This is a genomic window from Pseudomonas fluorescens HK44 (genome assembly GCF_000217955.3).
Classification (GTDB): Bacteria; Pseudomonadota; Gammaproteobacteria; order Pseudomonadales; family Pseudomonadaceae; genus Aquipseudomonas; species Aquipseudomonas fluorescens_AQ.
Window position 1 is genome coordinate 288358 of record NZ_AFOY02000008.1, and the last position, 56291, is coordinate 344648.

Sequence of the window (56291 nt, forward strand, 5' to 3'; positions counted from 1 at the left end):
CATTCACCGATCGACGGCAGCCTCATTGCTTCCGTGAACTGGGAAGGCGCCGCTGAAGTCGAGCAGCAGGTCAGTCGCGCAGAGCATGCGTTCGACCTGTGGCGCAAGGTCCCGGCCCCGCGTCGTGGCGAACTGGTTCGCCAATTGGGCGACATTTTGCGCGAGTACAAGGCCGATCTGGGCGAGCTGGTGTCCTGGGAAGCCGGCAAGATCACTCAGGAAGGTCTGGGTGAAGTTCAGGAGATGATCGACATCTGCGACTTCGCCGTCGGTCTGTCGCGTCAGCTCTACGGTTTGACCATCGCCTCCGAACGTCCGGGCCACCACATGCGTGAGTCCTGGCATCCACTGGGCGTGGTCGGGGTGATCAGCGCGTTCAACTTCCCGGTCGCGGTCTGGGCCTGGAACACCACACTGGCGCTGGTCTGCGGCAACTCGGTGATCTGGAAACCGTCGGAGAAAACCCCGCTCACCGCACTGGCCTGCCAGGCGCTGTTCGAGCGTGTATTGAAGAACTTCAGCGATGCGCCGGAGTATCTGAGCCAGGTGATCATCGGCGGCCGCGATGCCGGTGAAGCACTGGTGGACGACCCGCGCGTGGCCTTGATCAGCGCCACCGGCAGCACCCGCATGGGCCGCGAAGTGGCACCGAAAATCGCCGCACGCTTTGCTCGCAGCATTCTGGAACTGGGCGGCAACAATGCGATGATCCTCGGCCCAAGCGCCGACCTCGACATGGCCGTGCGGGCGATTCTGTTCAGTGCGGTCGGCACAGCCGGTCAGCGTTGCACCACCCTGCGTCGCTTGATCGCCCACGAGTCGGTCAAGGACGAGATCGTCACCCGCCTCAAGGCGGCGTATTCCAAAGTGCGCATTGGTCATCCGCTGGAGGGCAATCTGGTCGGTCCGCTGATCGACAAGCACAGCTTTGAAAACATGCAGGACGCGCTGGAGCAAGCCTTGAGCGAAGGCGGCCGAGTGTTTGGCGGCAAGCGTCAGCTCGAAGACACGTTCCCGAATGCCTACTACGTTTCGCCGGCCATCGTCGAAATGCCGGAGCAGAGCGATGTGGTGCGCAGCGAAACCTTCGCGCCGATTCTGTACGTGATTGGCTACAAGGACTTCGCCGAAGCGCTGCGCCTGAACAATGCGGTGCCACAAGGCCTGTCGTCGTGCATCTTCACCACTGATGTGCGAGAAGCCGAGCAATTCATGTCGGCGGTGGGCAGCGACTGCGGCATCGCCAACGTCAACATCGGCCCGAGCGGTGCGGAAATCGGCGGCGCCTTTGGCGGTGAGAAAGAAACCGGCGGCGGTCGCGAGTCCGGCTCCGATGCATGGCGCGGTTACATGCGTCGCCAGACCAACACCGTCAACTACTCGCTGGAGTTACCGCTGGCCCAGGGGATTACGTTCGACTAAATCTTGAGTCAAACAAAGATCCCCTGTGGGAGCGAGCTTGCTCGCGATAGCGGTCTGTCAGTCACATCAATGCTGGATGTGCCGCCGTCATCGTCGGAGCGCCGCCCGGAGCAAGCTCGCTCCCACATTGAATGGTGTGGTGGTTAGGTTTCTGATCGGAGTCTGGCGATGCCGTTACGCGAAGAATGCTTATGGGAAAAACTGACGCCGCAACGGCCTGACCGGGCGGCGCTCAAGGGCGAGGTGACGGCGGACGTCTGCGTGATCGGCGCCGGATTCACCGGTTTATCGGCGGCGGTGCATTTGCTGGAGCAGGGTAAAAGTGTCTGCGTGCTTGAAGCCAAGCGCTGCGGGCAGGGCGGTTCCGGGCGTAACGTCGGGTTGGTGAATGCCGGGATGTGGATTCCCCCGGACGAGATCGAAGCCGGGTTCGGCGAAGCGATCGGCAGCCAGCTCAATCGCATGCTCGGCGCGGCGCCTTCGTTGGTGTTCAGCCTGATCGACAAATACAACATCGATTGCCAGTTGCGCCGTGAAGGCACGCTGCACATGGCGCACAACGCCCGTGGCGAAGCCGATCTGCGCAGTCGTGAAGCGCAATGGAAACGCCGCGGCGCGCCCGTGGAGTTGTTGACAGGTGCTGCGTGCGAGCAGGCCACCGGTACCCAAAAGATTGCCGCTGCGTTACTCGACCGTCGCGCCGGCACGCTCAATCCGATGGCCTACACCAGCGGTCTGGCCAAGGCTGCTGCGGATCTGGGTGGTCAGCTGTTCGATCATTCAGCAGTGACCCGTCTCGAACGCCAGGGCCAACGCTGGTCGGTGCAAACCGACGCCGGTTCGGTCATGGCCGAGCAGGTGGTGATCGCCTCCAACGCCTACACCGAAGGCGACTGGACTGAACTGCGGCGCAATTTTTTCCCCGGTTATTACTATCAGGTGGCTTCCGCGCCGCTGACCGAAGACGCCGCGCAACTGATCCTGCCCGGTGGCCAAGGTTCCTGGGACACCCGCCAGGTGCTCAGCAGCATTCGCCGTGACAGTCATGGCAGGTTGTTGCTCGGCAGCCTGGGCAACGGCAATCAGAAACCAACGTGGTTTCTCAAGGCCTGGGCCGACCGGGTTCAGCAGCATTATTTCCCTTACCTCAAACCGGTGGACTGGGAATGCACCTGGACCGGTTGCATCGCTTTTACCCCCGATCACTTGATGCGTTTGTTCGAACCGGCGCCCGGTTTAGTGGCCGTGACCGGTTACAACGGTCGTGGCGTGACCACTGGTACGGTGGTCGGTAAAGCCTTTGCCGATTATTTGTGTAACGGAAATCCTCAGGCGCTACCGATTCCCTTTGCGCCCATGCAGCCACTGGCCGGGGTGGGCCTGCGCAGTTGTCTGTACGAGGCCGGTTTTTCGCTCTATCACGCGGGCCAGTGCCTGCGGATTGTCATCTGATCGAGGAAATATGTTGCGTGAAGCGGCGCTTTTTGGCGCAGCGACTAGCCTGTAATGGTGCGGGTTTGTAGCAGTTGCGCACCAGCAGTGTGCAGTTCGGTGACGCACGTTGTTACAGGCTGGTTGCACGTCGTTTGGTGTCGCGGTTGCAATGATGGCGCACAAGGGTTGCGCCTAAAAAAATAAATGGTTTCACCTTCCGCGGTTTAGACGGTTGCACGCCCAATGAAAAAGGGCTCGAAACAGTCGAAATAACAATAAAGCAGCGACTTTTTGAAGAATAAAAAACCGATGGCACGCCACTTGCTCTGCGCTTGTAGCTGAATCAAAGCTTCCGCTGCAGTTGCTGTGCTAACTAAAAAAACCTCAGGAGCACCATCACATGTCGCAGACGTTTTACAGGAAAGGTTTTCTGGCACTCGCAGTTGCTACTGCATTGGGTGTTTCTTCGTTTGTTCAGGCGGATGTCAAACTTGGTGTGGCAGGTCCGATGACCGGTCCGAGCGCGTCCTTCGGCTTGCAATACATGAAAGGCGCGCAAGCGGCGGCGGATGCAATCAACGCCAAGGGCGGCATCAACGGCGAAAAAATCGTACTGGTCCAGGGCGATGACGCCTGCGAACCGAAACAGGCTGTGGCTGTTGCGAACAAAATGGTCCAGGACAAGGTGATCGGCGTGGTCGGGCACTTCTGCTCGTCGTCGACCATCCCGGCTTCCGAGGTCTACTCCGACGCAGGCATCATTGCAATCACCCCGGGTTCTACCAACCCGACGGTCACCGAGCGCGGCCTGCCTGCCATGATGCGTATGTGCGGGCGTGATGACCAGCAAGGTATCGTCGCAGGCAACTACATCGTCGACGTGCTGAAAGGCAAGAAAGTTGCCGTCATCAACGACAAAGACACCTACGGTAAAGGCCTGGCGGATGCGACGGCCAAGCAGTTGACCGCGCGTGGCGTGAAACCGGTTCTTGAAGAAGGCCTGACCCGCGGCGAGAAAGATTTCAGTGCCCTGATCACCAAGGTCCGTTCGGTAGGGGCTGATGTCCTTTACTTCGGCGGCCTGCACCCGGAAGCGGGTCCACTGGTCCACCAACTGCGTGAGCAAGGTCTGAAAGACGTCAAGTTCATGTCCGATGACGGCATCGTGACCGACGAAATGGTCACGACTGCCGGTGGTGCTCCTTACGTCGACGGCGTGTACATGACCTTCGGCGCTGACCCGCGCCTGATTCCAGACAGCAAGGCTGTCGTGGATACCTTCCGCAAATCCGGTTACGAGCCTGAAGGCTACACCCTGTACGCCTACGCCTCGGTGCAAGCCCTGGCTGCCGGCTTCAACGGTGCCAAGTCGAACAAAGGTGAAGAAGCCGCCAAATGGCTCAAGGCGCACCCGGTGGAAACCGTGATGGGCAAGAAGGAATGGGATGGCAAGGGCGACCTGAAAATCTCCGACTACGTGGTTTACCAGTGGGATGCCGCGGGCAAATACCACCAGTTGGACAAACAGAAGTGAGATAAACGCACCGCCAGGTCCGGGCCTCTCGATATCCGTCGTGGGGCCCGGCTTGAGTCATGGGTTCTGCAATCATGCCGACCCGGTATTTTTCTTCTGAGCCACATGAACCTGGCCAGGTGCGCCTCACAAGGGCTCATCGACACCGGGTTCGCGGTGGCCTCTCAAGTTAGTGAGAGTGCATGATGGACGGTATTTTCCTGCAACAAGTTATCAACGGTTTGACTCTCGGGTCAGTCTACGGCCTGATCGCCATCGGCTACACAATGGTCTACGGCATCATCGGCATGATCAACTTCGCCCACGGCGAGGTGTACATGATTTCCGCGTACCTGGCGGCAATCAGCTTGGCTCTGCTGTCTTACTTCGGTGTCGAATCCTTTCCGCTGTTGATCCTGGGTACCTTGCTGTTCACTGTCTTCGTGACGGGTGTGTATGGCTGGGTCATCGAACGCATCGCCTACAAACCGCTACGCAACTCCACCCGACTGGCACCGCTGATCAGTGCTATCGGCGTTTCCCTGATCCTGCAGAACTACGCACAGATCGCTCAAGGCTCACGGCAACAGGGTATCCCTACGCTGCTGAGCGGTGGGCTGAGATTCGATATCGGTACGGGTTTCGTGCAGATTACCTACACCAAGATCTTCATTCTGGTCGCCGCGTTTATCGGGATGGCCCTGCTGACCTACGTCATCAAATACACCAAGTTGGGGCGCATGTGTCGTGCCACTCAACAAGACCGCAAGATGGCCTCGATCCTCGGGATAAACACCGACCGGGTGATCTCCTACGTGTTCATTATCGGCGCCGCCATGGCTGCGCTGGCGGGTGTCTTGATCACGGTGAACTACGGCACTTTCGATTTCTACGCAGGCTTCGTGATCGGCATCAAGGCGTTCACCGCTGCGGTACTCGGCGGAATCGGTTCGCTGCCTGGCGCCATGCTCGGCGGGATCATCCTCGGCGTTTCCGAGTCGCTGTTTTCCGGCGTGATCAACTCTGACTACAAGGACGTCTTCAGCTTCTCGCTGCTGGTACTGATCCTGATTTTCCGTCCTCAAGGCCTGTTGGGTCGCCCACTTGTGGCGAAGGTGTAAGCATGTCCGACGCTAATAACAAACCTATCGATGTGAAAAAAAGCCTGATCGACACGGTTCTGGCCGGGTTGATTGCCCTGATTGTCTTCGGCCCGATCGTGGGCGTAGTGCTTGAAGGCTATAGCTACAATCTGCAACCGACGCGGGTGGCCTGGATGGTCGGGGCGGTGATGATCGGGCGTCTTGCCTTGAGCCTGTTCATGCAGACTGCCAAGGGCCTGAAGGTTCAGCAACGCTTCGAAATCGTCGGCTCCGGCGTGCATGTGCTGGCACCTGATTTCAAGTCTCGGCTGCGCTTCATCATCCCGGCGTTGATCGTGATCGCTATCGTGTTCCCAGTCTTCGCCGACAAGTACCTGCTGACGGTGGTGATCCTGGGCTTGATCTACGTGTTGCTGGGCCTTGGCCTGAATATCGTGGTCGGCCTGGCAGGTCTGCTCGACCTGGGTTACGTGGCGTTCTACGCCATCGGCGCTTATGGCCTGGCACTGGGTTATCACTACCTTGGCCTGGGCTTCTGGACCGTGTTGCCGCTGTCGGCACTCATGGCGGCGCTGGCCGGATGCATCCTCGGCTTTCCGGTGTTGCGCATGCACGGTGACTATCTGGCCATCGTGACCCTGGGCTTCGGTGAAATCATTCGCCTGATACTGACCAACTGGCTGTCCTTCACGGGCGGGCCTAACGGCATGCCGGTGCCATCACCGTCGTTTTTCGGTATCGAGTTCACCCGTGTGGCGAAGGATGGCGGGATACCCTTCCATGAATTCTTCGGGACCGAATACAACCCGAATATAAAGTTCATGTTCATCTATGCCGTGTTGTTCCTCGTCGTGATGCTGGTGCTGTACATCAAGCATCGCCTGACCCGAATGCCGGTCGGGCGGGCCTGGGAGGCCTTGCGCGAAGATGAGATCGCCTGCCGCGCCATGGGCCTCAACCACGTACTGGTCAAGCTGTCGGCCTTTACCCTGGGGGCTTCTACCGCCGGTCTGGCGGGTGTGTTTTTTGCCAGCTACCAAGGCTTCGTCAACCCGACCTCGTTCACGTTCTTCGAGTCGGCCTTGATCCTCGCCATCGTCGTACTCGGCGGCATGGGGTCGACCGTCGGCGTGGTAATCGCTGCGTTCGTGCTGACCGTCGCCCCGGAACTGCTGCGCGGCTTCGCGGAATACCGCGTATTGCTGTTTGGCATCCTCATGGTACTGATGATGATCTGGAAACCGCGCGGCCTGATTCGTATCAGCCGTACCGGTGTGACCCCGCGTAAGGGTGCCTTGACTGAGAGGAACGCGTCATGAGCGATGAAGTCATTCTCTCGGTAGAGAACCTGATGATGCACTTCGGCGGCATCAAAGCCCTGAGCGACGTCAGCCTGAAGGTCAAGCGTAACTCGATCTTCGCGTTGATCGGCCCCAACGGTGCGGGCAAGACCACGGTGTTCAACTGCCTGACCGGTTTCTACAAAGCCTCTGGCGGGCATATCGAACTGAACACCCGGGGTGTCAAAACCAACGTCATCAAGATGCTCGGGGAACCGTTCAAGGCGACCGATTTCGTGTCGCCAAAACGCTTCGTCAACCGGCTGCATTACAAGATGTTCGGCGGCACGCACCTGATCAACCGTGCCGGCCTGGCACGGACTTTCCAGAACATTCGCCTGTTCAGGGAAATGTCGGTGATCGAGAACCTGCTGGTGGCTCAGCACATGTGGGTCAACCGTAATCTGGTGTCCGGCATTCTCAACACCAAAGGCTACCGCAAGGCCGAAAGCGATGCCCTGGACCATGCCTTCTACTGGCTGGAGGTGGTCGATCTGGTGGACTGCGCCAACCGCCTGGCCGGTGAGCTTTCCTACGGTCAGCAACGGCGTCTGGAAATCGCCCGGGCCATGTGCACCCGGCCCAAGATCATTTGCCTGGACGAACCGGCGGCGGGCCTCAACCCGCAGGAAACCGAAGCGCTCAGCGCGATGATTCGGCATCTGCGCGACGACCACGACATTACGGTGGTGCTGATTGAACACGACATGGGCATGGTAATGAGCATTTCCGACCACATCGTGGTGCTGGACCACGGTAACGTGATCGCCGAGGGTAACCCTCAAGCGATCCGCAACGATCCGAAAGTAATTGCCGCCTACCTGGGTGCTGATGAAGAGGAGCTGGTATGACTCAACCGATCCTCGAACTGAAAGCGATCGACGTGTTCTACGGGCCGATCCAGGCCCTGAAAAAGGTCTCGCTGCACATCAACGAAGGCGAAACCGTCAGCCTGATCGGCTCCAACGGTGCCGGTAAATCGACGTTGCTGATGTCGATCTTCGGCCAGCCACGGGCGGCCGGCGGGCAGATCGTCTATCGCGGTGTGGACATCACCCACAAGTCGTCCCATTACATCGCTTCCAACGGTATTGCGCAGTCGCCGGAAGGGCGGCGGGTATTCCCTGACATGACCGTCGAGGAAAACCTGCTGATGGGCACGATCCCGATTGGCGACCAGTACGCTACCGAGGACATGCAGCGCATGTTCGAGCTGTTTCCACGGCTCAAGGAGCGGCGCAATCAGCGGGCGATGACCATGTCCGGTGGCGAGCAGCAAATGCTCGCCATTGCCCGGGCATTGATGAGCCGGCCCAAATTGCTGCTACTTGATGAGCCGAGCCTGGGGTTGGCACCGATTGTGGTGAAACAGATTTTCGCCACCCTGCGCGAACTGGCGAGCACCGGCATGACCATCTTCCTGGTCGAGCAGAACGCCAACCACGCGCTCAAGCTGTCCGACCGGGCCTATGTGATGGTCAACGGCCAGATCCGCCTGAGCGGTACCGGCAAGGAGTTGCTGGTGAACGAAGAGGTGCGTAACGCCTACCTCGGCGGTCACTGAGTTCTCTGTTGAAGTCTCCAGCCCCGGCGGGCAATCGCCGGGGCTTTTTATTTTTGGGCAGACTGCGACAGGTTATTGGTATTTTGCGCCCCTACCTTTTGGGTCGGAAGCCTGCTTCATGCTGTCGTAAACACCGGCGATCTACCGGGAACTGCGAGCGTTAGGTGCAAGTCAACGGATTACGAGAAACGCCTTTTATTGCCTGCAAAATAAGTCTCGTGACTGATAACCTGTTGCTGAACCGGCCTGTGCTTTTCCAGTCTTATGTATAGGTCACCACCGCAGTGAGGAATAGCATGAAGTCGTGCATCTGGCGTATGGCAGGTGTTGGTGTGTTGTGTGTAAGTGTCAGCGCGCCATTGCTGGCAGAAGGTCAGGGGGGCGAGGAACACCTTCAGGAACGGCAACGACTCCAGCAACAGCAACAGCAACAGCAACAGCAACACAATAACGGTGGTGGTCAGCACGAGCGCGGTGGCGAGGGGCGACCGGGGAATAATCAACCGCGTCCTGAAAACAATCCGCCTCGTATGGAAAGCATCCAGCAGCACCCGCAAAACAATCAACCTCGCGTCGAGTACAACCAGCCTCGTCCGCAGACTGAAATCATTCGTGGCAACAATAGCCGCCAGTTCGAACACAACGGTCAGAATCAGGGAGGCGACTGGCAGAACCGTCAGCGACACGAGCCCAATGGCCAGGTTCAAGTCCGACCCGCGCCCATGAACAACCTGCCGATCCAGAACCGTCCGGACACTGTTCGCCAGACCCAGGAGCCGCAGCGCGGCTACTATCAGGACGTTCCACGGCGCAACGATTACAACCAGCGTTGGCAGGCCGGTGGTCGCGATGACCATCGGGATGAGCGTCGCTGGTCGGGACGTCCGGAAGGGCATGGCAATGGCTGGGGTGAGGGGCCGCGGTATCGGCCAGGTCAGATAATCGAGCGCTTCCCTGAGCGCCACGACCGTGTGCCGTACCATGGGCAGGATTACTTCTACTCCGGTGGTTATTGGTATCGCCCACACGGGCCGCGTTATGTGGTGGTTCAACCGCCTCGCGGGATCCGTGTGAGGTATTTGCCCGATTATGCTCAGGAGGTGTGGATCGGTGGTGCGCTGATGTTTCTGGCGGCAGGCGCGTACTACGCCTACGAGGAGAGCACTCAGGACTACGTTGTGGTTGAGCCGCCGGTAGGCAACCCGGAACCACAACCCGTCAGCAATGGTTATGACGTGGTGGCATACCCGATCAATGGGCAGTCGCCCGAGCAGGTCACTCAGGACGGTTACGATTGTTATCGTTGGGCGGTCCAGCAGAGCGGGTTTGACCCACGGACCGTGACCTATCAGCCGGCGCCACAGGTGGTACAGACTTACCGCCAGGCCGAGGGTAATTGCCTTGTCTCACGCGGTTATCAGGTCACTTTCTGATTCCGGGTGGTCTTCACCGCTTCCTGCGGGTCGGCGTGCACCAGCACTTCGGCTCGCGGGTAAACGGCGTGAATGGCGTCCGCCGCTTGATCACTGATGCCATGAGCGACTGACAGCGTCAGTTCCCCCGGCAACTCCAGATGCAATTGCACGAACCAGTGACTGCCGGAGATCCGGGTGCGCAAGTCGTGTGCGCCGAGTACACCGGGCACGCTACACGCCAGTTCGAGCATGTGCTGGCTGACGTCCGGTGGCAGTTCTTCATCCATCAGCACGGCAAAACTTTCCCGGGCGATTTGTATCGCGCTCCACAGAATGTAGAAGGCGATCCCCAGGCCGAACCAGGCATCGACTTGATGCCAGCCAAAACCGGCCAGTACCAACGCTACCAGGATGCTGCCGTTGAGCATCATGTCGGAGCGATAATGCAGCGAGTCGGCGCGTACTGCGCTGGAGCCGGTTTCGCGGATTACCCGGTATTGCAACATCAGCAGCGCCAGGGTCAGGACGAGGGAAAAGATGATCACGCCAATGCTGATCCACGGCGCGCCCACCGGTTCCGGGTGTTTCAGGCGCTCGAATGCCTGATACGCGATCAATACCGCGCTGCCCCCGATGAACAGTGCCTGTGCCATGCCCGACAAGGATTCCGCCTTGCCGTGCCCGTAGCGGTGATCGTCATCGGCCGGGCGCAACGCGTAATGCACCGCCAACAGATTGAGCAGCGACGTCACGCCGTCGAGTGCCGAGTCCGTCAGCCCGGCGAGCATGCTCACCGATCCGCTCAGCCACCAGGCAATGGCCTTGGCGACAATGAGTGTGCTCGCCACCGCCACGGAGGCGCGGGTGGCGAGGCGTAACAGGCGAGCGTGTTCCGGGCTGCTGGTCATAGGTGGAGCGTTTCCTCGGTGTTGTGTATCAAGCGGCGGGTTGCAGGCCGAGCATGGCCAGTTGCTGAACGCTGCCCTTGTGCTGGATCAGGCGCGGGTCATCCAGCGGGAAGCTGCGGCCCAGTTCGCTTTCGAGAATGGCCTGCAACTTGTGGTTATCGACCTTGCCGTTGGCATCGATGGCCTGCTGGAGTTTCTCCGGCGCCACTTGCGCGGTCTTGCCGGGTTCGAAGTAAATCGCGCCAGTGGTGAAGTCTATAGCGAACGCGACGAGCCCGGGGATGATATAGAACAGCAGGCCCACGGCATCGAGCGCGGCAATCGCCGGGTCGATCTTGCCGTCGATCTGGCCACGGCGATCCGGGTAGAAAATCGAACCGCAAGCGGTCACTTGGGTCAGCAGGGTCGCAACCAGTACACCGCCAATCAGGCGAAACGGAGCACGCATAATAAATCTCCTGAGCAAACTTGAAACGAAACGTCGTCGGTATGAATTAGGACCGTGATTAACGCCAGGCAGTTCGCCGTTATACTCGGCGATCTGTTTTGGAGCCAGCATGATTTCTTTGCCAATTGATGAAGTTTTACCCGCGCTGCGTGAAGCCTTGGCGACACGCCACGAAGCCGTGCTCGAAGCACCGCCCGGCGCCGGTAAAACCACCCGCGTGCCGTTGGCGCTGTTGAATGAGCCATGGCTGGCCGGGCAAACCATCCTTATGCTTGAACCGCGTCGGCTGGCTGCGCGGGCGGCGGCCGAACGGCTGGCCAGCGAGCTCGGCGAGAAAGTCGGCGAAACAGTCGGATACCGGATTCGCCTGGACAGCAAGGTTGGGCCGAACACGCGCATTGAAGTCGTCACCGAAGGCATCCTCACGCGTCGCTTGCAGGAGGACCCGGCGCTGGACGGCGTGGGCCTGCTGATTTTCGACGAGTACCACGAGCGTAGCCTCGATGCCGATCTCGCGCTGGCCCTGAGCCTGAATGGCCGCGAGTTGTTTCGGGATGAGCAGCCGCTGAAGATCCTGTTGATGTCGGCGACGCTTGAAGGCGAGCGTCTCGCCGGGCTGCTGAATGACGCACCGATCCTGCGTAGCGAAGGTCGCATGTACCCGGTGACGATGCGCTGGGGGCGACCCTTTCAGCCGGGTGAATTCATCGAACCGCGAGTGGTGCAGACCATTCTCGAGGCCTTGAACGATGAAGCGGGCAGCCTGTTGGTGTTTCTTCCCGGGCAAGCGGAAATCCGTCGTGTGCACCAGCAGTTGGCGGATACCTTGGGCGAGCGCTCCGGGGTGTTGCTCTGCCCGTTGCATGGCGAGCTCGATCTGGCGGCGCAACGTGCGGCCATCGATCCGGCGCCACCTGGCCAACGCAAAGTGGTGCTGGCCACCAATATCGCCGAAACCAGTTTGACCATTAATGGCGTGCGCGTGGTCATCGACGCCGGGTTGGCGCGAGTGCCGCGGTTCGATCCTGGCAGCGGCATGACCCGCCTCGACACCCAGCGCATCTCCCGTGCCAGCGCCACCCAGCGTGCCGGCCGAGCAGGACGGTTGGAACCGGGCGTGTGTTATCGGCTGTGGTCGCAGGATCAGCACGAACAATTGGCGGCCTATGCCAGCCCGGAAATTCTCTCGGCCGACCTTGCCGGGCTCGCCCTGCAGCTCGGGCGTTGGGGCGTGATGCCTGGGCAGTTGGTCTGGCTCGATGTGCCTCCGGCGGCGGCTTATGCACAGGCGCAGGACTTGCTCGAACGCCTTGGCGCCGTGCAGGGTTCGTCCGCTGAAGACTGGAAACTCACTCGCCACGGGCAGGCCATGGCCGAACTGCCGGCCCATCCGCGCATCGCACATCTGTTACTGCGTGGGCAAGCGTTGGGGCTGGCGAACATGGCCTGCGACGTTGCTGCGTTGCTTGGCGAGCGGGACATTTTGCGCGGTGCTGGTGCGGACTTGCACAGTCGACTGGTGCTGTTGTCCGGCGAAGAGCGAGCGGCGCGTGGTGCTCAAGGTGGTGTGCAGCGGGCGCGGCAATTGGCCCGGCAATATCGTGGTTATCTGCGTGGCAAAGCCGAGTCGCCGGTCAGCGATCCGGAGCATCCGCGCTGGCTCGGCGCCTTGCTGGCGCTGGCCTATCCGGACCGCGTCGCCCAGCAGCGCCGCGCCGGTGGTGCGGAGTATCGTTTGGCCAACGGTCGTGCAGCATTGTTCGCCGAGGCTGACAGCCTGATGAAGCAACCCTGGCTGGTGATCGCCGATCTGGGCAGTCGTCAGGGGCAACGCGAAGAGCGGATTTATCTGGCAGCGGATTTTGATCCGGCGCTGTTCGATTCGGTATTGGCGGAGCAAGTGCGCTGCGTCGATCAGCTCGATTGGGACGAACGTGAAGGCGTGTTGCGGGCCGAGCGGCAGCGCAAGGTCGGTGAGTTGGTGCTCAGTCGCGAACCGTTGACCGGCCTTGATGAGACCGCACGCAGCCAGGCGTTGGTCAATCTGGTGCGCCGCAAGGGGCTGGAACTGTTGCCGTGGACTCCGGAGTTGCGTCAGTGGCAGGCACGAGTGGCATTGCTGCGTCAGTTGGACTTGAGCAAGCAGGGCGAGAGTGAGTGGCCGGACGTCAGTGATGCGGCGTTGCTGGACAGTCTGGAACACTGGTTGATGCCGTACCTGGGACGGGTTTCGCGGCTCAGCCATTTCGCCAGCCTGGACGTGTCGAGCTTTGTGCATAACCTGCTGCCGTGGCCATTGCCGCAACGCCTCGATGAGCAGGCGCCGCATCATCTGAGCGTGCCTTCCGGCTCATCGATTCGTCTGGATTACAGCGAGCAGCCACCGATTCTCGCGGTGCGCTTGCAGGAGCTGTTCGGCCTTGCCGAAACCCCGCGCATTGCCGGTGGCCGCCAGGTGGTCAAGCTGCATCTGTTGTCGCCGGCGCGGCGGCCGGTGCAGGTGACCCAGGACCTGGCGAACTTCTGGCGCAGTACTTACGCCGAAGTGAAGAAGGATTTGAAAGGGCGCTATCCGAAGCATTACTGGCCGGATGATCCGCTGGTGGCAGAGGCCACGGCGCGGGCCAAGCCGCGTAAGTAGACGGGCTTTGTAGTGCGCAGTGGCTCACACTAATCCTGTGGCGAGGGGGCTTGCCCCCGTCGGCCGGTCCGCGTTCGGGCGTAGCAGTCGTAAATCGGCAAATGCGGTGTACCTGATAAAACGTAGTGACAGGTTCAGGGCCGCTTCGCGACCCTACGGGGGCAAGCCCCCTCGCCACAGGTTATTTATTTGCTCTAGGGGGCGACGGGGAGCAGAAACCGTGCAATCACCGGCAAGTGATCGGAGATGCGCAGCGTATCGTCCTGCCGCACTTGCGCTTCGACCCGTTTGATCCGTGGGCTGTAGAACAGGTAGTCGACGGTGCGATCCGGGCCGTTGAGGCCGGGGTCGTTAGGGTAATGGGTCAGCCACTGGTCCCGCTCGACACCGCTGGCCTCGTTGTTGGTCGGGATCATCGGGTACTTGTCCCACAACACATGCAGCGCGCTGTCGGCGGAGTAGGGCGTGCGCTGTTCGGGCGCGAGGCGTTGATACTGGCCCAGCGGCAACAGGTTGAAGTCGCCACCGATCAGCCACGGCGTGCCGCGACCTTCATACGTGTCGAGTACCTTGGCAACCACCGTCACCTTCGCCTGCTGGGTCTCATCAGGCTGCACCGCCCGATCGAGGTGGGTATTGAGCACCGCCATTTGCCCGCCGTCGCGCAATGGCAGGTAACTCACCAACAGGGCATTTTTCGGCTGGAACTGGCGGCTGATGAAGTTGACCGGTGCTTCGGGCAGTTGCAGGCGTTCGGCGTGTTCGATCTGGTAGCGGCTCAAGGTCGCCAATTGGCGGCCAACGCTGCCAAAAATATGCGGATCGGGAACGAAGTCGGCCTTCCAGTCGAAGGCGTGTGTGCTGCAAGGGTAGAGGTCGGCCAGGCGTTCCTGGAGCAGTTTGAGCTGATGCTGATAGCCGCTGGCCTTGGCGTCATCATCCAGTTCCTGCAACAGGACCAGGTCCGGCTGCTCATCGCGGATTACCCGTGCCACTTCATCAAGGCTGAAGGCCATGTCTTCCGGGGTCGGACTTTCGTCAGGACCTTGGGCCAGATCATTCCAGAACACATAACGTTTGCCCGCCAGGTACTGGACGTTCCAGGTCATCACCTTCAACGCCTGCCCCGGCACCAGCGCAGGCGCGCGGGTGCTGCAACTGACGGGGAGCGTTTCCTTGGCGTCGGGGCGCCAGGTCAGGCTGTAGAGAAACGAAAACAGCAGACTGACAAGTATCAGCAGGCCCAGCAGGGTGTAGCGCAGTAGACGGGTCATGGCTCGGCTTATGGCGTTACAAAGTTGGGCCCGAGCATAACCGAGGTGCGTCCGGACCCCAAGAGTAGAGCTGTCAGGCGCTGCCTCCGGTTTTGTCGGGGGCCTCGCTGATCAGCATGAACAAGCGAAACAGCACCACGCTGGTGAACAGTTGCAGAAAGCTATGGACACTTTCGATGATCAGCGACAGCGCGGGATTTTGCGGTTCAGGGTAGATGGCCATGCTCGCACCTTTGAGCATCCACAACGGGCCCATCACGCAGAGAATGCACAGCAGGATGCGCAGGAAATTGCCACGGGCCAGGCGCATGCTTTCCCGGATGGCCTCCAGTGGTTGCATGTTGCGCAGCACCAGCAGGTATTCGGCAAAGGCGAGCATCACCATCAGCCAGATGCCCGGCAGGAAATACAGCGACAACCCCACCAGAATCAGCAAGGTATTGACCGCCGTCAGCAGCGCAAAGCGTGGCCACAGGCTGACCGACGCCGACAACAGGGCCAGGGTGCGCGGCGATTCGCCACGGCTGCGGGCATCGAGAAACAGGATCAGCGCGGCGGTGTACAGCGGATACACCAGCAACCCGACAATCACGCTATAGCCAGGAAAGGCGTCTGGCCCCTGGGAGTGGTCGACCAGTTGCTGAAGCAACGCTTCGAGCACGACCAACGGCAGGCACAGCGGCACAATGCGGCCCAGGTTGCGCTGGAAGAAATACAAGGAGTCGCGGAGTACGTCTAACGGATTCATCGGTCGCTTTCGCTGGTTACAAAGTATGTCGACACTGTAACCGATGCGACCGGCAGTCGAGCAAACGTAAACGTTCGGTAAAGGCCATTGAAACAATCAGTAACAGCCCCATAACTAGTGGGCACCTTATCCATAAGGGAAAAGGGCGATGATTTCCCGGCAATCTATGAGGTCGCCATGAACAGCGAAGAACAAACCCTGATCGATGGACTGTTTTCCCGGCTGCAACAGGCCGAAACGGATTCATCCCCGCGCGATGCCCTGGCCGAAGCGCGGATCAAGGAACATTTGGGCCGCCAGCCTGCGGCGGGCTATTTCATGACTCAGGCGATTCTGGTGCAAGAGGCGGCGATCAAGAGCCTCGATGAGCAGAACAAACAGCTCACCCAGCAAATTCAGCAACTGCAAGCCGAACTGCAACAAGCCAAGTCCCAGGCCGCCGCACCGGCACCGGGCAACAGCGGCGGTGGTTTCCTGTCGAGCATCTTCGGTGGCGCCCGTGATCCGCAGCCTGCACCGGCCCAGAGCGCTCCAGCATCGAGCGGCGGCTGGCGTGAACCGGCGCGACCTTCTGCGCCACCGCCTCAAAACTATGGCGCGCCACAGCAGGGCTTTGGTGCCCCACAGCAAAACTTTGGTGCCCCACAACAGAACTACGCGGCACCTCAGCAACAGGCGCCGGCAGCCGGCAGCAGTTTCCTCGGTGGCGCCTTGAAAACCGCAGCCGGCGTGGCCGGTGGCGTGATGCTGGCGCAGGGCATCAGCAGCCTGTTCCACAGCAACCAGCAGCAGCCGCAGGAAATCGTTGAAGTCATCAAGCAAGAGCCGGCTCAAGTGAGTGACAACAGCGGCTGGGGCAATGACGACCAGCGTCTGGCCAACAACGATTCCTGGAGCAACAACGACCTAGGCGGGTTTGCAGACGCTGACGACAGCAACGACAGCTCATTCTTCGGTGGCGATGACGACGATTCCTTCGTCTGATACGCCGTTCGTCCGGGGCCTTGTTGCGCCCCGGACTGATTATTCGCGGAAAAATCCTTCCGACTGGCATACTGGGCGACTTTTCGGACCTTGAGTCTGATCAATCGCCCGCGCTTGTGTGCGCCATGAGGATGTGCGGTGAAGAAGATCGCGGTGTTCGCCGATGTCCAAAACCTCTATTACACCGTGCGCCAGGCCTACGGTTGTCATTTCAACTACGCCGCCCTCTGGGCTGACGTCAGTCAGCGCGGGCAGATCGTCGAGGCCTATGCCTACGCCATCGATCGCGGCGACAGCAAGCAGCAGCAATTTCAGCAGATCCTGCGCAACCTCGGTTTCATCGTGAAGCTCAAGCCCTACATCCAGCGCAGCGACGGCTCGGCCAAGGGCGACTGGGACGTGGGCATCACCCTCGACATCATGGACGCCGCCGATCACGTCGACGAAGTGGTGCTGGCCTCGGGGGACGGTGATTTCGACATGTTGCTGGAGCGGATCATTGCCAAGCACGGTGTCGAAGCGGTGGCCTATGGCGTGCCGGGGCTCACCGCCAACTCGCTGATTCGCGCAGCCAGCCGTTACGTGCCGATCGAAGGCGCGTTGCTGCTTAAAAACTGAATACTGAACGCAAGGAACAGGTTTGGAACGCATAGCCGTCATCGACTTTGAAACCACCGGAATCTCCCCGAGCAGCAGCTGCCGGGCCACGGAAATTGCCGTGGTGATTCTTGAACAGGGGCGGATTGTCGACCGTTACCAAAGCCTGATGAACGCCGGCGTGCGCGTCCCGGCCTTCATCGAGCAACTGACTGGCATCAGCAACGCCATGCTGCGCACCGCGCCCTCGGCCGAGCAGGTGATGAATGAGGTCAACGAATTCGTCGGTATCACGCCCCTGCTGGCCCACAACGCGGCCTTCGACCAGAAGTTCTGGGACTTTGAACTGGGGCGGATCAAACGCACACGCTTGCAGAACTTTGCCTGTTCGCTGTTACTCGCCCGCCGCCTGATGCCGGCTGCGCCGAACCACAAACTCGGTACCCTGACCACCTTCGCCCAATTGCCCCATACCGGTCAGGCTCACCGGGCCATGGCCGACGCCGAAATGGCCGCCAACCTCACCGCGCATCTGGCGCAGGAGCTGCGGCAGAAACACGGCTTGCGCGAGTTGTCCCATGATCTGCTGTGCAGCTTGCAGAAAGTGCCGGCGGCGAAGATCAACGAACACCTCAAGCGCCATCGCGGGTTCTGACTGCATCACCACTCCACTGTGGGAGCGAGCCTGCTCGCGATAGCTGTCTGTCAGTCACTTGTGTGGTGAGTGTGCCGGCGTCATCGTCGGATCGCCGCCCGGAGCAAGCTCGCTCCCACAGGGGGCACTACTTCATGCTCACCTCCAACTCGGCGTAGGAAGCTCGACCGTTTTCCAGTAGTGCACTGAGTAGCCTGCGCGTCGGTTTATAGCCGTGATCTCCGTGCTTTGAAAAGTGTACTGGCCTTATAAACAGGTTTTGTCACTTAAGTTCCGTCCATCGGTTTTCTAAAATAACGCTCCTCCGTCCTGCCTTCGAGCGTCCTATGCCTGGTCTACGCCGTTTCCCGTTACCGCTGATGGGGGCCTTTTTCGCGTTGTACGTGATCTGGGGATCGACCTACCTGGTGATTCGCATCGGCGTGCAGTACTGGCCGCCGCTGATGCTTGGGGGCATTCGTTTTATTGTCGGCGGGACGCTGATGTACGCCTTCCTGCGCTGGCGCGGTGTGCCGGCGCCGACCTGGCCGCAGTGGAAGGCGGCGGGGCTGATCGGGATTTTGTTGCTCAGTTTTGGCAATGGCGCGGTCAGCATGGCCGAGCACACGGGCGTGGCCTCTGGCGTTGCGGCATTGGCGGTGGCGACGGTGCCGTTGTTTACCTTGCTCTGCGGATATTTCTGGGGGGCGCGTAATACCCGTCTGGAATGGGCGGGGATTGTGCTCGGGCTGATCGGTATCGCCATGCTCAATCTGGGCTCCAATCTGCAATCGAGCCCTTTGGGAGCTGCGCTGCTGATTGGTGCGGCGGCAGCCTGGGCGTTTGGTTCGGTTTGGAGCAAGCATTTGCCCTTGCCTCAGGGCGCGATGTCCAGCGCGGCGCAAATGCTCATCGGCGGCGTGGTGCTGTTGATCGGCAGCGCACTGACGGGCGAACACCTGCAAAGCCTGCCGCCGCTCGAGGGTTGGGTTGCGATGCTGTACCTGGTGGTGTTCGGCTCGATCGTTGCGTTCAACGCCTATCTGTACCTGCTGAAAAACGTCCGCCCGGCGGCAGCCACCAGTTATGCCTACGTCAACCCGGCAGTGGCGGTGTTGTTGGGGATCGTTTTTGCCGGAGAACGCATCGGTATCGCCGAGGCATTGGCGATGGCGGTGATCATCAGCGCCGTGGTGTTGATCGGTCTGCCGCAGTGGCGCCGTGCTCCTGAGCGGCCTGCGGTCTTGGTGCCGACAGAATCCCGTGTGAATTAGGGTAAACTGCGCGCCATTGCATACTCGCGCTGATTTTTCCTACGGTATTCCCATGACTTTCGCCACTCTTGGCCTGATCGAACCCTTGCTGCGCGCCCTTGAGACGCTCGGCTACCAGACTCCGACCCCGGTGCAGACGCAAGCCATTCCGGCAGTGCTGGCCGGTCGCGACCTGATGGCTGCCGCCCAGACCGGCACCGGCAAGACCGCTGGTTTCGCCGTGCCGCTGTTGCAGTTGCTGGCCATGGAAGGGCCGAAAGTCACCAGTAACTCGGTACGTGCGCTGATTCTGGTGCCAACCCGCGAGCTGGCCGAGCAGGTTCATGAAAGCGTGCGTCAGTATGCCGAGAACCTGCCGCTGAGCACCTACGCAGTGTACGGTGGCGTCAGCATCAACCCGCAAATGATGAAGTTGCGCAAAGGCGTCGACCTACTGGTCGCCACGCCTGGTCGCCTGCTGGATCTGTTCCGCCAGAACGCGCTGAAGTTCAACCAGTTGCAAACCCTGGTGCTGGACGAAGCCGACCGCATGCTCGACCTGGGGTTCTCCGAAGAGCTGGCAAACATTTACAAGGCGCTGCCGAAAAAACGTCAGACGTTGCTGTTCTCCGCGACCTTCTCCGATGCGATTCGCGAGTTGGCCGGAAAAATGCTCAATGATCCGCTGAGCATCGAAGTCAGCCCGCGTAACGTTGCCGCCAATACCGTCAAGCAATGGGTGGTCACGGTCGACAAGAAGCGCAAGGCCGAGCTGTTCATTCACTTGCTGCGCAAGAATCGCTGGAAGCAGGTGCTGGTGTTTGCCAAGACCCGCAACGGCGTTGATCAGTTGGTGGAAAAACTCCAGGGTCTGAGCGTGAATGCCGACGGTATTCACGGCGACAAACCACAAGCCACGCGCCAGCGCGCACTGGACCGTTTCAAGGCCAGCGAAGTGCAGATTCTGGTCGCTACTGACGTCGCGGCCCGTGGTCTGGATATTGAAGACTTGCCGCTGGTGGTGAACTTCGACCTGCCAATCGTCGCCGAGGACTACATCCACCGTATCGGTCGCACCGGCCGTGCAGGCGCGACCGGCGAGGCGATTTCGCTGGTGTGTGCCGATGAAGTGAATCAGCTGTCGGCCATCGAGATGCTGACGCGTCAGACGTTGACCCGCCACATGGAGCAGGACTTCGAGCCTGAACACCGCGTGCCGGACACCGATGCCAGCGGTCAGGTGGTCAAGAAGCCGAAAAAACCGAAGAAGCCCAAAGTCTCCGGTGGCGGCAAACGCAACCTCGGCAAGTGGGTGGAAAGCGGTGATGCTTCGGCGCCGGAGCCTTCGATCAAGCCAGTGCGCAAAGTGCCGGTGTTCAATACCGGGCCGCGTAAGCGTAAGCCTTAAGCCCCCGACAATGATCGTTCCCACGTGTGGGAACGATCAGCTTCTGTGTTTCAGCCACTCCACCATCCCCAACCCCGCCGCTCGTCCACTGGCGAAACACGCGGTCAGTAGATAGCCACCCGTTGGCGCTTCCCAATCGAGCATTTCCCCCGCGCAGAACACACCGGGCAATTGCTTGAGCATCAGGTTTTCATTCATCGCCTCGAACGTCACGCCGCCGGCACTGCTGATGGCTTCGTCCAATGGGCGGGTGTTGACCAGTGTCAGCGGCAAGGCCTTGATCGCGCAGGCCAGTAAAAGTGGGTCAGTGAAGCATTCGGCGGGTGTCAGTTCGCGCAACAGTGCAGCCTTGACGCCATCAAGGCCGAGTTGGCTGTGCAAGTGTTTGGCCATGGAGCGTGAACCGCGGGGTTTACTCAGTGCCGCCTGGATTTTATCCACAGGCCTGCCGGGCAGCAGGTCGAGGTGAAGGGTGGCCGAGCCGGTCTGATTGATGCTCTCGCGGATCGGTGCCGACAACGCATAAATCAAACTGCCTTCGATGCCGGTGGCGGTGATCACGCATTCGCCGAGTCGCGGGGCATCGTCATTGAGGCCAATGGCGATATTTTTCAGCGGGGCCCCGGCGAATTTGCTGACCATCAGCTCGCTCCAGGCCTTCACCTCGAAACCACAATTGCTCGGTTGCAACGGTGCCAGGGCAATCGCGCGTTGCGCAAGCGGCTGCATCCAGGCGCCATCCGAGCCCAAACGGGACCAGCTGCCGCCACCCAGCGCCAGTAACAGCGCATCGGCGCTGATCGCTTTCTCACCGTCAGGGCTATCGATACGCAGGCTGCCATCGGCGTTCCAGCCCAGCCAACGGTGGCGGGTGTGGATAACAACGCCGGCATCGCGCAGGCGTTTGAGCCAGGCGCGCAGTAGCGGGGCGGCCTTCATGTCGGTCGGAAACACTCGGCCAGAGCTGCCGATGAACGTTTCGATACCCAACCCATGAATCCACTGGCACAAGGCTTCAGCGCCGAATTCGCGTAGCAACGGGGCAATGTGCGGAGCGCGCTCGGCATAACGCGCCAGAAATGCCGGGTAGGCTTCGGAATGGGTAATGTTCATGCCGCCGACGCCGGCCAGCAGGAATTTGCGGCCCACCGAGGGCATGCCGTCGTACAGATCGACCTTGACCCCCGCCTGGCTCAGCACCTCGGCGGCCATCAGGCCGGCAGGGCCGCCACCGATGATGGCGACGTGGTGAGGGAGGTTGGCGGAGGGCTGGGTCATGGCGTGAGCTGCGGTTCGGCGGAATAGGGCGGGCATTCTAGCAGCAGCAAATAGTGTGGGAGCGAGCTTGCTCGCGAAGGCGATGGGACATTCAACATCTATGTAACTGACAGACCGCTATCGCGAGCAAGCTCGCTCACCTGTTATTTAGGTGTATTCAATAATCTGATCAAAAAATAGCCACAGCTTTGCAGGCTGTGTGCAGCATGGGCTGTAGGTCCTTTCACTCAGGTTATCCACAGGCCGTTCCACAGGCATTGTGGGTAAAGCATCCACAGCTCAATGACAACCTGATGACTGCCAGACCCGTTGCGCGCTGTGATGGAGGATGCCATGGCGTCGCGCCAGGGCCTGGCGGTCCTTGCTGTAGCCGCCGCCGATCACCCCGACCACCGGGATGTCACGCCCCAGGCAATGGCGCAATACGCTTTCGTCGCGGGCGGCGACGCCTTCATCGGTCAGTTTCAGGTAGCCCAACGCATCGTCTTTATGCACATCGACACCGGCGTCATACAGCACCAGGTCGGGCTGATAGAGCGGCAGCAGGTAATTCAACGCGTCATCGACCACTTTCAAGTAGTCCTGATCGCCCATGCCCATGGGCAGCGGGATGTCCCAATCGCTTTTGGCCTTGCGTGCGGGAAAGTTCTTTTCGCAATGAAGGGAAACCGTCACCGCGTCCGGGGTATGTTCCAGTATGCGTGCAGTCCCATCGCCTTGGTGCACGTCGCAGTCGAAGATCAGTACCCGACCGACGCGACCGCTTTCCAGCAGGTAATGGCTGATCACCGCCAGGTCATTGAAGATGCAGAAACCTGCCGGGTGATCGTAATGAGCGTGATGCGTGCCGCCGGCCAGATGACAGGCCATGCCGTGCTCCAGTGCCTGCTCGGCGGCCAGCAATGAGCCGCCGACAGCACGCACGGTGCGTCGGGCCAGCGCTTCGTTCCACGGCAGGCCGAGCCGCCGCTGGTCTTCGCGGGACAACTCGCCGCCCATATAGCGTTCGATGTACGCAGGGTCATGGGCGAGGGCGAGAATCTCGGTCGGGCAGATGTCCGGGCGCAGCAATTGGTGATCAGCGGTCAGGCCAGTGTCCACCAGGTGATCGCGCAGCAGTCGGAACTTGTCCATGGGAAAGCGATGTTCCGCCGGGAACTCGGGGCTGTAGTCTTCGTGGTAAATCAGCGGCAGCGACATGGCAATTTCATGGAGTGAATGAGTGAAGGATCCTACCAGCGATGTAGACTTGTTTGCAGGGGAACGGAGGGGGAACGATGGAGCCGATACTGCAACTCGAAAGCGCGCGGCTGCTGATGCGCCAATGGCGCGATGAGGATTTGCCGGCGTTTGCGGCGATGTGCGCCGACCCGCAGGTCATGCGCTACTTTCCGGCGCCCTTGAGCCGTCTGGAAAGCGCGGCATTGATCGGGCGAATCCGTGGTCATTTCGCGGAGCATGGTTACGGTTTGTGGGCGCTGGAGCGCAAGGACACTGGCGCGTTTATCGGTTTTACCGGATTGGCGGTGGTCGGGTTCGAGGCTTCTTTCACCCCGGCGACTGAAATCGGCTGGCGCCTGGCTCGTGAGCACTGGGGGTTGGGGTACGCCAGTGAAGCGGCCTGGACCGCTCTGCGTTGCGGCTTTGACCGTTTGGCGCTGGACGAAGTCGTGGCGTTTACCTCTGAGGCCAACTTGCCTTCGCAGAAAGTCATGCAAGCCATTGGCATGCATCACGACCCCGCAGCGGATTTCGAGCACCCCAAACTGGCGCCCGATCATCCGCTGCGCCGCCATGTGCTGTACCGCATTACCCGCGAGCAATGGTTGCAAACCTTGCATGGATAAGCTGGCCGGGATGTTTACAATGGGCTGATGGTTGGCCCTGGCCACTATCTGAATCGACCGCCGCAGCCAAGACTGCGCGGTATTGCGTTGTGTGAGGAGAGTCTGAATGAGCCAAGTGTTGGATGATCTGGTCGACTTGCTGACCCTGGAACCGATTGAAGAAAACCTGTTTCGCGGTCGCAGCCAGGACCTTGGTTTTCGTCAGTTGTTCGGCGGCCAGGTGTTGGGCCAGTCCCTTTCTGCGGCCAGCCAGACGGTCGAAGACGCGCGTCATGTGCATTCGATGCACGGTTATTTCCTGCGTCCGGGCGATGCGGGTATGCCGGTGGTCTACCAGGTGGATCGGGTGCGCGATGGGGGTAGCTTCAGCACGCGCCGTGTGACGGCGATCCAGAAGGGTAACCCGATCTTCACGTGCAGCGCGTCATTCCAGTACGACGAAGAAGGCTTCGAGCACCAGACCGCGATGCCGCAAGTGGTCGGCCCGGAAAACCTGCCGTCGGAGCTGGAAATCACCCAGCAACGCGCGCATTTGATTCCCGAGCACATGCGCGAAAAGCTGCTCTGCCCCAAGCCGATCGAAGTCCGCCCGGTCACTGAGAAAGACCCGTACAACCCGCAACCGGCCGACCCGATCAAGTACGTCTGGTTTCGCGCCGACGGCGCGTTGGCCGATACGCCGGCGCTGCATAAATACCTGCTGGCCTATGCCTCCGATTTCGGTTTGCTGACCACCTCGATGTTGCCGCACGGCAAGTCGGTCTGGCAGAAAGACATGCAAGTCGCCAGCCTCGATCACGCCTTGTGGTTCCACGCTGACCTGCGCGCCGATGACTGGTTGCTGTACGCCATGGACAGTCCATGGGCCGGCAATTCTCGCGGCTTCTCACGCGGCAGTGTGTTCAACCGCGCGGGCAAACTGGTGGCGTCGGTGACGCAGGAAGGCCTGATTCGTCATCGCAAGGACTGGGCATGAGTCTCTCCGAGGTGCGGCACTGGGTGTTCGACATGGACGGCACGCTGACCATTGCCGTGCATGATTTCGTGGCGATTCGCCAGGCGCTGGCGATTCCCCCCGAACACGACATCCTCACCCACCTCGCCGCACTGCCGGCCGATGAAGCCGCGGCGAAACACGCCTGGCTGCTGAAGCATGAACGCGAACTGGCCTTGGGCTCCAAACCGGCTCCCGGTGCGGTGGAACTGGTGCGTGAGCTGGCCGGGCGCGGCTATCGCCTTGGCATTCTCACGCGCAATGCTCGCGAGCTGGCGCATGTCACGCTTGAGGCGATCGGTCTGGCTGACTGCTTTGCGGTGGAGGATGTACTGGGCCGTGATGAAGCACCGCCCAAACCGCATCCGGGTGGTCTGCTGAAACTGGCCGAGGCCTGGGATGTGGCGCCGAGCGAGCTGGTGATGGTCGGCGATTATCGCTTCGACCTGGATTGCGGGCGCGCGGCGGGGGCACGGACGGTGTTGGTGAATCTGCCGGAAAACCCGTGGCCTGAATTGGCCGATTGACATGCGCGCGATTGTGTAGCGTTGCAGCAGATGTTGTCGGCTTGAGAGTGCCGTTGTGGCGAGGGAGCTTGCTCCCGCTCGACGGCGTAGCCGTCGTAAACCGGCGAATGCGTTGTACCTGATAATCCGCGGTGACCAGTTTCGGGGTCGCTTTGCCCGAGCGCGGACCGACCCGCGGGAGCAAGCTCCCTCGCCACAGTTGTTCAGTACTACTGAAACAACGCCTTCTGCCCCTCGGGCGAGGTGAACATCTTGTCGCCGTTATGCCCGACGCCGGGCACCTCGATCAGCCGCTGATTCAACCCTTCGGGATGACGCTGCTGCAGGTAGTCGAAGTAGCGATGCCCACGAACCAGCCGAGACGCGCCCTGCGTCTCGGCGGCGCAGCTTCTGTCGAGTGCGGGATGATGCGGGTTGGTGTCTCGCTGACCGAGCAAATAGGTGATGTTGCGCTGTACGTAGCCTTGCTCCAGTTGCTGCGGCGTTTGCCCGTTGGCGTAGTCCGGAAGTTTCAGCAGTCCGTACTTCCAGTCGTTGAAGCCGGGGCAGCGCGCGACATTGAACGGCACCGGCCGCTGCTCATCGAAATACGCATACGAAGACGGGTTGGCGATCACGTAGCGCACGCTGACGCCTGCCGATTGCAGTGCCGGCTGATCGTGGCCGAGCAGTGCATAACGTTGCACCACTTGTGCGCCACCGGAATGGCCGGCGATGACGACTTCTTTCAGGGTTGGAAACTGCTGGCGATCGCTCAGGCGTTCCAGAATCTTGTCGAGCACCGCAAAGGAACTCAGCGGATTCGCTCCGATGGACAGCTCGCCGGCCATCCAGTCATCACCGCGCCAATGCAGCAGGCTGTCGGGCAGTTGATGGCGCGCGATGTCGCTTTCATTAAGAAATTGCGGCGCTATCACCAGGGTCGTTGCGCTTTGTCCGGCCTGCTCGGCGGCTCTTTCCGCGCTCTGGCGGTAGGTTTCGGCATTGCGCAAGCGCCCGTGAATCACGATCAGTACACGCTGGATTTGCGGTGACGACTGGCTTATGCCAACCGCCAGTTCGGAGTCGCCCATGTTCAGCCGACCAGGGCTGATGACCTTGACCGCATGCTCGGCAGCCAGCAGGTTGGCGCTGCCGAATAACAGAGCGAATACCAGCAGCCAGCGCGTACTCATTTAGAGGCTCTTCGTCGCGAAGGTGTCGCATTGATTGACCTGGCCCTGGGCAAAGCCGGTCTTGAACCAGCGAACCCGTTGCGCCGAGGTACCATGGGTAAACGAATCCGGGACCACGCGGCCCTGACCCTGTTGCTGCAAACGGTCGTCGCCAATGGCATTGGCGGCGCTCAAGGCTTCTTCGACGTCACCCGGCTCCAGCCAGTTCAGGCGTTTCTGCGCGTTGTTGGCCCAGACACCCGCCAGGCAGTCGGCCTGCAATTCCTGACGCACCAGCAGACCGCCGTCACCTTCCATGCGCACACCTTTTTGACGTGCGGCCTGGATCTTGGCGGATACGCCGAGCAAGGTTTGCACATGATGGCCAACTTCGTGAGCAATCACGTAAGCCTGGGCGAAATCGCCGGCGGCACCGAAGCGTTGAGACATTTCCTTGAAGAAACTCATGTCCAGATACACCCGTTGATCTGCCGGGCAGTAGAACGGACCGGTCGCCGAGGAGGCGCCACCGCAGCCGGAATTCACTCGGCCACTGAACAGCAGCAGCTTCGGCGCCGTGTATTGGCGACCGGCTTGCTGGAAGATCTGGCCCCAGGTGTCCTCGGTGTCGCCGAGGATCCGCGCGACAAACTCGGCCTGTTGATCATTGGCTGGCGGCGCCTTGCGGGTTTGCACGGTTTGCGTGGTTGCCGGGGCTGACTGTTGGTTCATCTGTCCGGCCAACTGTCCGAGAATCTGCATCGGGTCCTGGCCCGTGATCCAGCCGATGCCGACGATCAGCACGATGGCCGTCAGGCTCAGTCCCTTGCCACCGCCAAAGCGCATCCCGCCGCCGTCACCACCACCGCCAGCATCCTCACCGCGTGCATCGACCACGTTGTCACTGCGGCGGCCTTTTTTCCATAGCATGTGGGAATCCTCTGTTTACGCGTGGTGATGAGTGTTGCTGGTGGCTGGGATGGGCGCCAGGTTGATGGTCAGACTATGCCGAATTAAAGGCAGTATGGCATTCACCTGCAAAAACGATGGCGGCAGACGAGCTTCAGCGAACGTCTCAGGCATCACGCTGGCTGTTTGGTTCCCTCGCCGGTAGTCGTTGAGCGCGGCAGCGTGCTCTCCCGTTCGTACGCGGTTACGCCAGCGATATGTCGCGCGGCTATGTAGCCGAAGGTCAAGGCCGGACCAAGATTGATCCCGCCCGCGGGGTAGTAGCCGCCCATGATGCTGGCCATATCGGTGCCGGCGGCGTAGAGCCCGGGAATGGCTTGCCCATCGCTGCCAAGTACTTGCGCGTGCTGATTGACCTTCAGCCCGGCGAATGTGCCGAAGCAGCCTGGCTGGACTTTGACGGCGTAGAACGGACCTTTGTCGATCGGCGCGACGCAGGGGTTGGGTTGATGGAGTGGGTCGCCTTGCTTGCGGTTGTAAGGTGTGGAGCCACGACCGAACTGCGGGTCTTCACCTTTTCGCGCATGGTGGTTGTAGTGCGACACGGTGGTTTCCAGCGCGCTGGCGTCGATGCCGCAGGCCAGAGCCAGTTCTTGAATCGTGTTGGCGGTTTTCAAGTAGCCGCTGCGAATGAACGGTGTGACGGGTAACGGGAAGGGGCGGGAAATTCCCAGACCGTAACGACGTTGAAAGTGATGGCTGCAAATCAACCAGGAGGCGACTTCTTCATCGGCCGGGGCGGCGGCGACCATGGCCGTGACGTAATCGTAGTAACCGTTGGCTTCGTTGACGAAGCGCTGGCCGTTGCGCAGCACGCCGATGATTCCCGGTTTGCCACGTTCGATGATGTGCGGGAAGTGACCGAGGCTGCCGTCCCTGTAGGGCACCTGAGAAACCGGTGCCCAGGCCACCGGTGATTCGAGGTCGGTCTTTATCTGGCCACCGACGCTTTCGCCCAGCCGCAGGCCGTCGCCCGAGGCACCGAGCGGCGGCAGCGCCAGATGCTCAACGCCTGTGGGCGTGCGTGGGAACAGTGTCTTGCGTCGTTCGATGTCGTTGGGAAAACCACCGGCCGCCAGCACCACGGCTTGGCGTGCGCGGATCTGGATCGCGCCTTTGGCGCTGCGGATTACCGCGCCGCTGACCCGGTTGCCGTCGCGCAGCAGCTCGGTGACAGGCGCTGACGCCCAGAGCAGAACGCCGAGGTCTTCAGCCGATTTTGCCAAGCGCGCCACCAGTGCCACGCCGTTGACCAGTTGCATCGCGCGACCGTGTAACGCGAGGTCGAGCAGGTGTCGGCTGAAACGCCGGGTCACGTGCCAGAACGCGGACCAAGAGCGGGTCAGATTGAGGAACGCTGACAGGTCGGCGCCGGCCATGATCGGCATGCCCATGAACGAGGTTTCACGCATCGTTGTTCGTAACCGCTTGAGCAACGTGCCGACCTTGCGTGCGTCGTAAGGCGCAGCTATCACCGAGCGCCCACCGGTCCCGGCGCCGGGTGTGTCGCCATGAATATCGGCGATGCCGTTGCCGTCGGCAAATTGCAGCGAGGTGTGCTCCTCAAAGAATGTGACCATGCGCGGGCCGGCTTCGAGGAAAGCGTCGATCAGCGCCGGTTCGTAGCGTTCGCCGAGTTCGTGCTGGAGGTAGGTGCGCGGCAGGTCGACGTCTTCAATGATGCCGGCGCGCCGGGCCAGCGGATTGCACGGCACCCACGCCCAGCCACCGGACCAGGCCGTGGCGCCGCCAAACACCGGATCTTTTTCCACGACGATCACCTTGAGCCCGTGCCAGGCAGCGGTGACGGCGGCGGACAAACCCGCCGCACCGGAGCCGACAATCAACACATCGCAGTCGACTGCAGGGGGATAAGTGGATTTGGCAGGCATGCTGGCTGACTCCGGCGATCTTGTAATTTTGGAATTTAATTCCAAAAAATATACGGAGCTGGTTTGGAAACGACAAGACCGTCCCGACGCAAAGCGCTATTTTCGGGCGGTTATCGGACACTGCGGTTCCACATTTCGCATTCACCCGGTTGTCTTCTAGAATCGGCCAAATTTAGTCTGGAATCCCACCATGGCCGGCAGTCAAATCGAACGTGTCTTCAGTGTGCTGGAAAGTCTTACCAGTGATCCGCGAGGCCTGCCGATGCAGGTGCTGGCCGAGCAACTGGAGATCCCGAAAAGTGCGACGCACCGCTTGCTCGCCGAGCTGATCCGCCTGGGTTACGTGCGGCAGAATCCGGACAGCTTGCGTTATCACCTGTCGACCAAACTGGTTGCCATGGGTTTTCGTTACCTGTCGAGCAGCGGTGCGGATATCGTCCAGCCGGTGCTTGATCGGTTAGCCCAGGAAACCGGCGAGCTGGTGCGATTGGGTGTGATCGAGGGCGAGCGCCAGACCTGGATCGCCAAGTCTCAGGGCGCGCGTTCCGGTTTGCGTTATGACCCGGACATGGGCCGCGATGCGCCGTTGTTCTACACCGCGTCGGGGCACGCGTGGCTGGCCAGCCTCAGTGATGCCGAGGCCTTGTCACTGGTGGAACGGCAATCGGCGGATAGGCCGCTGGAGTTGGGACCGAATGCACCGCGCTCCAATATCGAACTGCTCGAGCGCCTGCGCCTGGCCCGCGAACACGGCTATGCCTGGGTTCAGGAGAGCTCGGCGGTCGGCACCTCGGCAATCGCCGCGGTGGTGCGCCATCCGGTGGATGGGCGAGTGGTAGGCGTGCTCAGTGTCGCCGGGCCGAGTGCGCGGTTGCCCGAGTCGCGACTGCATGAACTGGCGCCGTTGTTGCTGCAATTTGCTCAGGAGCTGTCGGCGGCGAGTCAGGCTTCGGAGCTGTTCAACTGATCGCCATATCGCCCCTGTAGGAGCAATGCAGACACTGTGGTGTTTCAAACAGACCGCATCATCGTTTATCGCGAGCAAGCTTTGCTCCTACGGAAGCTGTGCGCTGTTCGAACACTATTGGCGTTTCCTTGTGTGATAAATTGGAATCGAGTTCTAGATTATTGGAATTCGATGTCCTGACAATAATCACAAGAGGATTGCACTGTGAGTTCGCTACTTCGCATCGCGCTGATCGGCGCCGGCAATATGGGCCAGCAGCATTACCAGCATCTCAAGACCCTGACTGAAGCGACCTTGTGCGCAGTGGCCGATCCTGGTCCGCAAGCCGCCGGGATCGCGGCCGAGTGGGGCGTGCCGCATTTCGCCGATCACCGGGCACTGCTGGAACAGCTCAAGCCTGACGCCGTCATTGTTGCCAACCCGAACAACCTGCACGTGAGCACGGCGCTCGATTGCCTGGCCGCTGGCGTGCCGGTGCTGCTGGAAAAACCGGTGGGCGTGCACCTGGATGAAGTGCGCACACTGGTGGCCGCGTCGACAGCCACTGGCGTGCCAGTTCTGGTCGGTCATCATCGTCGGCATAATCCGCTGATCGCCCGCGCCCATGAGCTGGTGCGTAGCGGGGCACTGGGGCAACTGACGATGGTCACCGCGCTCTGGCAGTTGCGCAAACCCGACCGTTATTTCGAGATTCCCTGGCGCCGCGAGGCCGGTGCCGGAATGTTGCTGACCAACCTGATTCACGACCTCGATCTGCTGCGCCACTTGTGCGGTGAAGTGCGCCAGGTACAGGCCATCACCAGCAATGCGGTGCGCGGGTTTGCCAATGAAGATTGCGCGGCGGTGTTGCTGCAATTCGACAATGGTGCGCTGGGCAGTCTGACCGGCTCCGACGCGGTGGCGGCGCCCTGGAGCTGGGAGCTGGACGCGGGAGAAAACCCGGCTTACCCACGCCAGGCCGACCAACCGTGCTACCTGCTGGCCGGGACCGCTGGCGCACTGAATATTCCGCAACTCAAGCGTTGGCATTACGCCGACGCGGACGCCGGTTGGCATCAACCCTTGCAGGCCGTTCAGGAAGGTTTCAACGCTGATGAAGCGCTACGCCTGCAATTGCAGCATTTCGTGAAGGTGGCCCGAGGTGAGGTGAAGCCGCTGGTGAGTGTCGCTGACGCGGCCCGAACGCTGGCGCTGATCGAAGCCATACGCGAGGCCGCTGCCAGCGGTCGCGCCTGTGTGCCGGCACGGATCGAGGAATGAACATGAGCGAGCGTATTTTCTCCCTGGCCAGCCTGACCGTTCTTGAATTGTCGCCGCCGGAGATGGTCGAGGTGGCGGCGCGTGCCGGGTATAGCCATGTCGGGCTGCGACTGGTCCCGGCCACCCCCGAGGAGCATCATTTCCCGCTGATGGCGGATGCACAGTTGTGGCAACAGACGCGGGCGCGGCTGCGTGACACCGGCATTCAAGTGCTGGATATCGAAATTCTGCGTCTGAAAGCCGAAACCCGGGTGGCGGATTTCGAGGCGGTCCTGGCGGCCGGCGCAGAGCTCGGTGCCAGTGAATTACTGATAGCCGGTAATGATCCTGACGAGCAGCGGCTCACCGAGAATTTTGCCGCACTCTGCGATCTGGCGGCGGGCTACGGTTTGCACAGCCATCTGGAGTTCATGCCCTGGACCGATGCGCGCAACCTTGAGCAGGCCGTGCGTATTGTTGAAAACGCTGATCACGAATACGGTGGCGTGCTGGTGGATGCATTCCATTTCGACCGCTCGGCTTCACGTCTGGAAGATCTGGCCAGGGTCGCGCCGTCACGCCTGCGTTATGCACAGCTGTGCGATGTGGCAGGACCCAAGCCTGCAGACATGCGGGAGATTTTGCGTCAGGCACGCAACGAGCGGCGTTTCCCTGGCGAAGGGGATTGCGACCTGCTGGGGTTATTGAGGTGTTTGCCGGTTAATCTGCCATTGAGCCTGGAAGTGCCGGCCGTGCAGTTGCAACGGCAGGGCGTGAGTGCCTTGCAGCGGGCGCAGATGGCGTTGGACAAGACGCGGGCGTTGTTGACGTTTGTTTGACCGGTGCTGCGCACCTTCGCGGGCAAGCCTTGCTCCTACAGGTTTTCGGTGACCTGTAGGAGCAAGGCTTGCCCGCGATGCTTTTTAACCTTTGATGGAAGACACAAGGGATATCCCATGACCCTCAGCACCCCGCTCTCCGGTATCAATCAACCCTTCAAAGGCATTTTGCTGATCGTTGTTGCGACCTTCCTGTTTTCCACTCACGACGCCTTGTCGAAATACCTGTCGGGTTTCTATCCGGTGATCATGGTGGTCTGGGCGCGGTATCTGGTTCACACGCTGCTGATGGCCGGGATTTTTTTGCCGCAATCGGGCTTGCGTGTCCTGCGCACGAAACGCCCGTTGCTGCAGTTGCTGCGGGCGTTGTGCTTGCTTGGCACCAGTCTGTTGTTCACCACGGGCCTGTTGTTCATCCCATTGGCGGAAGCCACGGCAGTCAACTTTCTTGCACCGGTGCTGGTGACCGCGTTGTCGGTGCCCTTGCTCGGTGAACGAGTGACGCGGGGGCAATGGCTGGCGGTGATTTGCGGGTTTATCGGCGTGTTGATCATCGTCCACCCCGGCGGCGATTTGTTTACCCCGGCGGTGTTGCTGCCGTTTTGCTCGGCGTTGTTCTTCTGCTTTTACCAACTGCTGACGCGCAAACTCAGCGAGATCGACAGCCCGACCACCAGTAACTTTTTTGCCGGTTTGTGCAACACCTTGGTCATGAGCGCACTGGTGCCGATGTTCTGGCAAGTGCCGAGTTTGACTCATGGCCTGTTGATGCTGGCGCTGGGTAGCTGCGGGATGACCGCGCATCTGCTGCTGACTCAGGCATTCCGGCATGCGGCACCGGCATTGTTGGCGCCGTTTGGTTACTGTCAGATCGTGTTTGCCGGACTGCTTGGCTGGTTGCTGTTTTCCCATACGCCAAGCCTGACCACGGTGATCGGCATCGCGGTCATTTGTCTGAGTGGATTGGCGGCGGCCTGGCAACAGCGCAGAGGCTGATTGCGCTCAAAACCTGAAACGCACCACCAGGTTCTGCAAGCCGGCCGCCAGTTGCGACAACTCCCGACTGGTGGCGCTGGTCCGGGTCGACGCGTCGGCGCTGGCCAGCGACAGGTCGCGGATGTTCAGCAGGTTGCGATCCACCTCTCGGGCCACTTGAGCCTGCTCTTCCGAGGCGCTGGCGATCACCAGATTGCGCTCGTGGATCTGCTCCATGGCGCGGGTGATTTGCGCCAGGGCCACGCCGGCCTGTTCGGCGATCGACAAGGTCTGGGCCACCCGCTGGCTGTTGCCGTGCATCGACAGCACCACACTGTCGGTGTCGCCCTGAACCCGGGCGATCATCTGCTCGATTTCCCGGGTCGACTGCTGGGTGCGGTGGGCCAGGGCTCGCACTTCATCGGCGACCACGGCAAAACCGCGCCCGGCTTCCCCGGCTCTTGCGGCCTCGATGGCGGCGTTGAGGGCCAGCAGGTTGGTTTGTTCGGCAATGGCGCGGATGACGTCCAGTACTTTGCCGATTTCCCGAGATTGTTCGGCCAGGGTCTGCACCTGTTGCAGCGCGGTGCCGACATCGGCACTCATGGCCTGGATCGAATCGAGGGTCTCGATCACTCGCGCCTGGTCAGCGTTTGCTCAAGCCAGCCTTCCACCAGATGCAGGCGGGCGATAGTGGCATCGAGTACTTTTGGCTCGCGGTTGAGCGCTATGCGCAGGCTGAGCACGCGAATGCTCAGAATATAGTCGCGGATTTCCCCCAGGTAGCGTGTGCTGGGCAGGGAGACGTTTTCGGTGTGCTGACCAGTGGCGCGCACTTCGGCCACCTGCTTGAGGGCAAACAGTCCTTGTAACAACACCAGCAGAGCGATTAGGCCGAAGCTGATCAGCGCCCGTTTGGCGATACTGAGGTTACTCACAGACACGGTATGAGCTCCGTGGACGGAAGAAAGAGGGACGAAATCGGCAACCGTGCAAACAAAAAAAAAGCAGGCCTGAAACCAGGCCTGCGAAAGAGGAAGCGTCAGTTGTCGATTTTCGGAATCTTGCGCGGTGCCATGAAGTACAACCAGATCAGCGCAATGAAGTACATCGCCGGAATCATGGTGAACAGCACGGTGTAGTTGTTATTGGTGATGGTCAGAATGTGTCCGACCAATTGGGTCATGAACATCCCGCCAATGGCGGCGCACATGCCACCGAAACCGAACACCGTGCTCATCATGTGCTTGGGCGTGTAGTCCATCACCAGGCTCCAGATGTTCGCGGTCCAGGCCTGGTGCGCGCCGATGGCCAGCGAGATGGCAAACACCGCGACCCACAGGTTGCTGGAGCCGGCAGCCATGATCACGCCGATGATGCAGCAGGCGAACAGCAGCATCGACATCAACCGGGCCCTGATCGGGTTGACCCCACGGCCGATCAGGAACGAGGACAGAATGCCACCGCCCACGCTGCCGAAGTCGGCTGTCATATAGATGATGATCAGCGGAATACCCATCTGCGTGACGTTGATCCCCAGGTTGTATTGCTGGTTGAGGAACGGCGGCAGCCAATACAGATAGAACCAGAACACCGGTGCGGTCATCGAGTAGGCGAGGGCGAAGGCCCAGGTGCCACGCATCCGCAGGATCCGCGAGAACGGCACGCGGGTTTGTTCCGGTTCGACTTCGTTCTGGATGTAGTCCAGTTCCGATTGCTTCACCGACGGGTGATCTTCCGGGTTGAAGTACTTCAAGCCCCAGAACAGCAGCCAGATCCCGCCCAGTGCCGACATGCACAGGAACGCGGCCTGCCAGCCCCAGACGTGGAGGATCAGCGGCAGCAGCATCGGTGTGAACATGGCGCCGACGTTGGTCCCGGCATTGAAGATGCCAGTGGCCACGGCGCGCTCACCGGCAGGGAACCACAGCCGGGTGGTCTTCACGCAGGCCGGGTAGTTGGCGGCTTCGGTCAGCCCGAGAATAAAGCGACAGACCATAAAGCCCAGGGCCGACGTCGCCAGACCATGGGCGCCAGTCGCCAGGCTCCAGAACAGCACCGAGAAGAAGAACACGCGCTTCACGCCGATCCGGTCGATCAGCCGGCCTTGCAGCACGAAGCCGACGGCGTAACCGACCTGGAACCAGAAGTTGATGTTGGCGTAGTCCATCGCCGTCCAGCTCATTTCCTTGGCCAGGATCGGCTGCATGACGCCCAGTGCGGCGCGGTCAATGTAGTTCAGGGTAGTGGCGAAAAACACCAGCGCCAGCATGCCCCAGCGGGTTTTGCCGACCGCCATGGCGCCACGGATTTTGTCGCCGATGCCGCCGGTCGCGACGCCCAGGCCTGAGGCCTTGCGGGCGCTTTCTGTATGAGAGCTCTGAGAAGGAATCATGTGTGCCATCCGTTCAATGACTGACAAGCAAGGCTCGTCGGGACTTCATGGGCGCGTGATCAATCGTCGGGGTGCGCAGATGCGCAGGGTGGAAACAATGATTGATCGGCTGAGTGTTTGTGTTGGCTCAGTGTTGGCTGAGGCAACCAAAGCGCGTGTTCAGCATGCGGGCCGGGTTCGGTCGCGGGCGCCAGAAAGGTTCGAAGGCGGTTGGCGGTCGGGCGCCAGGCACGGAGAGTGAAGGGAGGAGCAACGGAACAAGGCGTTGAATGAAAGCATGAGCATGTACCCGATTTTTGAATTTTTTATGGTGTGTTCTGGGTCTTTGGTCATTTCGACCGGTGGTTCATGACCGGACTCGATGTGCTGACGATGGTGCGCAGTGAGCGAAAAATCGTCAATTCGCCAACTGCCATTGTGTTCGATAATCGCACGGTAAACTAACCAGTTGGTACACTTTGAATTGCTCAGATCATCCATGCAGCCAATAATTTGCCTCACGTTAAACGCGATCCCTCGTAGCCGCTGGCTGCGCCAGCTGCTACGAAAAGCCGTGTCGTGCCTCTAACAAGATCAACCCATCCCACCGGGAGTCGAAACATGCAGCGTTCCATTGCCACCGTTTCCTTGAGCGGTACCCTGCCGGAAAAACTTGAAGCTATTGCCGCTGCGGGTTTCGATGGGGTGGAAATTTTCGAGAATGACCTGCTGTACTACGACGGCAGCCCGCGTGAAATCAAACAGATGTGCGCTGACCTGGGTATCGCCATCACCCTGTTTCAACCTTTTCGTGATTTCGAAGGCTGCCGCCGCGACCGCCTGCCGCGCAACCTGGAACGCGCCGAGCGCAAGTTTGACTTGATGCAGGAACTGGGCACTGACCTGGTGCTGGTGTGCAGCAACGCTTCGGCCGACAGCGTTGGCGATGAGCAGATTCTGGTCGACGATCTGCGACTGTTGGCCGAGCGCGCCGGGGCTCGTGGCTTGCGTATCGGTTATGAGGCGCTGGCCTGGGGCCGGCATGTGAACACGTATCAACAGGTCTGGAATATCGTCCGCCAGGCGGATCATCCGAATCTGGGCGTGTTGCTGGACAGTTTTCATACCTTGTCGCTCAAGGGTGATCCACGGGCTATCGCGGACATTCCCGGCGAGAAGATTTTCTTTGTGCAAATGGCCGACGCACCGATCCTGGCCATGGACGTGCTGGAGTGGAGCCGACATTTTCGTTGCTTCCCCGGACAGGGCGAATTCGACTTGCCGGGTTTTCTCGCACCGATTATCCAGAGTGGTTACACCGGGCCGCTGTCACTGGAAATTTTCAACGACGGATTCCGCGCCGCACCAACACGCGCCAATGCCGCCGATGGTCTGCGCTCCTTGCTGTATCTGGAAGAAAAGACCCGAGCGCGTTTGCAGCAACAAGCGACGCCTGCGCCGAACCTCGACATTTTGTTCGCCACGCCGCCGGCCAGTGAATATGACGGCATCGAGTTTCTCGAGTTCGCGGTGGACGAAAGCCTCGGCGCCAAGCTCTCGCATTGGCTGGAGCGACTGGGTTTCGTCAAGGCCGGTGAACACCGCTCCAAGAACGTTACGTTGTTGCGCCAGGGCGATATCAATCTGATCCTCAACTCTGAACCCTATTCGTTTGCCCACAGTTTTTTTGAAGCGCACGGGCCGTCATTGTGTGCGACCGCAGTGCGGGTCAAGGACAGCGCCAGTGCGCTGGCCCGAGCGGTGGCGTACAAAGGGCAACCCTATCGCGGGCTGGTCGGCCCCAATGAACTGGAACTGGCGGCGGTCCGTGCGCCGGATGGCAGCCTGATTTATCTGGTGGATGAACACGCCGATGTCTACGGCACCGACTTCAGTCTGCATCCAACGGCGGCCACTGGTGGTGGACTGAAAAGGATCGACCACATGGCGATGGCGCTGCCGGCGGACAGCCTCGACAGTTGGGTGCTGTTCTACAAGAGCCTGCTGGATTTCGAGGCCGACGATGAAGTGGTGTTGCCTGACCCTTACGGTCTGGTGAAAAGCCGCGCGCTGCGTAGCCGTTGCAGCTCGATCCGTTTGCCGCTGAACATTTCCGAGAACCGCAACACCGCCATCTCTCACGCCTTGTCCAGTTATCGCGGCTCCGGTGTGCACCACATTGCCTTTGACTGCGACGATATGTTCGCTGAAGTCAGTCGCGCCAAAGAGGCCGGTGTACCGCTGCTGGACATCCCGCTCAATTATTACGATGACCTTGCCGCTCGCTTTGATTTCGATGACGAGTTCCTCAGCAAACTCGCCTATTACAACGTGCTGTATGACCGCGACGCTCAGGGTGGTGAGCTGTTTCATGTGTACACCGAGCCCTTTGAAGGGCGCTTCTTCTTCGAAATCATCCAGCGCAAAAACGGCTATGCCGGATATGGTGCGGCTAACGTCGCGGTGCGCCTGGCGGCGATGGCGAAATCGCGCAGCGGAGGTGTGCGTCACGCCAAGTTGTAGGAAATTGTTAAACGCGGGGGTAAACGGCCGTGGCGAAGCTTCCTTCACTGCATCGTGCGGCCCATAATCGCCAGCTGTGCAGTGATGGCCCTGAGCCCGGAATGAGAATGACCACAGAACTCACCGTCGCGCCCGACGCCCCCTTGATCGAGCCGCGCAAGAGTCGCAAGAACAACCCGGAAAAGACCCGCGAGAACATTCTTCAAGAAGCCATTGTCGAGTTCGTCCAGCAGGGCCTGTCCGGTGCTCGTGTCGATGCTATCGCCGAACGCATCCACACCTCGAAACGGATGATCTATTACTACTTCGGTAGCAAGGAACAGCTCTACGTCGAGGTGCTGGAGAAGCTTTACGGCGACATCCGCAGCACTGAAAGTCGCTTGCACCTGGCTGAGCTGGAACCGCGTGAGGCGATTCGGCGGCTGGTGGAATTCACCTTCGATCACCATGACCGCAACGTCGATTTTGTGCGCATCGTCAGCATCGAGAACATTCACAACGCCGAGTACGTGAAGCAGTCCGAAGCGATCAAGGCGATGAACAATACGATCCTCGATTCGCTGGGGGTGATTCTGCGTCGCGGCGCCGAGGAGGGTGTGTTTCGCAGTGGGCTGGATCCGCTGGACGTGCACTTGTTGATCAGTTCGTTCTGCTTTTACCGGGTGTCGAACCGTCATACCTTCGGCGAGATTTTTCAGATCGACTTGCCGGACGAAACGATCAAGCAACGTCATCGCCAGATGATCTGCGAGTCAGTGCTGCGCTATTTGCAGGCCTGAAGCTCAAGCCAGCAGATTGCAGATCGTTCCCACGCAGTGAGTGGGAACGATCATCAAGAAGGCCGTGGTCGTCAGCCGTTCATGCTTTGAAAATGCTCCAGCATCCGCTGCGCATCCGGCGCCACGCCGCTGAACAACTCAAAGGCCTTTACCGCCTGAAACACGGCCATGTTGCCGCCATCCAGAGTCCGGCAACCCAAGGCACGGGCGTTGCGCAGCAGTTCGGTTTCCAGTGGAAAGTAAACAATCTCCGCGACCCACAATTCAGCCCGCAGCAGCTCCACCGGTACTGGCATGCCGGGCAGTTTGGCCATGCCCATCGGTGTGGTGTTCACCAGTCCATCGGCCTGCGCCAGTGCACTGGTCAGATCGCTGCCGGCACAGGCCCGGCCGCTGCCGAAATGCTGATTGAGGTTGTTCGCAAGGCTTTGCGCGCGACTGACGTCCACATCGAAAATACTCAATTGCTGCACACCCTCACTCAACAGCGCATGGGCTACCGCAGCGCCGGCACCACCGGCACCCATTTGAACGACGTGCTCGCGGGCAGCATCCTTCAAGCCACGGCGAAAACCTTCGGCGAAACCCAGGCAGTCGGTGTTGTGCCCAATGCGTTTTCCATCCTTGAGCACCACGGTGTTGACTGCACCAATGCCTCGGGCTTCCGGCGAGAGTTCGTCAAGCAGAGGGATGATCGCCTGCTTGCACGGAAAGGTGATATTCAGGCCGGTGAAGTTCATCCGCTCGGCTGCCATCAGCAGGTCGGGGAGGGCACCGCTGTCGAGTTTCAGCTGATCGAGGTCGATCAGCCGATAGAGATAGCGCAGGCCTTGGGCATCGCCCTCGCGCTCATGCAGCGCCGGGGTTCGAGACGCCTGGATGCCGGCGCCGATGAGCCCGGCGAGTACCGTGTTGTTCTGCGACATGTGGCTCACCCCTTCAAGCGATGGCTGAAATGCTCCAGCGCCAGGCGATAGCCATGGCTGCCGAACCCGCACAGGACGGCGGTGGCGATGGCCGACACGAACGAGTGATGACGGAATGGCTCGCGAGCATGCACGTTGGACAGGTGCACTTCGATCACCGGTAACTCGCTGGCGATCAGCGCGTCACGGATCGCGACCGAGGTATGCGTCCAGGCCGCCGGGTTGATTACGATCCCGGCACAACGACCGCGTGCCGAGTGAATCCAATCGAGCAATTCGCCCTCGTGGTTGGTCTGGCGAAACTCCACCGCCAGGCCGAACTCTTCGGCGGCGCGACCGCACAAGGCCGAAATGTCGGCCAGGGTTTCATGGCCATACGTCGCTGGCTCACGGGTGCCAAGCAGGTTCAGGTTCGGGCCGTTGAGCACCAGAACGATAGGGGGCATCGGGGGCATCTCCATTGTTATTGTGGGCGTGGGTCGAGGGGAACCCGCCTGTGGAGATAAATTGTACTAGATGGTTAATTTGGTCAATTGACGCTGAGCGCCAAGCCTCGCAATACGGCAATAAGTGTTCGATGATCGGACAGTCACGGGCGCCACCCACAAAAATCTATGGTCACCCCCACACCCTGCGAGGGCTACGCTTTCGCAGGGTGTGGGGGTGACCATCTCATTAAGCCGTCATCAAGACGGCTGTTTTGTCATGAGCGTGTGCAATCAACGTCGGGTCAGCAAGACCCCGGATTCCATGTGGTGCGTCCACGGGAACTGATCGAACATCGCGCAGCGGGTGATGCGGTGGGTATCGTGCAATTGGGCGATGTTGGCCGCCAGCGTTTGCGGGTTGCACGAAATGTACAGAATGTTCTCGAAGCGTCGGGTCAGCTCGCACGTGTCCGGGTCCATGCCGGCGCGCGGTGGGTCGACGAACACGCTACCGAACTCGTAGCTCTTCAGATCAATGCCGTGCAAACGGCGGAACGGGCGAACTTCATTCAGCGCTTCGGTCAGTTCTTCGGCAGACAGACGTACCAGAGTGACGTTATCCACAGCGTTTTCACTGAGGTTGCTCAGCGCCGCATTCACCGAGGTCTTGCTGATTTCGGTGGCCAGCACTTTGCGCACGCGGGTCGCCAGCGGCAGGGTGAAGTTGCCGTTACCGCAATACAACTCCAGCAAATCGTCGGAACGATCACCCAGAGCGTCGTAAGCCCAGTTGAGCATCTTCTGGTTCACCGTGCCGTTCGGCTGGGTGAACGCGCCTTCCGGTTGGCGATAGCTGAAGGTGCGACCACCGACTTCAAGTTTCTCGACCACATAATCATGGCCGATCACTTCGCGTTTGCCCTTGGAGCGACCGATCACGCTCACGTTCAGGTCCGTGGCCAGTTTCGACGCGGCCGCGTGCCAGTGCTCGTCCAGCGGCCGGTGATAACACAAGGTAATCATCGCATCGCCGGCCAGGGTGGTCAGGAACTCCACCTGAAACAGCTTGTGGCTCAGGGCGGCGCTGGCTTGCCAGGCAGCCTTGAGTTGCGGCATCAACTGGTTGATGCGCCTGCTTGCGATCGGGAACTCTTCGATCAGGATCGGCGTGCGTTTGTCTTCCTGGGAGAACATCGCGTAGTGACGCTCGCCGGCTTCGCGCCACAGGCGGAATTCGGCGCGCAGGCGAAAGTTCGCAAGCGGCGAGTCGAACACCGCAGGTTCTGGTGCATCGAACGGCGCCAGCAGGTCACGCAAGCGCGTGGCCTTTTCTTCGAGCTGAGCCGTGTAAGCCTGGGAATCGAAAGTCATGCGTTGAACCAACCCAACTTGATCACGAACAGAATCGACAGAACTACCAACGCCGAGTTCAGTTCACGGCCGCGACCGGACAGCAACTTGATGGCGGTCCAGGAAATGAACCCGAACGCGATACCGTTGGCGATGGAATAAGTGAATGGCATGGCCAGCGCGGTAACCACCACTGGCGCGGCGACAGTGATGTCGTCCCAGTCTATTTCCGCCAGGCCCGAGGTCATCAGTACGGCGACGAACAGCAGGGCGGGCGCGGTGGCGAAGGCCGGCACGCTGGCGGCCAATGGTGCGAAGAACAACGCCAGCAGGAATAGGATCGCCACCACGACAGCTGTCAGACCGGTACGGCCACCGGCACTGACGCCCGCTGCCGACTCGATGTAACTGGTGGTAGTCGAGGTGCCCAGCAGGGAACCGGCCATGGCTGCGGTGCTGTCGGCGATCAGCGCACGGCCCATTTTCGGCATGTGGCCGTCCTTGCCCATCAGGCCGGCGCGCTTGGCGACGCCGATCAGGGTGCCGGAGTTATCGAACAGGTCGACGAACAGGAAAGCGAAAATCACGCTGACCAGGCCGATGTCCAGCGCGCCCTTGATGTCCAGTTGCAGGAAGGTCGGCGCCAGCGAAGGTGGCATCGCCATCACGCCGCCGAACGGCGTGAAGCCCAGGGCGATGGAAACGATGGTCACGGCCAGGATGCCGATCAGCACTGCACCACGCACTTTCAAGGCTTCGAGGGCGACGATCAGCGCAAAACCCAGGGTCGCGAGGATCGGTGCCGGTTGTTTCAGGTCGCCGAGGCCAACCATGGTCGCCGGGTTGCTGACCACGATGCCGGCGTTGTGCAAGGCGATCAGCGCCAGGAACAGACCGATACCGGCGGCAATCGCCGAGCGCAACGCCAGCGGGATACTGTTGATGATCCATTCGCGGATGCGAAAGATCGACAACAGAAAAAACATGACCGCCGAGATGAACACCGCCCCCAGCGCCACTTGCCAGGTGTGACCCATGTGCAGGACAACGGTGTAGGTGAAGAAGGCGTTCAGGCCCATGCCCGGCGCCAGCGCGATCGGGTAGTTGGCGATCAGGCCCATCACTGTCGAGCCAATGGCCGCTGCCAGACACGTTGCGACAAACACCGCGCCCTTGTCCATGCCGGTTTCGCCGAGGATGCTCGGGTTGACGAACAGAATGTAGGCCATGGCCAAAAAGGTCGTGATACCGGCAAGAATCTCGGTACGCACGTTGGTGTTGTGTGCCTTGAGTTGAAACAGCCTTTCCAGCATGTCTGCTCCCCGTGGCGCGCCCGGCGCCGTGAATGTATCGACTTCAACAGCAAAGCACAGGCCGTGCCAGGCGCCTGAGTATTTTCTGTCGGTCGGAAAAAGCCGCGCATCATACCAGCAGCGTGCGGCTATGGCTGCCTAATGGCGTTGATCGTCGGCGATGTTTTGCAGTTTGAGGGAGTGCGGCATACTGCGCGCTGGTTTTGGGAGTGGCTATGTCTTCTATAAAGAGCAGGATGATTCTGGCTTTTGGCCTGTCTGGCGCCGTGTTGCTCGGTGCGCACACCGCACTGGCCGCGTCCGCACCGCCGCTGAGCGAAGTCAAGGTCCTCAAGGTCCAGTCGACCTCCTGCGGCATTGAAAATATTGCACCAGGGCAGGAGAAGACGCAGTGCGATCACGCAGGCCCCAACATCAAGATCTATGTGCTGGAGATCGGCTACGGCCGCCTGCCGAGTGCAACGCTGGACGGCTTTGAAGTCAATGGCATGCGGGCTCCTGTCTGCGTCTATGGCAACGGCAATCTGACGGAATGCTCCGGCGTGGCCAGTAAAATCGTCGGCAACCTCTACACCTTTGATCTGGCGGGTAAGCAGGAAGGCACTTTCACCTTCAGCAATACCTCGATCAATGCCCCGGGCAACAGGCTGTCGACGCAGCTGTATATCAAGTAACTTTCATTGGGTAACAGCACGCTCGAACATCTGTCGGCAAAGCTGACTACGCTTTAAGGATCACCCTGTGGACGCAGACCATGACCTTTAGAGCCCTGATTACCCTTGCCGAAGGTATCGACGACCTGCAAGCCGTGACACTGATCGACGTGTTGCGCCGTGCGAAAGTCGAAGTGGTGGTGGCGAGCATCGAATCACGGCGCATGCTCACCTGCGCCCGTGGCACCCGATTGACCGCCGACGCGATGCTGGTCGATGTGTTGGCGCAACCGTTCGATCTGGTCGTTTTGCCGGGTGGCGCCGTCGGCGCTCAGCGCCTGGCAGCTCATCAACCCTTGTTGCAGCTGGTCCAGGATCAATCCGCCGCCGGACGCCTGTTTTCCGGTATTGCCGAGTCGCCGGCGCTGGCGCTGCAAGCCTTTGGCGTGTTGCGTCAGCGGCGCATGACCTGCCTGCCTGCGGCCAGTCATCAACTGCTCGGCTGCACGTTCGTCGATCAACCGGTGGTCATCGACGGCAACTGCATCACCGCTCAAGGTTCGAGCGCTGCCCTGGCGTTTGCGTTGGTGCTGGTTGAACGGCTGTGTGGCAAGGCCGTCAGGGCTGCGGTGGCGGGGGAGTTGCTTGTTTAGCGGCTTTCACGCCTGGGCGGCGAAACGCTCGATGGGGGGGTGTTCGCGGTGCTCGGCTTGCCAGAGATCGTAGTCAGTCTGAACGCCTAGCCACGTTCTCGCCTTGCCGATACCGGCGCGCTCCAGCCGTACCGCCAGGTCCGGGCTGATAGGAGCATGACCATGAAGCACCCGCGAGAAATGCGGGCGGGCGTAGCCAAGCCGCTTGGCCAGTTCGGTGATACTGATGCCGAGTTCCGGCAACACATCCAGCAGAAGTGTTTCGCCAGGGTGTGGCGGGTTGTGCATAGGCATGTCCTGCCTCCTGTTCAGTGATAGTCCAGATAATCGACCAGTTCGATGTCTGAACCGATAAAGCGAAAAATCAGCCGCCAGTTCCCGGAAACGTTCAGTGACCAATAGGTCTGAAGATCGCCCTTGAGCGGATGCAGTCGCCAACCGGGAAGGTCCAGGTCGCCCGGGCTCAGTGCACGATCCATGAACGGCAACATGCGGGCCAGGCGTTTCGCATGATCGGCGCGGATCCCGCGAGTCGAACCGGTTTCATAGAAGCCACGAAGGCCTTTGTGCTGAAAGGATTTGATCATGGCGTCAGTGTAAGGCGATACATTACACCTTATGCACTAACTATGTACCGCCCTGCGTCGCCTAAATGCTGCTTTGTTCACCTGGCAAGCTTTCGGTATTGGCCTTCGCCTCATCCACCGGCACATGCATGCGGTCGCGTTGGGCCAGGGTCGGGAACAGTTTGATCCACGTCCCGGTGACCAGCAGCGTGCCGATTCCGCCCATGACCACCGCCGGTACAGTGCCGAACCAGTGGGCGGTGAGTCCGGATTCGAATTCGCCCAACTGGTTCGAGGCACCGATGAACAAGCCGTTCACGGCGCTGACCCGGCCGCGCATTTCGTCCGGGGTTTCCAGTTGCACGAAGGACGCGCGGATCACCATGCTGATCATGTCGGCGGCGCCTAGCACCACCAGCACCGCCAGCGAGAACCAGAACGAGGTCGACAGGCCGAAGGCGATAGTCGCGACGCCGAACACCCCGACGGCCGTGAACATGACCCGTCCGACGCTGCGTTCCACGGCAAACCGCGCCAGCCATAACGACATCAACAAGGCCCCGACTGCTGGCGCCGAACGCAGCAGCCCCAGCCCCCAGGGGCCGGTCAGCAGAATGTCCTTGGCAAATACCGGCAGCAGCGCCGTGGCGCCCCCGAGCAATACCGCGAACAAATCCAGTGAGATCGCGCCAAGAATGTCCGGGCGGCTACGAATGAAGCGAATCCCGGCAAGCAACGAATCCAGCGTCGCCTTGCCCTTGTTCAGCGGGGTTTGCCGTGCGGGCAGGTTGAGCATCAGGCTGCAGGCAATGAGGTACAGAATCACTGTCGGGCCATACACCCAGACGCTGCCGAAGGCATACAGCAAACCACCCAGCGCTGGCGCAACGATGGTCGCTGACTGCTGAGCCGACTGGGACGCCGCCACCGCGCGCGGAAACAGTGCACCGGGGACAATTGTCGGCAATAACGCCTGGGTGGTCGGCATTTCGAATGAACGGGCGGCGCCGAGCAGGAAGGCCAGGATGAAGATCATCTCGCGGGTGACGTGGTCAGTGGCGCTGCCAATGGCCAGGGCGAGGGCGATCATCGCCTGCAAGGACTGGCAGATGGCCGCGACCTTGCGCCGGTCATAACGGTCTGCCACATGCCCGGTGTGGAGCATGAACAACACCCGTGGCGCGAACTCCACGAGCCCGACCAGACCCAGGTCCAGCACGTTGCCGGTGAGTTGGTAGAGATTCCAGCCGATGGCCACAGTCAGCATCTGGAAACCACTGGCGGTGAACACCCGCGCCAGCCAGAACGCAATGAACGGGCGGTGATGGCGCAACAACAGCGGGGCTTGGGTCGGCATCGGCGGGTAGTTCTGAACGGGGAAAAATCGAGATTATCACCAACTTGTAACCTGAAGTTGCGTGTGCGGGGAATTTACTTAGCTAGACACCTATCCTGAAGCCCGCGCCCTTCCTTCGCCACAGCGAATACCACAGCCCTGAACAGAACGGTGAGGCAACCTGTCACGCGGCAAAAGACCACACAGTCGGGCGCTGAAAATGGGACTACTCTTTCATCGTTACTTGATCCAGATCAAAACCCTTGGTGGGTTTGCTCTGGCGGCCAGATGGCCAGACTCCCTGCGTTGCGATGGTTGTAAAAAACAACGAATTTGAATTCGCCACACTCCATGACCGTGGGGGCGGTGGGTGCAGGCTCCCAGCCAGCAGCCGTATTACCAGACAGAGGAAGACTTATGTTCGGTTTGGAGGCACTTGATCTCGCCCGAATTCAATTCGCGTTTACCATCTCGTTCCACATCCTGTTCCCGGCGATCACCATCGGCCTGGCGAGTTACCTGGCGGTGCTCGAAGGCTTGTGGCTGAAGACCCACAACGATACCTACCGTGATCTTTACCACTTCTGGTCGAAGATCTTTGCCGTCAACTTCGGTATGGGGGTGGTCTCCGGATTGGTCATGGCTTATCAGTTCGGCACCAACTGGAGCCGCTTCTCGGACTTTGCCGGTTCCGTCACCGGGCCGCTGCTGACCTATGAAGTGCTCACGGCGTTCTTCCTCGAAGCCGGTTTCCTCGGTGTCATGCTGTTTGGCTGGAACAGGGTCGGGCGCAAACTGCACTTCTTCGCCACCGTCATGGTGGCCATCGGCACGCTGATCTCGACGTTCTGGATTCTCGCCTCCAACAGCTGGATGCAAACCCCGCAGGGCTACGAAATCGTTAACGGCCAGGTGATCCCGGTGGACTGGCTGGCGGTGATTTTCAACCCGTCGTTCCCGTACCGCTTGATGCACATGGCCACCGCAGCCTTTGTAGCCACCGCATTCTTTGTCGGCTCGTCGGCTGCCTGGCACCTGTTGCGCGGCCGTGATAACCCGGCGATCCGCACCATGCTGTCGATGGCCATGTGGATGGCCTTGATCGTCGCGCCGATTCAGGCGGTGATCGGTGACTTCCATGGGCTCAACACGCTCGAGCATCAGCCGGCAAAAATCGCCGCGATTGAAGGTCACTGGGAAAACGTCGGCAATGAGCCGACCCCGCTGATCCTGTTTGGCTGGCCGGACATGAAAGCCGAGAAGACCAGATTCGCGGTAGAGATTCCGTATCTGGGCAGCCTGATCCTGACTCACTCGCTGGACAAACAGGTCCCGGCACTCAAGGAGTTCGCGCCCGAAGACCGGCCGAATTCGACCATCGTGTTCTGGTCGTTCCGGATCATGGTCGGGCTCGGCTTCCTGATGATCTTCACCGGTCTGTGGAGCCTGTGGCTGCGCAAGCGCGACGCGCTGTATTCGAACCGTGCGTTCCTTTACCTGGCGCTGTGGATGGGGCCATCGGGCCTGATCGCGTTACTCGCCGGTTGGTTCACCACTGAAATCGGTCGTCAGCCGTGGGTGGTGTACGGGTTGATGCGTACCGCCGACGCCTCATCCATGCACAGTTTCCTGCAGATGAGCATTACCCTGGCGCTGTTCGTCGTGGTGTATTTCTCGCTGTTTGGTGTCGGTCTGGGCTACATGATGCGCCTGGTGCGCAAAGGGCCGAAGATCAACGAAGGGGCCGAACCGAGCCACGGTGGTCCCGGGCAGCAACGTACGCCGGCCCGTCCGCTTTCCGCTGCCGATGAAAGCGACGAAAACGGCGAAGCCAGCCTGAACAAGAGGAATTGAGTCATGGGTATTGATCTTCCGCTGATCTGGGCCGTGATCATCATCTTCGGCATCATGATGTACGTGGTCATGGATGGTTTTGACCTGGGAATCGGCATTCTCTTTCCCTTCATCAAGGGCCACCGTGATCGCGATGTGATGATGAACACTGTCGCCCCGGTCTGGGACGGTAACGAAACCTGGCTGGTATTGGGCGGCGCGGCGTTATTTGGCGCCTTCCCGCTGGCGTATTCGGTGGTGCTGTCGGCGCTGTACATGCCGCTGATCCTGATGCTGATCGGCTTGATCTTCCGCGGTGTGGCCTTCGAGTTCCGTTTCAAGGCCAAGGATCGTAAGCGGCATATCTGGGACAAATGCTTCATCGGCGGCTCGCTGACGGCGACGTTCTTCCAGGGCGTGGCGCTGGGGGCATTTATCGACGGCATCCCGGTGGTCAATCGACAGTTCGCTGGCGGCACGCTGGATTGGCTGACACCGTTCTCGCTGTTCTGTGGCGTGGCGTTGATCGTCGCTTATGCGCTGCTCGGCTGCACCTGGCTGATCATGAAAACCGAAGGTAAGTTGCAAAAGCAAATGCACGACCTGGCCCGTCCGCTTGCGTTCGTGGTGTTGGCGGTGACCGGTATCGTCAGTATCTGGACCCCGCTGGCTCATGCCGAGATCGCTGCGCGCTGGTTCACCCTGCCGAACCTGTTCTGGTTCCTGCCGGTGCCAATCCTGGTGTTGGTGACGATGTACGGTTTACTGCGCGCTGTGGCACGTAACGCTCACTACACGCCGTTCCTGTTGACCCTGGTGCTGATCTTCCTCGGTTACAGCGGTCTGGGAATCAGCCTGTGGCCGAACATCGTGCCGCCGTCGATCTCGATCTGGGACGCCGCCGCACCGCCGCAAAGCCAGGGCTTCATGCTGGTCGGTACCCTGTTCATCATCCCGTTCATTCTGGGCTACACCTTCTGGAGCTACTACGTGTTCCGCGGCAAGGTGACCCATGAAGACGGTTACCACTAGTAGGAGCAAAGCTTGCTCGCGATGGCGCCTTGAAAGGCGCCATCAAACCCAGACCGAGGACCGGGGCAATGGCTGATAGACACTCTTTGCAGGAAATCGAACAGGCTGAAAAGAAGCCGCTCTGGCAGCGGCTTGGCTGGCTGGTAATGATCTGGACCGGCAGCGTACTGGCGCTGTTTGTCGTGGCCAGCCTGATGCGCATGTTCATGAACGCTGCTGGCCTGACCACTCACTGATCGACCCGAACATCCCATCCCGTGCCTTGTGGCCCGGATTTATAACCCTCCGCTGGAGGGTTTTTTTTGCCTGGGCGCGGGCGGTTATTTACGGGCCTTGAGGATCACGAATTTGGGCGTTGCCGCGACCTGCTCGACACCGCGGAACAGGCGCGCCAGTTTGCTGTGATAGCCCAGATGACGGTTGCCGACGATGTACAGCGCGCCGCCCACCACCAGCGCTTCGCGAGCTTGCTGGAACATCCGCCAGGCGAGGAAGTCACTGACCACTTGTTGCTGATGGAAAGGCGGATTGCACAGCACCACGTCCAGCGACTGCGGTTCCTGCCCGGCCAGGCCATCGCCCGCGCGCACGATGACGTCGCGCTGACCGAGGGCGGCCTGCCAGTTTTCGGCAGCGGATTGCACGGCCATGAACGATTCGTCCACCAGCGTGTAGTGGGCTTGAGGGTTTTGCAGGGCACTGGCGATGGCCAACACACCATTGCCGCAACCCAGGTCGGCAACCCGCGCGCTGCCCAGGTTATTTGGCAGATGAGGAAGAAATGCCCGTGTGCCGATGTCCAGGCCTTCGCGACAGAACACGTTGGCATGGTTCAGTAGTTCGATCGCCGGCTCGTCGAGTTTATAGCGAGTCGGGTAGGGCGACTGCGCGGGCTGTCTGGCGTCGGGTGTGACAATCAGCAGGCGAGCCTTTTTGACCGCCAGCGAAGCTTGTACCGGGCCAATGTAGCGCTCCAGCAGATCGCCGGCTGCCCGTGGCAGGTGTTTGACCATGGCCGCAGCAACCACTTGCGCACCGGGTGCCAGTTGCGTTTGCAGGCGGATCAACTGCTCTTCCAGCAACGCCAGAGTCTTGGGCACACGGATCAGCACCCGATCGAACGGACCGACCAATGGTGCATTGGCGGGCACTGTCGGCACAGCATCAAATGCCTGGCCGTTACGTACCAGATTCTTTTCCAGCGCCTGGAGCGCGAGGAAGGAGTCACTGCTGCTCGTAACCTGAACCTTACCGACAAGGCTCGCCGCCAGCGCACCAAAACTGTCATTGAGCACCAGAACCCGGGTATCGATGCTGGGCTGCTGTTCGGCCAGATGATTGAGCAGGTACTCGTCGGCTGCATCGAACGCTTGCAGCGGTTCGTTCTGCTGTTCGGGCTGGCGGATCAGGTCAATTTGGGCGAAGGGGGTTTCGAGCAGGGGCATGGGGCGGGAACTCTGGGTAATCAACGGGTGTCCCGCGGTTTTGCACGTTTTCAATGCTGGACGGGACCGCCTGAGTGGACTGCGTCGCGGTGTCGTTCGCTTCATCACTCAGAAGGGGTGTAAATGGTACGTTTTTTTCCGTTCGATTACTCCCTGGTTTTTCCGTCGTGGTCAGCACGGATAAACGGTCAGGTTGGTCAAGGTTCAGATAAATTTGCACTTCGCGGCTTGTACCACGGCAGAAATCTTATTGGTGACGCCTAACTTCTGAATCGCTCTGCCGATGTGAAAATTCACCGTCCGCGGGCTGAGACTGAGGATGCGCCCGATGTCCGCCGCGGTCTTGCCATCTGCGGACCACTTCAGCACCTCCGTTTCTCGTGGCGATAAATGAATCACGCTCAAGCTGCCGGGATTCTCGCTGGGCAGATTTTGCATCGCGAGAACATGCAGCTTTTGGCTGATGCATGTCGCATAACCGAGGTTTTCATAGAGTTCATAAGCGGTGATACGGCAATGGCTTCGGGCGACGCTGAGCATACCGCTGCTATGGTTATTCAGGTCATGTACCGGCAGCGCCCAACCGTACAGCATGCCTTGATGCGCGAGTGCGCGCCGCAGATCGGGGACGTCGGTGAAGGTCTCGCTGTCCCAGAGAATAGGTAGCATTGAATGATTGCAATGAGCCACTGTTGGGTCTATCGCGCAGTAATTGTTTTGCTCATAATGGCTGTTCCAGCCGGTTGAGTAATTATTAAGATTTACCTTGTTAAAACAATGGGTTGGTGTATGAGAAAGCATCGAAAACGCACAGTATTCGTAGCCAATATTATTAAAGAAATCGAGTGCAATTTTGTAGGCGACTTTAATGTTTGACTCACAAATCAATTTTCTTAACAGAGTTTCCTTCCAGGTATCCATAGAGAATGCTCCCTGTACTTCACTTCGCAGGCATTAATTGGATCCAAATTTTACGTCAAGATTGTAGGGTAAATCTTACGTATGTGAAGTGAATTTTTGCTCTTGATGGGCTCTTCAAATGAACAGCCGGTTCTTAGAAGAACAGAACTTGTACAGAACATGAGACATCGTCCGTCATCTGTAGAAATATTAAAATCATCTTCATCCTCTCGCTATGAGGCCCGCTTTAACTCTTTAATTAACAGTTCGTCGTCTGTCCATTAATACCACTACAAAACGGTGGTGTTTCTTCGTCCGGCTTTGCGGGACACTGGAGCGACCAGACTTATGGAGCGCCCCATGACCGGCAGCGCAGAGAAGTTCACCCGCCAAACCCTGCTCGATGTCCAGCCATTGACCCCCAGCCTGTTCACGCTGCGTACCACGAGAGATCCGGGCTTTCGTTTTCGTGCCGGGCAATTCGCCCGTTTAGGGGTTACGAAGGCAGACGGCAGTACGGTATGGCGCGCTTATTCCATGGTGTCTTCACCCCATGACGAGTTTCTTGAGTTCTTCTCCATCGTCGTTCCGGGAGGTGAATTTACCAGCGAGCTGGGCCGTCTGGAGGTGGGCGATACCTTGAAGGTTGACTGTCAGGCCTTTGGTTTCCTGACCCTCGATCGTTTCGTCGATGGGCGCGATCTCTGGTTATTGTCCACAGGAACGGGTATTGCCCCGTTTTTGTCGATCCTCCAGGACTTCGAGGTCTGGGAGAAGTTCGAGCGCATCATTCTGGTTTATAGCGTGCGCCAAGCGCGGGAGTTGGCGTATCAGGCGCTGATTGCTCAATTGCAAGAGCGTGAGTATTTGGTGGAGCACGCTCATAAACTGCAATTTATCGCCACGGTCACCCGTGAGCCGCATCCGCAAGCGTTGAGCGGGCGAATCACTCAGTTGATCAAAAGTGGCGAGTTGGAGCGGGTGGCGGGTGTCACGATGACGGCCGAACATTCGCGGGTAATGCTCTGCGGAAACCCGCAGATGATCGATGACACGCGCAACCTGCTGAAAGCGCGCGACATGCAACTGAGCCTGACTCGGCGACCTGGCCAGGTGGCCGTGGAGAATTACTGGTAATGAAAAACGACGCCATCAGGCGCCGTTTATTTCGCAACGCAGCTTTCAGGGCTTGTTGTTCTGCGCTTTGAGCAGGTCGCGAATCTCGCTCAACAGTTCTTCTTCCTTGGTCGGAACCGGCGGCAGGCTTGGCGCCACAGCCTCTTCACGCTTCAGGCGGTTGATGGCTTTCACGCCCATGAAGATTGCGAACGCGACGATCAGAAAATCGATGATGCTCTGGATGAATTTACCGTAGGCCAGCACCACGGCCGGAACAGTGCCCTGTGCCGCTTTCAGCGTGACCGCCAGGTCCGCGAAGTCCACCCCCCCGATCAGCAGGCCGATTGGCGGCATGACGACATCACCGACAAACGACGAAACGATTTTACCGAACGCGGCGCCGATGATAATACCGACGGCCATGTCAACCACATTACCTTTGACCGCGAAGGCCTTGAACTCACTGAGCACGCCCATAGGTTATTCCTTGTTACAGATGAGGTTGGTGAACGCAGTGTAAATCAGCAAATCGAGTCTTGCCCGACACAACTGCATATAGCGTTCGTTTCTATCGACCCGTTTACCGGTAAATAGTTTGCAAAGTGCCATCAATCGCCCGCGACTACACGCCAACCCTTTGAGTCACTGGAAAAAGCTCTCAATCGCCCGGTTGTGATCGGTCCTTTTTTGCCAGGACCGCCACCGTGGTATGGATGAGCAGTACCCTTGGCAACTTTCGCGTGAGCCATGATTGCTACGATCTGACGAAGGTTGAAATGCTGGCGGTCAGCGAGAAAACTCCGGTGTTTGTGCATACCCATTACGCAGACGAATCTGGAGGCTGATTCCATCCAGGAGCTGTAAGTTGATGAGCGCAAAAGACGATATACGTTGTTTGAGATTTTATGTGGGGGTGAACAAGGCGTTAAGGTTCCTGATCAAAAAGCGGGTTGTTCAAGTGATGATAAAGGTCTGTGTTAGTGCATTTGATAGCAATGTTGGTGATGTGAGGGCGGTGACGTTAAACATGAATCTTGTACGTACGGTTCTTAAGTTTTAAGTGGTGTACAAGTTTTACATCGAATGGTCGAGTGCTACGTGGGCAGCGTTCAATAGTTTCAGCGAAAAAGTTAGACCGATACGGCTTAAGCGTAATCCTGCGAGTGCTTTCCCTATCATCGAAAAGTTTCGTTGAACAACGGTCGTCAGGACAGTGCGCTGAAGTTGTCCAGCTGAGCTATCATCGCGGTTTTTTCCAGGAGTTCAGATGGCCAAGGCAAAGCGCATGTACGGCTGCACCGAGTGTGGCTCGACCTTCCCCAAGTGGGCTGGCCAATGCGGCGAATGCGGGGCCTGGAACACCCTGACTGAAACCCTGGTGGAAAGTGGCGGGGCTGCCGCCCCCAGCGGTCGGACCGGTTGGGCCGGGCAGCAGGCGCAAATCAAGACGCTGGCTGAAGTCAGCGTCGAAGAAATTCCACGTTTCTCCACCGCGTCCGGTGAGCTGGATCGGGTGCTCGGTGGCGGTCTGGTCGATGGCTCGGTGGTGTTGATCGGCGGTGATCCGGGTATCGGCAAGTCGACCATCCTTCTGCAAACCCTGTGCAACCTCGCAACCCGGATGCCGGCACTCTATGTCACCGGCGAAGAGTCCCAGCAGCAAGTGGCCATGCGCGCCCGACGTCTGGGCTTGCCGCAAGATCAACTGCGGGTCATGACCGAAACCTGCATCGAAACCATCATTGCCACGGCCCGGGTGGAAAAACCCAAGGTCATGGTGATCGACTCGATCCAGACGATTTTCACTGAGCAACTGCAATCGGCACCAGGCGGCGTGTCCCAGGTTCGCGAAAGCGCGGCGTTGCTGGTGCGTTACGCGAAACAGAGCGGCACGGCGATTTTCCTCGTCGGCCACGTGACCAAAGAAGGCGCATTGGCGGGGCCCCGAGTGCTGGAGCACATGGTCGACACGGTGCTGTATTTCGAAGGAGAGTCGGATGGACGCTTGCGTCTGTTGCGGGCGGTGAAAAACCGCTTCGGTGCGGTCAACGAGTTGGGCGTGTTCGGTATGACTGACAAGGGCCTGAAGGAAGTCTCCAACCCGTCGGCGATTTTTCTCACGCGCGCGCAGGAGGAAGTTCCGGGCAGCGTAGTGATGGCGACATGGGAAGGCACACGACCGATGTTGGTGGAGGTTCAGGCGTTGGTGGATGACAGTCACCTGGCCAACCCGCGCCGTGTCACCCTCGGTCTGGATCAGAATCGTCTGGCCATGCTGTTGGCCGTGCTGCACCGTCATGGCGGTATACCGACGCACGACCAGGACGTGTTCCTCAACGTGGTCGGCGGGGTCAAGGTGCTGGAAACGGCATCCGACCTGGCGTTGATGGCGGCCGTGATGTCCAGCCTGCGCAATCGGCCATTGCCCCACGATCTGCTGGTGTTCGGTGAGGTTGGCTTGTCCGGTGAAGTACGGCCGGTGCCAAGCGGTCAGGAGCGCTTGAAGGAAGCGGCCAAGCATGGTTTCAAACGCGCAATCGTGCCCAAGGGCAATGCACCGAAGGAAGCGCCTGCCGGGTTGCGGATCATCGCGGTGACCCGACTGGAACAAGCCCTGGACGCGCTATTTGAATAAACCCAACCCTCATGGGAGCAGCCTGCTGCAGCTCCTGCGAGAGTGGGTCAAATGTGGATCAGCGCGCCCAGCTCCCGTTCCAGCTCGGCCTGATCGCCCGTATTGAGTTCGATCAAGCGTCGCAGGCTGCTGACGGACTCCAGGCCGATGTACCGACAGACGAAGCCCAATTGGCGGTTATTGTCATGGGACAGTTGCACGTCCATGCGGATCTCGGTGTCTTTGCTCAAGTGAATATCGACCGAAAACATCTTCTCTTTGTCCCCGAGCCAGGGCTCGGGGCGTTCGATCAACAGGCCCTTGAGTGACAGGTCGAGCAGTTTCACCGGCCAGCGATGCTCACCCTGGCTGAGCTCGGTTATGGCATCGAAGGCAATGCGTTTGAAGCGGCGGCGATTGGCAGGGTGGTCCCTCATGGCGCAATCCTCTGGGTGTTCGCTGACTATAGACCGGCATCCGCACAGGCTGCCACCCAAGGCAGTTTTCGTACAGAGCCTGGGACCTATGTCGGGGTATGGTCTTTAGCGCCAGTAGCGCTAAACTCGGGGTGACGGTCTTTTTTGTCCACTCTGGCTGGAATAAAAAAATGAAAAATAATAATAGCCTGCTGCGCCACTTACCCTGGCTGTTGCTGGCAATCGTAGGCGCCTGTGCCCTGGGCGTAGTGGCTTTGCGCCGCGGCGAGGCGATCAATGCCTTGTGGATTGTGGTCGCTGCAGTGGCCATTTATCTGGTTGCTTACCGTTACTACAGTCTGTTCATTGCTAATAATGTGATGCAGCTCAATCCACTGCGAGCCACCCCCGCCGTCGTCAACAACGACGGTCTGGACTACGTGCCGACCAACAAACACATTCTTTTCGGTCACCACTTCGCGGCCATCGCGGGTGCTGGTCCGTTAGTCGGTCCAGTGTTGGCGGCGCAGATGGGCTATTTGCCCGGCACGCTCTGGCTGATCGCCGGCGTGGTGCTGGCCGGTGCCGTTCAGGACTTCATGGTCCTGTTCATGTCGACCCGCCGCAACGGTCGTTCCCTGGGCGACATGGTCCGTGAAGAAAT

The 56291-nt window shown here is 59.9% G+C and carries 54 protein-coding genes and 1 pseudogene (2 of these 55 only partly in view); 32 read left to right on the plus strand and 23 right to left on the minus strand.

The genetic code is table 11. The features are described 5' to 3' along the window. From amaB to HK44_RS07855, 8 genes are all read left to right on the plus strand, one after another. Positions 1-1422: the 3' portion of an L-piperidine-6-carboxylate dehydrogenase gene (gene amaB, locus HK44_RS07820; RefSeq protein ID WP_019691543.1), read on the plus strand. Its footprint begins 69 nt before the window's first position; 1422 of the gene's 1491 nt are visible here — the last part of the coding sequence; the start codon falls outside the window, past its left edge; it ends in the stop codon at positions 1420-1422. Positions 1423-1590: 168 nt separating this feature from the next. Then, positions 1591-2874: an L-pipecolate oxidase gene (amaA, locus tag HK44_RS07825; protein ID WP_019691544.1), complete on the plus strand. Its 1284-nt coding sequence runs from the start codon at positions 1591-1593 to the stop codon at positions 2872-2874. Positions 2875-3256: 382 nt separating this feature from the next. Next, a complete protein-coding gene (locus tag HK44_RS07830; RefSeq protein ID WP_019691545.1) occupies positions 3257-4390 on the plus strand; it encodes an ABC transporter substrate-binding protein in 1134 nt (377 codons plus the stop codon). Between the two features lie 185 nt (positions 4391-4575). Further along, complete coding sequence (locus HK44_RS07835) at positions 4576-5490, plus strand: ABC transporter permease subunit (protein WP_024264802.1); 915 nt, start codon at positions 4576-4578, stop codon at positions 5488-5490. 2 nt (positions 5491-5492) lie between these two features. Continuing rightward, positions 5493-6791: a high-affinity branched-chain amino acid ABC transporter permease LivM gene (gene livM, locus HK44_RS07840; RefSeq protein ID WP_019691547.1), complete on the plus strand. Its 1299-nt coding sequence runs from the start codon at positions 5493-5495 to the stop codon at positions 6789-6791. Beyond that, positions 6788-7663 (plus strand): ABC transporter ATP-binding protein, encoded by an 876-nt coding sequence (locus tag HK44_RS07845; RefSeq protein ID WP_019691548.1) that lies wholly within the window; start codon positions 6788-6790, stop codon positions 7661-7663. Before livM ends, HK44_RS07845 begins: the two co-directional genes overlap by 4 nt. Beyond that, on the plus strand, positions 7660-8376 hold the full coding sequence (locus HK44_RS07850; protein ID WP_019691549.1) for an ABC transporter ATP-binding protein: 717 nt from the start codon (positions 7660-7662) through the stop codon (positions 8374-8376). The genes HK44_RS07845 and HK44_RS07850 overlap by 4 nt, the downstream gene beginning before the upstream one ends. Positions 8377-8672: 296 nt before the next feature. Then, positions 8673-9809 (plus strand): DUF6515 family protein, encoded by a 1137-nt coding sequence (locus HK44_RS07855; RefSeq protein ID WP_019691550.1) that lies wholly within the window; start codon positions 8673-8675, stop codon positions 9807-9809. Here the strand turns inward: HK44_RS07855 and HK44_RS07860 are convergent. Further along, positions 9794-10699 carry a cation diffusion facilitator family transporter gene (locus HK44_RS07860; RefSeq protein WP_019691551.1) on the minus strand — a complete coding sequence of 302 codons (906 nt, stop codon included), beginning with the start codon at positions 10697-10699 and terminating at the stop codon, positions 9794-9796. The two genes, HK44_RS07855 and HK44_RS07860, sit on opposite strands and share 16 nt — an antisense overlap. A 28-nt stretch (positions 10700-10727) precedes the next feature. After that, entirely contained in the window at positions 10728-11147 is a 420-nt protein-coding gene (locus HK44_RS07865) for a hypothetical protein (RefSeq protein ID WP_019691552.1), read from the minus strand. Between the two features lie 109 nt (positions 11148-11256). Between HK44_RS07865 and hrpB the strand changes: the two genes are divergently transcribed. Further along, a complete protein-coding gene (gene hrpB, locus HK44_RS07870) occupies positions 11257-13788 on the plus strand; it encodes an ATP-dependent helicase HrpB (protein ID WP_019691553.1) in 2532 nt (843 codons plus the stop codon). 194 nt (positions 13789-13982) lie between these two features. On the opposite strand, the gene HK44_RS07875 is transcribed toward hrpB, so the two are convergent. Then, positions 13983-15062: an endonuclease/exonuclease/phosphatase family protein gene (locus HK44_RS07875; RefSeq protein ID WP_019691554.1), complete on the minus strand. Its 1080-nt coding sequence runs from the start codon at positions 15060-15062 to the stop codon at positions 13983-13985. A 73-nt stretch (positions 15063-15135) separates the two neighbouring features. Beyond that, positions 15136-15810, minus strand: a complete 675-nt coding sequence (locus tag HK44_RS07880; protein ID WP_019691555.1) for a YciC family protein — start codon at positions 15808-15810, stop codon at positions 15136-15138. Positions 15811-15987: 177 nt separating this feature from the next. Between HK44_RS07880 and HK44_RS07885 the strand changes: the two genes are divergently transcribed. The 5 genes from HK44_RS07885 (at position 15988) to HK44_RS07905 (ending at position 20686) form a co-directional block, all read left to right on the plus strand. Further along, positions 15988-16794, plus strand: coding sequence for a DUF2076 domain-containing protein (locus HK44_RS07885; RefSeq protein WP_019691556.1), 807 nt, complete (start codon positions 15988-15990; stop codon positions 16792-16794). A gap of 138 nt (positions 16795-16932) precedes the next feature. Further along, positions 16933-17412 (plus strand): NYN domain-containing protein, encoded by a 480-nt coding sequence (locus HK44_RS07890; RefSeq protein ID WP_019691557.1) that lies wholly within the window; start codon positions 16933-16935, stop codon positions 17410-17412. 22 nt (positions 17413-17434) lie between these two features. Continuing rightward, a complete protein-coding gene (locus HK44_RS07895; RefSeq protein WP_019691558.1) occupies positions 17435-18046 on the plus strand; it encodes a 3'-5' exonuclease in 612 nt (203 codons plus the stop codon). Positions 18047-18372: 326 nt separating this feature from the next. Then, positions 18373-19299 (plus strand): drug/metabolite exporter YedA, encoded by a 927-nt coding sequence (yedA, locus tag HK44_RS07900; protein WP_019691559.1) that lies wholly within the window; start codon positions 18373-18375, stop codon positions 19297-19299. A 52-nt stretch (positions 19300-19351) separates the two neighbouring features. After that, positions 19352-20686, plus strand: coding sequence for a DEAD/DEAH box helicase (locus HK44_RS07905; protein WP_019691560.1), 1335 nt, complete (start codon positions 19352-19354; stop codon positions 20684-20686). A gap of 36 nt (positions 20687-20722) precedes the next feature. Here HK44_RS07905 and HK44_RS07910 read toward each other — a convergent pair whose 3' ends face one another. Together HK44_RS07910 and HK44_RS07915 are read right to left on the minus strand one after the other, a co-directional pair. Next, complete coding sequence (locus HK44_RS07910; RefSeq protein ID WP_024264803.1) at positions 20723-21964, minus strand: TIGR03862 family flavoprotein; 1242 nt, start codon at positions 21962-21964, stop codon at positions 20723-20725. A 279-nt stretch (positions 21965-22243) separates the two neighbouring features. After that, complete coding sequence (locus tag HK44_RS07915) at positions 22244-23164, minus strand: histone deacetylase family protein (protein ID WP_019691562.1); 921 nt, start codon at positions 23162-23164, stop codon at positions 22244-22246. 77 nt (positions 23165-23241) lie between these two features. Between HK44_RS07915 and HK44_RS07920 the strand changes: the two genes are divergently transcribed. From HK44_RS07920 to HK44_RS07930, 3 genes are all read left to right on the plus strand, one after another. Next, positions 23242-23811 (plus strand): GNAT family N-acetyltransferase, encoded by a 570-nt coding sequence (locus HK44_RS07920; RefSeq protein WP_019691563.1) that lies wholly within the window; start codon positions 23242-23244, stop codon positions 23809-23811. Positions 23812-23917: 106 nt separating this feature from the next. Next, positions 23918-24787, plus strand: a complete 870-nt coding sequence (gene tesB / locus HK44_RS07925) for an acyl-CoA thioesterase II (protein WP_019691564.1) — start codon at positions 23918-23920, stop codon at positions 24785-24787. Next, a complete protein-coding gene (locus HK44_RS07930; RefSeq protein WP_052014733.1) occupies positions 24784-25332 on the plus strand; it encodes an HAD family hydrolase in 549 nt (182 codons plus the stop codon). Before tesB ends, HK44_RS07930 begins: the two co-directional genes overlap by 4 nt. A 209-nt stretch (positions 25333-25541) precedes the next feature. Here the strand turns inward: HK44_RS07930 and HK44_RS07935 are convergent, their stop codons facing one another. From HK44_RS07935 to HK44_RS07945, 3 genes are all read right to left on the minus strand, one after another. Next, on the minus strand, positions 25542-26507 hold the full coding sequence (locus HK44_RS07935) for a hypothetical protein (protein ID WP_019691565.1): 966 nt from the start codon (positions 26505-26507) through the stop codon (positions 25542-25544). Then, positions 26508-27416, minus strand: coding sequence for a KPN_02809 family neutral zinc metallopeptidase (gene ypfJ / locus HK44_RS07940; protein WP_019691566.1), 909 nt, complete (start codon positions 27414-27416; stop codon positions 26508-26510). It abuts the gene before it with no gap. 152 nt (positions 27417-27568) lie between these two features. Then, on the minus strand, positions 27569-29347 hold the full coding sequence (locus HK44_RS07945; protein ID WP_019691567.1) for an FAD-dependent oxidoreductase: 1779 nt from the start codon (positions 29345-29347) through the stop codon (positions 27569-27571). 190 nt (positions 29348-29537) lie between these two features. Between HK44_RS07945 and HK44_RS07950 the strand changes: the two genes are divergently transcribed. The 4 genes from HK44_RS07950 (at position 29538) to HK44_RS07965 (ending at position 33388) form a co-directional block, all read left to right on the plus strand. Beyond that, positions 29538-30314: an IclR family transcriptional regulator gene (locus tag HK44_RS07950; protein ID WP_019691568.1), complete on the plus strand. Its 777-nt coding sequence runs from the start codon at positions 29538-29540 to the stop codon at positions 30312-30314. 204 nt (positions 30315-30518) lie between these two features. Beyond that, positions 30519-31574: a Gfo/Idh/MocA family protein gene (locus HK44_RS07955; protein WP_019691569.1), complete on the plus strand. Its 1056-nt coding sequence runs from the start codon at positions 30519-30521 to the stop codon at positions 31572-31574. Positions 31575-31576: 2 nt separating this feature from the next. Further along, complete coding sequence (locus HK44_RS07960) at positions 31577-32392, plus strand: sugar phosphate isomerase/epimerase family protein (RefSeq protein ID WP_024264804.1); 816 nt, start codon at positions 31577-31579, stop codon at positions 32390-32392. Positions 32393-32509: 117 nt separating this feature from the next. Continuing rightward, positions 32510-33388, plus strand: coding sequence for a DMT family transporter (locus HK44_RS07965; protein WP_019691571.1), 879 nt, complete (start codon positions 32510-32512; stop codon positions 33386-33388). A gap of 6 nt (positions 33389-33394) precedes the next feature. Here HK44_RS07965 and HK44_RS07970 read toward each other — a convergent pair. From HK44_RS07970 to HK44_RS07975, 3 genes and pseudogenes are all read right to left on the minus strand, one after another. Continuing rightward, positions 33395-34024 (minus strand): annotated as a pseudogene (locus HK44_RS07970) (methyl-accepting chemotaxis protein); the annotation flags it as partial. Further along, on the minus strand, positions 34000-34311 hold the full coding sequence (locus HK44_RS30460) for an MCP four helix bundle domain-containing protein (RefSeq protein WP_431357310.1): 312 nt from the start codon (positions 34309-34311) through the stop codon (positions 34000-34002). The pseudogene HK44_RS07970 and the gene HK44_RS30460, both read right to left, overlap by 25 nt. 98 nt (positions 34312-34409) lie before the next feature. Then, positions 34410-35762 carry an MFS transporter gene (locus HK44_RS07975; RefSeq protein ID WP_019691572.1) on the minus strand — a complete coding sequence of 451 codons (1353 nt, stop codon included), beginning with the start codon at positions 35760-35762 and terminating at the stop codon, positions 34410-34412. Between the two features lie 600 nt (positions 35763-36362). Here HK44_RS07975 and quiC point away from each other — a divergent pair. Both quiC and HK44_RS07985 read left to right on the plus strand, forming a co-directional pair. Then, positions 36363-38264: a 3-dehydroshikimate dehydratase QuiC gene (quiC, locus tag HK44_RS07980; protein WP_019691574.1), complete on the plus strand. Its 1902-nt coding sequence runs from the start codon at positions 36363-36365 to the stop codon at positions 38262-38264. 101 nt (positions 38265-38365) lie between these two features. Further along, positions 38366-39043 (plus strand): TetR/AcrR family transcriptional regulator, encoded by a 678-nt coding sequence (locus HK44_RS07985; protein ID WP_019691575.1) that lies wholly within the window; start codon positions 38366-38368, stop codon positions 39041-39043. Positions 39044-39114: 71 nt separating this feature from the next. On the opposite strand, the gene HK44_RS07990 is transcribed toward HK44_RS07985, so the two are convergent. From HK44_RS07990 to HK44_RS08005, 4 genes are all read right to left on the minus strand, one after another. Further along, entirely contained in the window at positions 39115-39969 is an 855-nt protein-coding gene (locus HK44_RS07990) for a shikimate dehydrogenase (protein WP_019691576.1), read from the minus strand. Between the two features lie 5 nt (positions 39970-39974). Then, positions 39975-40415, minus strand: coding sequence for a type II 3-dehydroquinate dehydratase (aroQ, locus tag HK44_RS07995; RefSeq protein WP_019691577.1), 441 nt, complete (start codon positions 40413-40415; stop codon positions 39975-39977). Between the two features lie 273 nt (positions 40416-40688). After that, positions 40689-41768, minus strand: coding sequence for a tRNA (uridine(54)-C5)-methyltransferase TrmA (gene trmA, locus HK44_RS08000; RefSeq protein WP_019691578.1), 1080 nt, complete (start codon positions 41766-41768; stop codon positions 40689-40691). Further along, positions 41765-43060, minus strand: a complete 1296-nt coding sequence (locus HK44_RS08005; protein ID WP_019691579.1) for an NCS2 family permease — start codon at positions 43058-43060, stop codon at positions 41765-41767. Before HK44_RS08005 ends, trmA begins: the two co-directional genes overlap by 4 nt. Positions 43061-43296: 236 nt before the next feature. Between HK44_RS08005 and HK44_RS08010 the strand changes: the two genes are divergently transcribed. Further along, positions 43297-43734 (plus strand): DUF4879 domain-containing protein, encoded by a 438-nt coding sequence (locus HK44_RS08010; protein WP_019691580.1) that lies wholly within the window; start codon positions 43297-43299, stop codon positions 43732-43734. An 80-nt stretch (positions 43735-43814) separates the two neighbouring features. Continuing rightward, the gene (locus HK44_RS08015) at positions 43815-44366 is read left to right on the plus strand and encodes a DJ-1 family glyoxalase III (protein ID WP_019691581.1); all 552 of its coding nucleotides are present in this window, start codon (positions 43815-43817) and stop codon (positions 44364-44366) included. 6 nt (positions 44367-44372) lie between these two features. On the opposite strand, the gene HK44_RS08020 is transcribed toward HK44_RS08015, so the two are convergent. The 3 genes from HK44_RS08020 to HK44_RS08030 form a co-directional block, all read right to left on the minus strand. Beyond that, on the minus strand, positions 44373-44660 hold the full coding sequence (locus tag HK44_RS08020) for a HigA family addiction module antitoxin (protein WP_019691582.1): 288 nt from the start codon (positions 44658-44660) through the stop codon (positions 44373-44375). A gap of 14 nt (positions 44661-44674) precedes the next feature. Beyond that, positions 44675-44953 carry a type II toxin-antitoxin system RelE/ParE family toxin gene (locus HK44_RS08025; RefSeq protein WP_019691583.1) on the minus strand — a complete coding sequence of 93 codons (279 nt, stop codon included), beginning with the start codon at positions 44951-44953 and terminating at the stop codon, positions 44675-44677. A 61-nt stretch (positions 44954-45014) separates the two neighbouring features. Beyond that, a complete protein-coding gene (locus HK44_RS08030) occupies positions 45015-46289 on the minus strand; it encodes an MFS transporter (protein ID WP_019691584.1) in 1275 nt (424 codons plus the stop codon). A 396-nt stretch (positions 46290-46685) separates the two neighbouring features. Here HK44_RS08030 and HK44_RS08035 point away from each other — a divergent pair, with 396 nt between their 5' ends. From HK44_RS08035 to HK44_RS08045, 3 genes are all read left to right on the plus strand, one after another. Next, positions 46686-48122, plus strand: coding sequence for a cytochrome ubiquinol oxidase subunit I (locus HK44_RS08035; protein WP_019691585.1), 1437 nt, complete (start codon positions 46686-46688; stop codon positions 48120-48122). A 3-nt stretch (positions 48123-48125) separates the two neighbouring features. Then, on the plus strand, positions 48126-49133 hold the full coding sequence (gene cydB, locus HK44_RS08040) for a cytochrome d ubiquinol oxidase subunit II (protein ID WP_019691586.1): 1008 nt from the start codon (positions 48126-48128) through the stop codon (positions 49131-49133). A 68-nt stretch (positions 49134-49201) separates the two neighbouring features. Beyond that, positions 49202-49369 carry a DUF2474 domain-containing protein gene (locus HK44_RS08045; protein ID WP_019691587.1) on the plus strand — a complete coding sequence of 56 codons (168 nt, stop codon included), beginning with the start codon at positions 49202-49204 and terminating at the stop codon, positions 49367-49369. Positions 49370-49453: 84 nt separating this feature from the next. On the opposite strand, the gene HK44_RS08050 is transcribed toward HK44_RS08045, so the two are convergent. Beyond that, entirely contained in the window at positions 49454-50578 is a 1125-nt protein-coding gene (locus HK44_RS08050) for a methyltransferase (RefSeq protein ID WP_019691588.1), read from the minus strand. 204 nt (positions 50579-50782) lie between these two features. Next, entirely contained in the window at positions 50783-51499 is a 717-nt protein-coding gene (locus tag HK44_RS08055; protein ID WP_024264806.1) for an autoinducer binding domain-containing protein, read from the minus strand. Between the two features lie 339 nt (positions 51500-51838). Between HK44_RS08055 and HK44_RS08060 the strand changes: the two genes are divergently transcribed. Further along, on the plus strand, positions 51839-52615 hold the full coding sequence (locus HK44_RS08060) for a ferredoxin--NADP reductase (RefSeq protein WP_019691590.1): 777 nt from the start codon (positions 51839-51841) through the stop codon (positions 52613-52615). 45 nt (positions 52616-52660) lie between these two features. Here the strand turns inward: HK44_RS08060 and mscL are convergent, their stop codons facing one another. Beyond that, positions 52661-53074 carry a large-conductance mechanosensitive channel protein MscL gene (gene mscL / locus HK44_RS08065; protein WP_019691591.1) on the minus strand — a complete coding sequence of 138 codons (414 nt, stop codon included), beginning with the start codon at positions 53072-53074 and terminating at the stop codon, positions 52661-52663. Positions 53075-53310: 236 nt separating this feature from the next. Between mscL and HK44_RS29665 the strand changes: the two genes are divergently transcribed. Together HK44_RS29665 and radA are read left to right on the plus strand one after the other, a co-directional pair. Beyond that, positions 53311-53442 (plus strand): hypothetical protein, encoded by a 132-nt coding sequence (locus tag HK44_RS29665; RefSeq protein WP_019691592.1) that lies wholly within the window; start codon positions 53311-53313, stop codon positions 53440-53442. Positions 53443-53864: 422 nt separating this feature from the next. Next, positions 53865-55232, plus strand: coding sequence for a DNA repair protein RadA (radA, locus tag HK44_RS08070; protein ID WP_019691594.1), 1368 nt, complete (start codon positions 53865-53867; stop codon positions 55230-55232). A gap of 47 nt (positions 55233-55279) precedes the next feature. Here radA and HK44_RS08075 read toward each other — a convergent pair whose 3' ends face one another. Then, a complete protein-coding gene (locus tag HK44_RS08075) occupies positions 55280-55648 on the minus strand; it encodes a PilZ domain-containing protein (protein WP_019691595.1) in 369 nt (122 codons plus the stop codon). A 170-nt stretch (positions 55649-55818) separates the two neighbouring features. Here HK44_RS08075 and HK44_RS08080 point away from each other — a divergent pair, with 170 nt between their 5' ends. Further along, positions 55819-56291: the beginning of a carbon starvation CstA family protein gene (locus tag HK44_RS08080; protein WP_019691596.1), read on the plus strand. The gene runs 1594 nt beyond the window's last position; the window shows 473 of its 2067 coding nt (coding positions 1-473); it begins with the start codon at positions 55819-55821; its stop codon lies beyond the right edge, outside the window.

Coding starts and splice junctions, on each gene's coding strand:
- amaA (WP_019691544.1), top strand. CDS start 1,591: ATGCCGTTACGCGAAGAATGCTTATGGGAAAAACTGACGCCGCAACGG.
- HK44_RS07830 (WP_019691545.1), top strand. CDS start 3,257: ATGTCGCAGACGTTTTACAGGAAAGGTTTTCTGGCACTCGCAGTTGCT.
- HK44_RS07835 (WP_024264802.1), top strand. CDS start 4,576: ATGGACGGTATTTTCCTGCAACAAGTTATCAACGGTTTGACTCTCGGG.
- livM (WP_019691547.1), top strand. CDS start 5,493: ATGTCCGACGCTAATAACAAACCTATCGATGTGAAAAAAAGCCTGATC.
- HK44_RS07845 (WP_019691548.1), top strand. CDS start 6,788: ATGAGCGATGAAGTCATTCTCTCGGTAGAGAACCTGATGATGCACTTC.
- HK44_RS07850 (WP_019691549.1), top strand. CDS start 7,660: ATGACTCAACCGATCCTCGAACTGAAAGCGATCGACGTGTTCTACGGG.
- HK44_RS07855 (WP_019691550.1), top strand. CDS start 8,673: ATGAAGTCGTGCATCTGGCGTATGGCAGGTGTTGGTGTGTTGTGTGTA.
- HK44_RS07860 (WP_019691551.1), bottom strand. CDS start 10,699: ATGACCAGCAGCCCGGAACACGCTCGCCTGTTACGCCTCGCCACCCGC.
- HK44_RS07865 (WP_019691552.1), bottom strand. CDS start 11,147: ATGCGTGCTCCGTTTCGCCTGATTGGCGGTGTACTGGTTGCGACCCTG.
- hrpB (WP_019691553.1), top strand. CDS start 11,257: ATGATTTCTTTGCCAATTGATGAAGTTTTACCCGCGCTGCGTGAAGCC.
- HK44_RS07875 (WP_019691554.1), bottom strand. CDS start 15,062: ATGACCCGTCTACTGCGCTACACCCTGCTGGGCCTGCTGATACTTGTC.
- HK44_RS07880 (WP_019691555.1), bottom strand. CDS start 15,810: ATGAATCCGTTAGACGTACTCCGCGACTCCTTGTATTTCTTCCAGCGC.
- HK44_RS07885 (WP_019691556.1), top strand. CDS start 15,988: ATGAACAGCGAAGAACAAACCCTGATCGATGGACTGTTTTCCCGGCTG.
- yedA (WP_019691559.1), top strand. CDS start 18,373: ATGCCTGGTCTACGCCGTTTCCCGTTACCGCTGATGGGGGCCTTTTTC.
- HK44_RS07905 (WP_019691560.1), top strand. CDS start 19,352: ATGACTTTCGCCACTCTTGGCCTGATCGAACCCTTGCTGCGCGCCCTT.
- HK44_RS07910 (WP_024264803.1), bottom strand. CDS start 21,964: ATGACCCAGCCCTCCGCCAACCTCCCTCACCACGTCGCCATCATCGGT.
- HK44_RS07915 (WP_019691562.1), bottom strand. CDS start 23,164: ATGTCGCTGCCGCTGATTTACCACGAAGACTACAGCCCCGAGTTCCCG.
- HK44_RS07920 (WP_019691563.1), top strand. CDS start 23,242: ATGGAGCCGATACTGCAACTCGAAAGCGCGCGGCTGCTGATGCGCCAA.
- tesB (WP_019691564.1), top strand. CDS start 23,918: ATGAGCCAAGTGTTGGATGATCTGGTCGACTTGCTGACCCTGGAACCG.
- HK44_RS07930 (WP_052014733.1), top strand. CDS start 24,784: ATGAGTCTCTCCGAGGTGCGGCACTGGGTGTTCGACATGGACGGCACG.
- HK44_RS07935 (WP_019691565.1), bottom strand. CDS start 26,507: ATGAGTACGCGCTGGCTGCTGGTATTCGCTCTGTTATTCGGCAGCGCC.
- ypfJ (WP_019691566.1), bottom strand. CDS start 27,416: ATGCTATGGAAAAAAGGCCGCCGCAGTGACAACGTGGTCGATGCACGC.
- HK44_RS07945 (WP_019691567.1), bottom strand. CDS start 29,347: ATGCCTGCCAAATCCACTTATCCCCCTGCAGTCGACTGCGATGTGTTG.
- HK44_RS07950 (WP_019691568.1), top strand. CDS start 29,538: ATGGCCGGCAGTCAAATCGAACGTGTCTTCAGTGTGCTGGAAAGTCTT.
- HK44_RS07960 (WP_024264804.1), top strand. CDS start 31,577: ATGAGCGAGCGTATTTTCTCCCTGGCCAGCCTGACCGTTCTTGAATTG.
- HK44_RS07965 (WP_019691571.1), top strand. CDS start 32,510: ATGACCCTCAGCACCCCGCTCTCCGGTATCAATCAACCCTTCAAAGGC.
- HK44_RS07975 (WP_019691572.1), bottom strand. CDS start 35,762: ATGATTCCTTCTCAGAGCTCTCATACAGAAAGCGCCCGCAAGGCCTCA.
- quiC (WP_019691574.1), top strand. CDS start 36,363: ATGCAGCGTTCCATTGCCACCGTTTCCTTGAGCGGTACCCTGCCGGAA.
- HK44_RS07985 (WP_019691575.1), top strand. CDS start 38,366: ATGAGAATGACCACAGAACTCACCGTCGCGCCCGACGCCCCCTTGATC.
- HK44_RS07990 (WP_019691576.1), bottom strand. CDS start 39,969: ATGTCGCAGAACAACACGGTACTCGCCGGGCTCATCGGCGCCGGCATC.
- aroQ (WP_019691577.1), bottom strand. CDS start 40,415: ATGCCCCCTATCGTTCTGGTGCTCAACGGCCCGAACCTGAACCTGCTT.
- trmA (WP_019691578.1), bottom strand. CDS start 41,768: ATGACTTTCGATTCCCAGGCTTACACGGCTCAGCTCGAAGAAAAGGCC.
- HK44_RS08005 (WP_019691579.1), bottom strand. CDS start 43,060: ATGCTGGAAAGGCTGTTTCAACTCAAGGCACACAACACCAACGTGCGT.
- HK44_RS08010 (WP_019691580.1), top strand. CDS start 43,297: ATGATTCTGGCTTTTGGCCTGTCTGGCGCCGTGTTGCTCGGTGCGCAC.
- HK44_RS08015 (WP_019691581.1), top strand. CDS start 43,815: ATGACCTTTAGAGCCCTGATTACCCTTGCCGAAGGTATCGACGACCTG.
- HK44_RS08020 (WP_019691582.1), bottom strand. CDS start 44,660: ATGCCTATGCACAACCCGCCACACCCTGGCGAAACACTTCTGCTGGAT.
- HK44_RS08025 (WP_019691583.1), bottom strand. CDS start 44,953: ATGATCAAATCCTTTCAGCACAAAGGCCTTCGTGGCTTCTATGAAACC.
- HK44_RS08030 (WP_019691584.1), bottom strand. CDS start 46,289: ATGCCGACCCAAGCCCCGCTGTTGTTGCGCCATCACCGCCCGTTCATT.
- HK44_RS08035 (WP_019691585.1), top strand. CDS start 46,686: ATGTTCGGTTTGGAGGCACTTGATCTCGCCCGAATTCAATTCGCGTTT.
- cydB (WP_019691586.1), top strand. CDS start 48,126: ATGGGTATTGATCTTCCGCTGATCTGGGCCGTGATCATCATCTTCGGC.
- HK44_RS08045 (WP_019691587.1), top strand. CDS start 49,202: ATGGCTGATAGACACTCTTTGCAGGAAATCGAACAGGCTGAAAAGAAG.
- HK44_RS08050 (WP_019691588.1), bottom strand. CDS start 50,578: ATGCCCCTGCTCGAAACCCCCTTCGCCCAAATTGACCTGATCCGCCAG.
- HK44_RS08055 (WP_024264806.1), bottom strand. CDS start 51,499: ATGGATACCTGGAAGGAAACTCTGTTAAGAAAATTGATTTGTGAGTCA.
- HK44_RS08060 (WP_019691590.1), top strand. CDS start 51,839: ATGACCGGCAGCGCAGAGAAGTTCACCCGCCAAACCCTGCTCGATGTC.
- mscL (WP_019691591.1), bottom strand. CDS start 53,074: ATGGGCGTGCTCAGTGAGTTCAAGGCCTTCGCGGTCAAAGGTAATGTG.
- HK44_RS29665 (WP_019691592.1), top strand. CDS start 53,311: ATGAGCAGTACCCTTGGCAACTTTCGCGTGAGCCATGATTGCTACGAT.
- radA (WP_019691594.1), top strand. CDS start 53,865: ATGGCCAAGGCAAAGCGCATGTACGGCTGCACCGAGTGTGGCTCGACC.
- HK44_RS08075 (WP_019691595.1), bottom strand. CDS start 55,648: ATGAGGGACCACCCTGCCAATCGCCGCCGCTTCAAACGCATTGCCTTC.